Annotated in this window: 51 protein-coding genes, 2 tRNA genes and 1 riboswitch (1 of these 54 cut by a window edge); of the genes, 20 read left to right on the top strand and 33 right to left on the bottom strand. The window is 71.3% G+C overall.

Going from position 1 to position 55,973, the window contains the following annotated elements:
- Window positions 1-1,493, bottom strand: the 5' portion of a protein-coding gene (locus ACZ6JE_RS01640; RefSeq protein ID WP_464318023.1) for an acyltransferase family protein. The gene continues 322 nt to the left of window position 1, outside the view; the window shows 1,493 of its 1,815 coding nt (coding positions 1-1,493); its start codon is at window positions 1,491-1,493; its stop codon lies off the left edge, out of view.
- Window positions 1,494-1,605: 112 nt separating this feature from the next.
- Between ACZ6JE_RS01640 and ACZ6JE_RS01635 the strand changes: the two genes are divergently transcribed.
- A complete protein-coding gene (locus tag ACZ6JE_RS01635; protein ID WP_464318022.1) occupies window positions 1,606-2,337 on the top strand; it encodes an SGNH/GDSL hydrolase family protein in 732 nt (243 codons plus the stop codon).
- Here the strand turns inward: ACZ6JE_RS01635 and ACZ6JE_RS01630 are convergent.
- The 3 genes from ACZ6JE_RS01630 to ACZ6JE_RS01620 form a co-directional block, all read right to left on the bottom strand.
- Window positions 2,311-3,636, bottom strand: a complete 1,326-nt coding sequence (locus ACZ6JE_RS01630) for an acyltransferase family protein (protein ID WP_320476940.1) — start codon at window positions 3,634-3,636, stop codon at window positions 2,311-2,313. The two genes, ACZ6JE_RS01635 and ACZ6JE_RS01630, sit on opposite strands and share 27 nt — an antisense overlap.
- 110 nt (window positions 3,637-3,746) lie before the next feature.
- On the bottom strand, window positions 3,747-4,412 hold the full coding sequence (locus ACZ6JE_RS01625; RefSeq protein WP_192059954.1) for a response regulator transcription factor: 666 nt from the start codon (window positions 4,410-4,412) through the stop codon (window positions 3,747-3,749).
- 4 nt (window positions 4,413-4,416) lie between these two features.
- Entirely contained in the window at window positions 4,417-5,835 is a 1,419-nt protein-coding gene (locus ACZ6JE_RS01620; RefSeq protein WP_464318021.1) for a sensor histidine kinase, read from the bottom strand.
- A 189-nt stretch (window positions 5,836-6,024) separates the two neighbouring features.
- On the opposite strand from ACZ6JE_RS01620, the gene ACZ6JE_RS01615 reads away from it, so the two are divergent.
- Window positions 6,025-6,513: a Dps family protein gene (locus ACZ6JE_RS01615; RefSeq protein ID WP_055794695.1), complete on the top strand. Its 489-nt coding sequence runs from the start codon at window positions 6,025-6,027 to the stop codon at window positions 6,511-6,513.
- A 94-nt stretch (window positions 6,514-6,607) separates the two neighbouring features.
- Here ACZ6JE_RS01615 and ACZ6JE_RS01610 read toward each other — a convergent pair whose 3' ends face one another.
- The 5 genes from ACZ6JE_RS01610 to ACZ6JE_RS01590 all read right to left on the bottom strand — a co-directional run bounded on the left by ACZ6JE_RS01610 (window position 6,608) and on the right by ACZ6JE_RS01590 (window position 11,030).
- Window positions 6,608-8,128: an amidohydrolase gene (locus ACZ6JE_RS01610; RefSeq protein ID WP_464318020.1), complete on the bottom strand. Its 1,521-nt coding sequence runs from the start codon at window positions 8,126-8,128 to the stop codon at window positions 6,608-6,610.
- Complete coding sequence (locus tag ACZ6JE_RS01605; RefSeq protein WP_192059948.1) at window positions 8,125-8,751, bottom strand: FMN-binding negative transcriptional regulator; 627 nt, start codon at window positions 8,749-8,751, stop codon at window positions 8,125-8,127. Before ACZ6JE_RS01605 ends, ACZ6JE_RS01610 begins: the two co-directional genes overlap by 4 nt.
- 4 nt (window positions 8,752-8,755) lie before the next feature.
- Window positions 8,756-9,730: an Fpg/Nei family DNA glycosylase gene (locus tag ACZ6JE_RS01600; RefSeq protein ID WP_464318019.1), complete on the bottom strand. Its 975-nt coding sequence runs from the start codon at window positions 9,728-9,730 to the stop codon at window positions 8,756-8,758.
- A 99-nt stretch (window positions 9,731-9,829) separates the two neighbouring features.
- Complete coding sequence (locus tag ACZ6JE_RS01595) at window positions 9,830-10,315, bottom strand: ribose-5-phosphate isomerase (RefSeq protein ID WP_464318018.1); 486 nt, start codon at window positions 10,313-10,315, stop codon at window positions 9,830-9,832.
- Window positions 10,316-10,403: 88 nt separating this feature from the next.
- Complete coding sequence (locus tag ACZ6JE_RS01590; protein WP_464318017.1) at window positions 10,404-11,030, bottom strand: mycothiol-dependent nitroreductase Rv2466c family protein; 627 nt, start codon at window positions 11,028-11,030, stop codon at window positions 10,404-10,406.
- A gap of 89 nt (window positions 11,031-11,119) precedes the next feature.
- Here ACZ6JE_RS01590 and pepN point away from each other — a divergent pair, with 89 nt between their 5' ends.
- From pepN to ACZ6JE_RS01575, 3 genes are all read left to right on the top strand, one after another.
- Window positions 11,120-13,660 (top strand): aminopeptidase N, encoded by a 2,541-nt coding sequence (gene pepN, locus ACZ6JE_RS01585; RefSeq protein ID WP_464318016.1) that lies wholly within the window; start codon window positions 11,120-11,122, stop codon window positions 13,658-13,660.
- Window positions 13,661-13,793: 133 nt separating this feature from the next.
- Window positions 13,794-14,798: a mechanosensitive ion channel family protein gene (locus tag ACZ6JE_RS01580; RefSeq protein ID WP_464318015.1), complete on the top strand. Its 1,005-nt coding sequence runs from the start codon at window positions 13,794-13,796 to the stop codon at window positions 14,796-14,798.
- A gap of 149 nt (window positions 14,799-14,947) precedes the next feature.
- Window positions 14,948-15,304, top strand: a complete 357-nt coding sequence (locus ACZ6JE_RS01575; protein ID WP_243214216.1) for a globin — start codon at window positions 14,948-14,950, stop codon at window positions 15,302-15,304.
- Window positions 15,305-15,414: 110 nt separating this feature from the next.
- Here the strand turns inward: ACZ6JE_RS01575 and ACZ6JE_RS01570 are convergent, their stop codons facing one another.
- Entirely contained in the window at window positions 15,415-16,092 is a 678-nt protein-coding gene (locus ACZ6JE_RS01570; RefSeq protein ID WP_243214200.1) for a hypothetical protein, read from the bottom strand.
- Between the two features lie 21 nt (window positions 16,093-16,113).
- Between ACZ6JE_RS01570 and ACZ6JE_RS01565 the strand changes: the two genes are divergently transcribed.
- Window positions 16,114-16,983, top strand: a complete 870-nt coding sequence (locus ACZ6JE_RS01565) for an acyl-CoA thioesterase (protein ID WP_192059936.1) — start codon at window positions 16,114-16,116, stop codon at window positions 16,981-16,983.
- A gap of 78 nt (window positions 16,984-17,061) precedes the next feature.
- On the opposite strand, the gene ACZ6JE_RS01560 is transcribed toward ACZ6JE_RS01565, so the two are convergent.
- The 5 genes from ACZ6JE_RS01560 to ACZ6JE_RS01540 form a co-directional block, all read right to left on the bottom strand.
- Window positions 17,062-17,535 carry an acyl-CoA thioesterase gene (locus ACZ6JE_RS01560; protein WP_192059935.1) on the bottom strand — a complete coding sequence of 158 codons (474 nt, stop codon included), beginning with the start codon at window positions 17,533-17,535 and terminating at the stop codon, window positions 17,062-17,064.
- Window position 17,536: 1 nt separating this feature from the next.
- Complete coding sequence (ettA, locus tag ACZ6JE_RS01555) at window positions 17,537-19,222, bottom strand: energy-dependent translational throttle protein EttA (RefSeq protein WP_192059933.1); 1,686 nt, start codon at window positions 19,220-19,222, stop codon at window positions 17,537-17,539.
- 75 nt (window positions 19,223-19,297) lie between these two features.
- Entirely contained in the window at window positions 19,298-19,756 is a 459-nt protein-coding gene (locus ACZ6JE_RS01550; protein ID WP_464318014.1) for a DUF6993 domain-containing protein, read from the bottom strand.
- A 67-nt stretch (window positions 19,757-19,823) separates the two neighbouring features.
- On the bottom strand, window positions 19,824-20,411 hold the full coding sequence (gene ssb / locus ACZ6JE_RS01545) for a single-stranded DNA-binding protein (RefSeq protein ID WP_464318013.1): 588 nt from the start codon (window positions 20,409-20,411) through the stop codon (window positions 19,824-19,826).
- Between the two features lie 133 nt (window positions 20,412-20,544).
- Window positions 20,545-20,760 (bottom strand): methyltransferase, encoded by a 216-nt coding sequence (locus ACZ6JE_RS01540; protein WP_192059926.1) that lies wholly within the window; start codon window positions 20,758-20,760, stop codon window positions 20,545-20,547.
- A gap of 163 nt (window positions 20,761-20,923) precedes the next feature.
- On the opposite strand from ACZ6JE_RS01540, the gene ACZ6JE_RS01535 reads away from it, so the two are divergent.
- Together ACZ6JE_RS01535 and ACZ6JE_RS01530 are read left to right on the top strand one after the other, a co-directional pair.
- Entirely contained in the window at window positions 20,924-21,943 is a 1,020-nt protein-coding gene (locus ACZ6JE_RS01535; RefSeq protein WP_464318012.1) for an aldo/keto reductase, read from the top strand.
- Between the two features lie 175 nt (window positions 21,944-22,118).
- Window positions 22,119-22,421 carry a hypothetical protein gene (locus ACZ6JE_RS01530; protein ID WP_243214205.1) on the top strand — a complete coding sequence of 101 codons (303 nt, stop codon included), beginning with the start codon at window positions 22,119-22,121 and terminating at the stop codon, window positions 22,419-22,421.
- Window positions 22,422-22,514: 93 nt separating this feature from the next.
- Here ACZ6JE_RS01530 and ACZ6JE_RS01525 read toward each other — a convergent pair.
- The 5 genes from ACZ6JE_RS01525 to ACZ6JE_RS01505 all read right to left on the bottom strand — a co-directional run bounded on the left by ACZ6JE_RS01525 (window position 22,515) and on the right by ACZ6JE_RS01505 (window position 26,912).
- Window positions 22,515-22,590 (bottom strand) — tRNA-Arg (locus ACZ6JE_RS01525).
- A 118-nt stretch (window positions 22,591-22,708) separates the two neighbouring features.
- Window positions 22,709-24,841 carry an ArnT family glycosyltransferase gene (locus ACZ6JE_RS01520; protein ID WP_464318173.1) on the bottom strand — a complete coding sequence of 711 codons (2,133 nt, stop codon included), beginning with the start codon at window positions 24,839-24,841 and terminating at the stop codon, window positions 22,709-22,711.
- 17 nt (window positions 24,842-24,858) lie between these two features.
- Window positions 24,859-26,193 (bottom strand): bifunctional glycosyltransferase family 2/GtrA family protein, encoded by a 1,335-nt coding sequence (locus tag ACZ6JE_RS01515; RefSeq protein WP_192059920.1) that lies wholly within the window; start codon window positions 26,191-26,193, stop codon window positions 24,859-24,861.
- 92 nt (window positions 26,194-26,285) lie between these two features.
- Window positions 26,286-26,546 (bottom strand): thioredoxin domain-containing protein, encoded by a 261-nt coding sequence (locus tag ACZ6JE_RS01510; RefSeq protein WP_192059919.1) that lies wholly within the window; start codon window positions 26,544-26,546, stop codon window positions 26,286-26,288.
- Window positions 26,547-26,627: 81 nt separating this feature from the next.
- Window positions 26,628-26,912 carry an oligoribonuclease gene (locus ACZ6JE_RS01505; RefSeq protein ID WP_243214208.1) on the bottom strand — a complete coding sequence of 95 codons (285 nt, stop codon included), beginning with the start codon at window positions 26,910-26,912 and terminating at the stop codon, window positions 26,628-26,630.
- A gap of 108 nt (window positions 26,913-27,020) precedes the next feature.
- Here ACZ6JE_RS01505 and ACZ6JE_RS01500 point away from each other — a divergent pair, with 108 nt between their 5' ends.
- From ACZ6JE_RS01500 to ACZ6JE_RS01485, 4 genes are all read left to right on the top strand, one after another.
- Window positions 27,021-27,458: a MarR family winged helix-turn-helix transcriptional regulator gene (locus tag ACZ6JE_RS01500; RefSeq protein WP_192059916.1), complete on the top strand. Its 438-nt coding sequence runs from the start codon at window positions 27,021-27,023 to the stop codon at window positions 27,456-27,458.
- The gene (locus tag ACZ6JE_RS01495; RefSeq protein WP_320476955.1) at window positions 27,455-28,720 is read left to right on the top strand and encodes an MFS transporter; all 1,266 of its coding nucleotides are present in this window, start codon (window positions 27,455-27,457) and stop codon (window positions 28,718-28,720) included. The genes ACZ6JE_RS01500 and ACZ6JE_RS01495 overlap by 4 nt, the downstream gene beginning before the upstream one ends.
- Before the next feature lie 145 nt (window positions 28,721-28,865).
- The gene (gene orn, locus ACZ6JE_RS01490; RefSeq protein WP_192059912.1) at window positions 28,866-29,486 is read left to right on the top strand and encodes an oligoribonuclease; all 621 of its coding nucleotides are present in this window, start codon (window positions 28,866-28,868) and stop codon (window positions 29,484-29,486) included.
- A 40-nt stretch (window positions 29,487-29,526) separates the two neighbouring features.
- Window positions 29,527-29,599: transfer RNA gene (locus ACZ6JE_RS01485), tRNA-His, on the top strand.
- 97 nt (window positions 29,600-29,696) lie between these two features.
- Here the strand turns inward: ACZ6JE_RS01485 and ACZ6JE_RS01480 are convergent.
- Window positions 29,697-30,056, bottom strand: coding sequence for a hypothetical protein (locus ACZ6JE_RS01480; protein WP_464318011.1), 360 nt, complete (start codon window positions 30,054-30,056; stop codon window positions 29,697-29,699).
- Window positions 30,057-30,307: 251 nt separating this feature from the next.
- Here ACZ6JE_RS01480 and ACZ6JE_RS01475 point away from each other — a divergent pair, with 251 nt between their 5' ends.
- Window positions 30,308-30,625 carry a metallopeptidase family protein gene (locus ACZ6JE_RS01475; protein WP_320477098.1) on the top strand — a complete coding sequence of 106 codons (318 nt, stop codon included), beginning with the start codon at window positions 30,308-30,310 and terminating at the stop codon, window positions 30,623-30,625.
- A gap of 179 nt (window positions 30,626-30,804) precedes the next feature.
- Entirely contained in the window at window positions 30,805-31,659 is an 855-nt protein-coding gene (locus ACZ6JE_RS01470) for a hypothetical protein (protein ID WP_464318010.1), read from the top strand.
- Window positions 31,660-31,769: 110 nt separating this feature from the next.
- Here ACZ6JE_RS01470 and ACZ6JE_RS01465 read toward each other — a convergent pair whose 3' ends face one another.
- The 5 genes from ACZ6JE_RS01465 to ACZ6JE_RS01445 form a co-directional block, all read right to left on the bottom strand.
- A complete protein-coding gene (locus ACZ6JE_RS01465; protein WP_464318009.1) occupies window positions 31,770-33,353 on the bottom strand; it encodes a glycosyl hydrolase family 28-related protein in 1,584 nt (527 codons plus the stop codon).
- A 122-nt stretch (window positions 33,354-33,475) separates the two neighbouring features.
- Entirely contained in the window at window positions 33,476-34,027 is a 552-nt protein-coding gene (locus tag ACZ6JE_RS01460; RefSeq protein WP_464318008.1) for a nucleoside/nucleotide kinase family protein, read from the bottom strand.
- Window positions 34,020-34,814, bottom strand: a complete 795-nt coding sequence (locus ACZ6JE_RS01455) for an energy-coupling factor transporter transmembrane component T family protein (protein WP_371740691.1) — start codon at window positions 34,812-34,814, stop codon at window positions 34,020-34,022. The genes ACZ6JE_RS01460 and ACZ6JE_RS01455 overlap by 8 nt, the downstream gene beginning before the upstream one ends.
- Window positions 34,811-36,295, bottom strand: a complete 1,485-nt coding sequence (locus ACZ6JE_RS01450) for an ABC transporter ATP-binding protein (protein ID WP_464318007.1) — start codon at window positions 36,293-36,295, stop codon at window positions 34,811-34,813. Before ACZ6JE_RS01450 ends, ACZ6JE_RS01455 begins: the two co-directional genes overlap by 4 nt.
- 12 nt (window positions 36,296-36,307) lie before the next feature.
- Complete coding sequence (locus tag ACZ6JE_RS01445) at window positions 36,308-36,946, bottom strand: ECF transporter S component (protein ID WP_464318006.1); 639 nt, start codon at window positions 36,944-36,946, stop codon at window positions 36,308-36,310.
- Window positions 36,938-37,048, bottom strand: a riboswitch (TPP riboswitch). Its footprint overlaps the gene before it by 9 nt.
- A 171-nt stretch (window positions 37,049-37,219) precedes the next feature.
- Here ACZ6JE_RS01445 and ACZ6JE_RS01440 point away from each other — a divergent pair.
- Window positions 37,220-38,770: a S8 family serine peptidase gene (locus ACZ6JE_RS01440; RefSeq protein WP_192059904.1), complete on the top strand. Its 1,551-nt coding sequence runs from the start codon at window positions 37,220-37,222 to the stop codon at window positions 38,768-38,770.
- A 52-nt stretch (window positions 38,771-38,822) separates the two neighbouring features.
- Here ACZ6JE_RS01440 and ACZ6JE_RS01435 read toward each other — a convergent pair whose 3' ends face one another.
- Window positions 38,823-39,782 carry an NAD-dependent epimerase/dehydratase family protein gene (locus ACZ6JE_RS01435; RefSeq protein ID WP_320478695.1) on the bottom strand — a complete coding sequence of 320 codons (960 nt, stop codon included), beginning with the start codon at window positions 39,780-39,782 and terminating at the stop codon, window positions 38,823-38,825.
- Between the two features lie 152 nt (window positions 39,783-39,934).
- On the opposite strand from ACZ6JE_RS01435, the gene glgX reads away from it, so the two are divergent.
- The 3 genes from glgX (at window position 39,935) to treZ (ending at window position 46,436) form a co-directional block, all read left to right on the top strand.
- Complete coding sequence (glgX, locus tag ACZ6JE_RS01430) at window positions 39,935-42,133, top strand: glycogen debranching protein GlgX (protein ID WP_192059899.1); 2,199 nt, start codon at window positions 39,935-39,937, stop codon at window positions 42,131-42,133.
- Entirely contained in the window at window positions 42,130-44,526 is a 2,397-nt protein-coding gene (gene treY, locus ACZ6JE_RS01425; RefSeq protein ID WP_464318005.1) for a malto-oligosyltrehalose synthase, read from the top strand. Before glgX ends, treY begins: the two co-directional genes overlap by 4 nt.
- A 152-nt stretch (window positions 44,527-44,678) precedes the next feature.
- Window positions 44,679-46,436 carry a malto-oligosyltrehalose trehalohydrolase gene (gene treZ, locus ACZ6JE_RS01420; protein ID WP_464318004.1) on the top strand — a complete coding sequence of 586 codons (1,758 nt, stop codon included), beginning with the start codon at window positions 44,679-44,681 and terminating at the stop codon, window positions 46,434-46,436.
- Between the two features lie 72 nt (window positions 46,437-46,508).
- On the opposite strand, the gene ACZ6JE_RS01415 is transcribed toward treZ, so the two are convergent.
- The 6 genes from ACZ6JE_RS01415 to ACZ6JE_RS01390 form a co-directional block, all read right to left on the bottom strand.
- Window positions 46,509-47,315 carry a polyprenol monophosphomannose synthase gene (locus ACZ6JE_RS01415; RefSeq protein ID WP_464318003.1) on the bottom strand — a complete coding sequence of 269 codons (807 nt, stop codon included), beginning with the start codon at window positions 47,313-47,315 and terminating at the stop codon, window positions 46,509-46,511.
- A 92-nt stretch (window positions 47,316-47,407) separates the two neighbouring features.
- Entirely contained in the window at window positions 47,408-48,079 is a 672-nt protein-coding gene (locus tag ACZ6JE_RS01410) for a class F sortase (RefSeq protein WP_192059892.1), read from the bottom strand.
- Between the two features lies 1 nt (window position 48,080).
- Window positions 48,081-49,250: a glycosyl hydrolase family 8 gene (locus ACZ6JE_RS01405; RefSeq protein ID WP_464318002.1), complete on the bottom strand. Its 1,170-nt coding sequence runs from the start codon at window positions 49,248-49,250 to the stop codon at window positions 48,081-48,083.
- A gap of 103 nt (window positions 49,251-49,353) precedes the next feature.
- The gene (locus ACZ6JE_RS01400) at window positions 49,354-50,211 is read right to left on the bottom strand and encodes a DUF4397 domain-containing protein (protein WP_464318001.1); all 858 of its coding nucleotides are present in this window, start codon (window positions 50,209-50,211) and stop codon (window positions 49,354-49,356) included.
- 94 nt (window positions 50,212-50,305) lie between these two features.
- Window positions 50,306-52,300: an ArnT family glycosyltransferase gene (locus ACZ6JE_RS01395; protein WP_464318000.1), complete on the bottom strand. Its 1,995-nt coding sequence runs from the start codon at window positions 52,298-52,300 to the stop codon at window positions 50,306-50,308.
- Window positions 52,297-53,811 (bottom strand): glycosyltransferase, encoded by a 1,515-nt coding sequence (locus ACZ6JE_RS01390; protein WP_464317999.1) that lies wholly within the window; start codon window positions 53,809-53,811, stop codon window positions 52,297-52,299. Before ACZ6JE_RS01390 ends, ACZ6JE_RS01395 begins: the two co-directional genes overlap by 4 nt.
- A gap of 285 nt (window positions 53,812-54,096) precedes the next feature.
- Between ACZ6JE_RS01390 and ACZ6JE_RS01385 the strand changes: the two genes are divergently transcribed.
- Window positions 54,097-55,101: an aldo/keto reductase family protein gene (locus ACZ6JE_RS01385; protein WP_464317998.1), complete on the top strand. Its 1,005-nt coding sequence runs from the start codon at window positions 54,097-54,099 to the stop codon at window positions 55,099-55,101.
- Window positions 55,102-55,280: 179 nt separating this feature from the next.
- On the top strand, window positions 55,281-55,832 hold the full coding sequence (locus tag ACZ6JE_RS01380; RefSeq protein ID WP_243215189.1) for a YceI family protein: 552 nt from the start codon (window positions 55,281-55,283) through the stop codon (window positions 55,830-55,832).
- The last annotated feature ends 141 nt before the right edge of the window (window positions 55,833-55,973 follow it).

The following is a 55,973-nucleotide window of genomic DNA, read 5'->3' as shown; positions in this document are numbered from 1 at the left end:
TAGAAGATCTCCTTGCCGTCCGCCACGGCCTGAGCGAGATCGTCTCGCACGCACGTCGGGTACTCCCGATCGGTGGCGTAGAGGATGAGCTCGGCCGCCTCGTAGCGCTCGTCGAAGTGGGCGGGCCTCGGCTGGTCGCGGAGGCATCCGAGCACGCCGGGCTGATGGATGATCTCGAGCCGCGCCTCCGGATAGGTCTCGAGGACGGCGTTGGCCAGGTCGCGCGAGAAGCTGTTGCCGACGACGAAGACGTTGAGCCGGTCGTCGTCGACGAAGCGCTCGGCGTCGTTCTCGATGAGGCGCTGGACGTACGTGACGTCCGTGGCGCCGTCGGCCAGCACCTCCGGCGCGTAGATGCGACCAGGCAGACCGTTGGTCGAATGGAGCACGAGGCCCGCGGCGGCGACGAGCACGACGGTCGACCCGATCGCGGGGGCGAAGACTCGGCGGCGGACCGTGTCGGGCGATCGGAACGGCGTCTCGACGAAGCGCCAGGTGAGCCAGGCGAGCGCGAGGGAGACGACCGAGAGCGCGAGGAAGACCCCGACGGGGGGCTCTTCGGGCGACCAGATGCGGGCGAAGGCGAAGAGGGGCTGGTGCCAGAGGTAGGCGCTGAAGCTGATCAGGCCGACCAGCACCACGGGCGGCCGAGAGAGCACCCGGGCGGCCGGGGTGCCCTCTCGCGCGAAGGCGATGACGAGGGCGGCGCCGACGACCGGGACGACCAGGACGAACGGGGAGACGGCCGAGCCGCCGTCGACGGCCACGACGGTGGCGACGATGGCGAGGAGCCCCGCGGTCGCAGCCGCGGAGGCGGCACGAGGGCCGAGGAGGCGCGGTGCGGCCTCGGCACCGGGCCGCGCGTGCCACAGGGCCAGCCCGGCCCCGACGAGGAGCTCCCACGATCGGGCGGGCAGCAGGTAGAAGGCCGCATCGGGATCGGTGGACGACCACCAGACGGCGACCCCGAAGCTGACGAGCCCGACGACGACGACGACGCCCGATGCCGCCGCCCGACGCCCGAGGGCCAGCAGGGCGAGCAGCAGCAGGGGGAACAGCAGATAGAACTGCTCTTCGACGCCGAGGCTCCAGGTGTGCATGAGCGGCTTGAACTCGGAGGCGGTGTCGAAGTAGCCGCTCGACAGGTACAGCAGGACGTTGTTGCCGGAGAGCAGGGTCGTGACGAGCGACTGGCCGAAGTTCTCGAGTTCGTCCGGCATCATCCAGAGGACCGCGAACGGCGTGCACGCCGCCATGACCACGAGCAGCGCCGGCGCGATGCGCCGGATGCGGCGAGCCCAGAACGACCGGAGGGTGAAGGTGCCCCGTGACCGCTGGCCCACGATGATGCCCGTGATCAGATAGCCGCTGATCACGAAGAACACGTCGACGCCGACGAGACCGCCTGCGAAGCCGGCCACCCCCGCGTGGAACAGGATGACGCTGACGACCGCCACGGCCCGGAGGCCGTCGATCTCGGGTCTGTAGATCACGTGTCGGGACTCCCCTGCTCGATAACCATGAACAGATATCAACTTTAGCATATCAATACCGGATCGCCTCGAGCGATTCGCGCAGCGACCGCGGGTGCCGCAGAATGGCGCCATGACCCCGGGATCGTCGCCCCGCCGCTCCGTCCGCCGACGGGCGCGCCTGCTCGGCACCGCCGCCACCGTCACGGCCGCCGCACTGGCCGTGGCGCTGTCCGCCTGCTCCGCACCGAGCACCACGGCCCCGCGTGCCGAAGGCGGTGTGGCACCGGCGGCGTCCGCCGACGATCTCCGGGTGGCGGTGGTCGGCGACTCGCTGAGCGCAGGCCGCAGCGGGTTCCTCGGCAACGGACTCGACGACGAGTCGTGGATGACCTACGCGCAGGGCGACGGAGTCGTGTTCGCCGGCGGCTGGGCCCGTGCCGGCGCGACCGTCGAGCAGATGGCCGCCGCCGTCTCGCCCGTCGACGCCGACGTCCTGGTGCTGATGGGAGGGACGAACGACGTGCGTCACGGCACGAGCTTCGCCGAGGCCGAGGCGTCGTACGAGTCGATCATCGGCACGGTGGGCGCCGACCGCGTGCTGATCGCGGCGATCCCGCCCTACCAGCCCGCCCCCGAGGAGGCCATGGCCTACGAGGCCGACCTGGCCTCATGGGCCTATGGCGAGGACTATCCGCTCATCGATCCCTGGCTCTTCGCGAGAGGAGCCGACGGACAGTGGGCCCCGGCCACGAGCGCAGACGGCATCCACCCCACGGCAGCCGGCTACGAGAGACTCGGCCGCGAGCTGCACGAGCTCATCCTCGACGAGGCGGCGTCACCCGCCGACTCGACCCGGGGTTGACGACCGCTCGGCACCCGGGCTTGACGACCGCTCGGCCAGCGCGTCGTCTCCCGGTGCCGTCGCGCCGAGGCCCGAGGCGCCGCCGCCGCGGGCGGGCCTGCCCGTCGGCTTGAGGCGCAGCGCCTGCTTCTCGACCGCCCAGTAGGTGATCGTCGCGAGGGTCAGTGTGATCGCGACGGTCACGACGAGATAGAGGACGTACAGCGCGCGTCCGCCCTGACCGGGATCGAGGAGGTCCTGCATGATGCGGATGACCGGCATGTGCCACAGGTAGACGCTGAACGAGATGACCCCGAGGCCACGGACGGGCGCCCAGTCGCAGAACCGGGCGATGAGACCCAGACGGTCGCCGTGGGCCGGCAGCACCATGAGCAGCAGCACGCCCGTGAAGCCGATGGACGCGAAGGTGTCTTGGAACTCGGGGGTCGAGCCGATCCAGGCCACCACGAAGGCGGCCCCGATGATCACGAGCAGCGTGCCGCGGAGAGCGGAGACGGCCACTCGAGGTGCGGCCCCCCGCCGGACGGCGATGTAGAGCAGCGAGGCGGCCATGCCGAAGGCGAAGAGGTCGGCGTGCAGCAGCAGACTGCGGCTCACGACGGAGAACCAGTTGTCGGACCACGCGAGGTCCCCACCGCTCAGGCCCGACGTCTCGCCCACCGTGTGCTGCCAGATCTTGCCGGCGACACCGGCGACGAACATCGCCCCGACCGGCACGAGGGAACCGATCCAGCCGGAGGTACGGAGCGCGACGTGCCGACCGAGCATCGCCAGGAACGGGAGCACGAGGTAGAAGGTCAGCTCGACGGTCAGCGTCCACGAGACCTCGAGACCCGTCCGCAGTGTGCCGGGCAGGTAGGAGTGCAGCAGGGTCAGGTCGACCAGGGTCTTCCACCACGGCAGCCGACCGAACTCGTTCTGCGACAGGAACGACATCTGCAGGACGAAGTTGACGATCAGGAGGACGACGACGTAGGCCGGCCAGATGCGCAGGAACCGGTTCGTGGCGTAGCGCCTCAGCGACGGCAGCTCACGACCCTCGATGATGCGGGTGGCGAACGGCCAGAACAGCAGGAACCCCGAGAGCACGAAGAACAGGCTCAGGCCCTGGTGCATGAAGAAGACGAGCAGGGGCATCGTCTCGTCCTCGACGTCGCGCGTCAGGACGTGCGCCACGTGGTACGAGAGCACGGCCATCGCCGCCAGCCCGCGGAGGCCTTCGAGACCCACGATGCGATCGCCCCAGTACGGCGCCGCCGACGCGCCCGGAGGGGTCGGGGTCGGGGCTGGCGCGGACATCGCCACAGGCTACCCGAGGGTCCTGGCCGGCGCCCCTCCCATGCGTCGCCCCGTGCGAGACGGCCGGCGGGTGGTCAGTGCCGCCCCCGGTGCCGGTGCCGGTGCCGGTGTCAGTGCTGCAGGTAGGCCAGCACCGCGAGCACGCGGCGATGGTCGGTGCCGCTGTCTTCGAGCAGCAGCTTCTGGAAGATCGAGGTGACGTTCTTCTCGACGGCGCCGGTGCCGATCACGAGCGCCGACGCGATCGCGGCGTTCGTCCGCCCCTCGGCCATCAGGGTCAGGACCTCTCGTTCACGCGGCGTCAGCGCCGCGAGGGGGTCGCTGCGCCGACCGAGCAGCTGCGACACGACCTGCGGGTCGAGCACCGTGCCTCCGTTCGCCACCCGCTCGAGGGCGTCGCGGAACTCGTCGAGCGACGCGATGCGGTCTTTCAGGAGGTAGCCGACTCCTCCGGAGCCCGCCTCGAGGAGGTCTCGGGCGTAGGCCACCTCGACGTACTGCGAGAGCAGCAGGATCGACGTGCCGGGTCGGCGCGAGCGGATCTCGATGGCCGCGCGCACCCCCTCATCGGTGTGCGAGGGGGGCATGCGCACGTCGAGGACGGCCACGTCGGGGAGGTCCGCGTCGAGCGCGGCGAGCAGCTCGTCGGCGTCACCGTAGGCCCCGACGACCACGACCCCGATCTCGTCGAGCAGTCGGACGAGTCCTTCGCGCAGCAGCACGGAGTCGTCGGCGACCACCACACGGAGGGCGGGATCGAGGGTGCTGTCGGCCATCCGGTCAGTCTAGGGAGACCACGGTCTCCGTCGGCATCGTCGGCGTCGTCGGGCTCGCGGTCAGCGGGATGCTCACCGTCACGATGGTCGGCCCGCCCGCCGGGCTCGAGATGTCGAGGAACCCGCCGAGTCCCACCAGGCGCTCCTGCACCCCGGCCAGGCCGTGCCCGTCGCGGAGCCCCGCCCCGCCGCGGCCGTCGTCGGTGGCCACGAGCTCGAGGAGCAGCCCCATGCCGTCGGGCGCCTGCCGTGTGCGCACCACGATGTCGGCCGACGACGCCTCGGCGTGCTTGCCGATGTTCGTGACCAGCTCGGAGGCGATGAAGTACGCGTTGCGCTCGATGTCGACCGGGAGGACCACGTGGGCGGGCACCCGGTCGAGCAGCGTGGTCGGGATCGTCGCCCGGTCGACCAGCGACTCGAGGGCGGCGAGCAGACCGCGGTCGAGGAGCAGAGGAGGCGCGAAGCCGCGGGACAGCGCCCGCAGCTCCTCGAGGGCCTCCTGGGACTGCACCCGCGCCTCCTCGATGAGGCTCCGGCTCTTGTCGGGGTCGGTGTCGACGGCGCGGGAGGCGGCGGCGAGATCCATCTGGAGCCGGACGAGTCGCTGCTGCGGGCCGTCGTGGATGTCGCGTTCCAGGCGGCGGAGCGCCGTGCCCTCGGCGGAGAGGGCCGCCGTGCGGGAGATCTCGCGGTCGGCGAGCTCCACCTCGAGCTCGTCGGAGCGGAACCCGCCGAGCATGGCCGCGGCGATCGCCTGGTGCATCACGACGAACCCGTGCAGCACGTACGGCAGCAGCAGGACGACCGCGGCGAGGACGACCACGCCCACGGCGAGGGCCATGAACCCGACGGTCGACCCGCTGAGCGCGTCACCCAGGGAGTAGATGTTCCACGGCACGACGGCGGTGAGGATCAGCACGCCCAGGAGCACGAGCCCCAGCGGGACGGCGAGCGCCGCGAATGTGACGAACGAGGTGAACCCCGCGACCACGGGGAAGACGACGACCGCGTAGAGGAGGTAGAGCCAGTAGTGCGGGTTCGCGACGACGGACACGGCGCGGACGATGCGCTTGTCGGAGCGACCCCACGTCGTGTTCGGCGTCCAGTCGACGGGGCGGATCGGGCGGTCGGAGGCCCACCGCAGCCGCGTCACCTCGAAGGTGCCGAACCAGCGCGCCGCCCAGAGGGAGACGAACACCACGACGGCGAGCGACAGGAGGCTCGCGATGTAGCCGCCGGAGGTCTCCCACCCGCGGAGGGCGATGTTGGCCGCGACGACCACCACCACCACGAGCACCGCCGACAGCGCGATGTAGCCGAGCTCGCGGGGCAGGCCGCGCCAGCGTCGGGCGTAGCCGCCGGCCTGCCGCGGCGGCGAGAGGTAGGGGTTCGGGGTCGTGATGGGGGTCTCCTGGTTCATGCTGTCGAGCCTGGTCGACGGCCGGCGTCCGACCCATGGTGCCAGCGACCGGAACCCGGGTGGGGTTATCCCCCGCCTCCGACGCTCTCGGTGAGGCGAGGCTGGCCTTCGTGAGCCGAGCCTCAGCTTGCTTGCGGAATCTTCTCAGACCTCTAGCGTTGACCCCATCGTCAAGGAAAGGACCACGTCATGACCGACCTCACCCGCACCGTCCCCCAGGGATCCGTCGACCCCGACGTCGCTGCCGGCGTCGCCCAGTTCCTCAGCCAGATCGTCACCGACATGACCGCGCTGTCGGTCAACGGCAAGCAGGCCCACTGGCACGTCCGCGGCATCGCGTTCATCGCCGTCCACGAGCTGATCGACGTGGTCGTCGACCACGCACGTGAGTGGGCCGACCTCGCCGCGGAGCGCGTCGTCGCCCTCGGGCTGCCCGTCGACGGGCGCATCGCCACCGTCGCCGCCAACACGGTCATCCCGCCCACCTCGCCCGGCTTCAACCAGATCGACACCACGATCGCCGAGCTCGTGGCTCAGATCGACGCCTCGCTCGTCGCGGTCCGCACCGCGATCGACGAGCTCGGCGAGCTCGACGCCTCGAGCCAGGACGTCGCCATCGAGATCTCGCGCGGCCTCGAGAAGGACCGCTGGTTCCTCGCCGCGCACGTCGCCGGCTGAGACTCCCGCTCCAGACGATCGGAGGCCGTCGCCCCTCGGGGCGGCGGCCTCCGTCGTGCTCCGCCTGCGCGGAAGCGGACCGCAGACGCCCGAGTCAGCCGAGCGCGACGTGGGTGAAGCGGCCGCCCAGCAGCGTTGCCGCGACGTCGAACGCCCGGAGGTCGGCGTCCGCCGCCGACAGAGGGTCGGACTCCGTCACGACGAGGTCCGCCACCGATCCCGCCTCGACCGAGGATCGCCCGCGAGTCGAGGCCGCGAGCGCGACCGACGAGACCAGACGCTGCTCGGGGTGCCAGGCCTCGCGTCCGTCGCGGGACCGCGACACGGCGGCGGCCATCGATACCCAGGGGTCGAGCGGCGCCACGGGCGCATCGGACCCGAGCCGTAGGGTCACGCCGGCGGCGGCGAGCGACTCGAAGGCGAAGGCGCGATCGGTGCGCCCCGCCCACAGGCGGTCGGCCACGTCGCGGTCGTCCATCGCGTGCTCGGGCTGCACGCTCGCGACGATGCCGAGCCGGGCGAACCGAGCGACGTCGCGGGCGTCGACGAGCTGCGCGTGCTCGATGCTCCCGCCGCAGCCGACCGCCTCGAGGGCGTCCAGGGCGAGGGCGTTCGCGGCGTCGCCGATGGCGTGCACCGCGGGCACCAGTCCGGCCGAGGAGGCGCGGCGCAGCCAGTCGACGAGCTCGTCGGCGTCGTAGGCGGACAGGCCCCGACCCGCGGGGGTGCCCTCGAGACCCGCGTAGGGGTCGTGGCAGAAGGCGGTGCGGGTGTTCAACGACCCGTCGGTGATGATCTTGAACGGGCCCATGGTCACGAGTCCCCCGGTGCCGTCGACGACGTCGCCGGTGCGGAGTCCCCGCTCGATCACCCGGTCGAGGTCGGCGGGGTAGACGCCGGCCGACACCCGGAGGCTGCGGTCGCCGCCGGCGACCCGTCGCGCCCACCGGTCGATCGAGAACGACATCTCGAGGTCGACGATGCCGACGACGCCACGCGCGGCCGCGGCGGCGGACGCGTCCGCCACCCAGCCGTCGAGGAGCTCGTCGGGGACCGCGCTCACCCGCGTGCTGACGTCGAAGGCGTCCTGCTCGCGCAGCAGACCCGTGGGGTGGCCGCCGTAGCCGTATCGTGCCAGGGCCGCGGAGTCGAGCCACGCCGCGTGCAGGTCGTTGCTGACCAGCACGACGGGCACGTCGCCGCTGACGGAGTCGAGCACCCCGCGGGTCGGCTCGTCGGCCCACAGGGCGTCGAAGAAGCCGTAGCCGACGAGCGGCTGCCCGCTCGGCGGCGGGTCGTCGCGCAGCTTCTCGCCGACGAGCGACGCCGCGTGGGCGGCGGAGCGGGCGGTCGAGAGGTCGAGTCGACGCCGGGCGAGCGCCCACTGGTCCATGTGCACGTGCGAGTCCCAGAGACCGGGTGCGAGCCAGCGCCCGCCGAGGTCGACCACGTCGACGCCGGGAGCCGGGGTGATGCCGGGGGCGATCGCCGAGACCTCGCCCGATTCGATCAGCACGTCGGCCGGGGAGCCGTCGCTGCCGACGAGGCGGGCGTCCGTCAGGATCAGGCCCCGCGCCTCCTCGGCTCCTACGGTCGGGGCGTCGACGAGACTCATCGGTCGCGCACCCGTCGCATCTCGGCGGCCAGCGCCGGCTGCGCGTAGTGCCGGCCGTGCTCGAGCTCGTCGACGATGCGGTCGACGACCTCCGGCGGCTTGTTCTGACTGAGCTTGAGGCGGGCGTCGAACCGCGTCACCCGCAGGCGGATGCCGACGGTGCCCTTCGCGACGCGGCGGGAGCCCTCCTCGTCGAGAGCGAGCGACACGGGCTCGGGCATCACGTTCTCGAAGTGGTCGACGAGCTCGCCGAGCACTCGGAAGTTCTCGTCGTCGGACAGGATCTCGGGGACGCCCCAGAGATGCGCGGTGACGTGGTTCCAGGTCGGGACGATCTGCTCGGCGGGGTACCAGCCGGGCGAGATGTAGCCGTGCGGGCCCTGGATGATCACCATGGCCTCGTGCTCGCCGAGCTCGTGCGAGCGCTCGTCGGGGCGGCCGACGTGGCTGACGATGGAGATCGCGTCGGGGTCGGCCGGGTCGGCGGGCTCGAGCACCACGGGGTAGTGCGACGCGACGATGCCCGCGGCCGTGTGCGACACGATGGTCGCCCACGGGTTCTCGCGGATCAGGCGCCTGACCTCGTCGACATCGGTCAGGACGAACGTGGGGGTGTGCCGCATGGGCTCAAGTCTGGTCGGTCGGGCACCAGTAGAGCTTCCGACCCGCGGCCATCTCCATGACGATGTTCGTGCCGCAGACCCGGCAGGGCAGTCCTTCGCGGTGATAAACCCAGTGCCGGTCGGCCCGGCTGCGGAGGGCCTTGGTGTGCTGCGCCTTCGTCAGACCGTCCATGGTCATCATCTGGCCCAGCTCGACGCCGCTCTTCAGGAGCTTCGTCCAGTCCTTGTAGAGGGCGCGCAGCACCTCTTCGGGCACCTGGTTGCCGGGGGTGTGCGGGTCGAGCCGCGCCCGGAAGAGCAGCTCGGCCCGGTAGATGTTGCCGATGCCGCTGACGACGCTCTGGTCCATCAGCAGCAGACCGATCGGGGTGCGCTTCTTGCCCGCGACCGACACGAACCGGTCGGCGCCCTTCTTGGGCGAGTCGACCAGCGGGTCGGGGCCGAGCTTGGCGATCGCCATGTCGACTCCCGCCGCGTCGAGCACCTCGCACTTCGTCGGACCGCGCAGGTCGCCGACCGCCGTGTCGGTGAGCAGCCGCACCCGCACCTGGCCGACCGGCTCGGGCGGGAACGACTCGATGTCGTCTTCGGCCTTCTCCTGCTCGGCCATGCGCACCCGACTCGTGCGCGGCGCTCCGATGCTCGCCATCGAGTGCTCGCCGTCGTCGTCGGGGGCGTTCTCGGCCTTGCGCGTGGCGGCCCGGCGACGCCGCGACTCGGCCATCGAGTGCCCCGTCGCGATCTCGCCCGCGAAGTCCCAGGCCCCGTAGAGCCCCAGGTGCACGTGCAGCCAGAGCCCGTTGTCGAACTCGAGGAACATCTGCTTGCCGACGGCCTTCGCGGCCACCATGGTCGCACCGTCGAGCCTCTCGGCCCCGGCCGCGAAGCGCCCCCGAGGCGAGCTGACCGCGGCTCGGTGCCCGACGAAGCTCTGCTCGAACTGGTTGGCGATGCGGTGGACGGAATGACCCTCGGGCACGGTGCTCCCTCTCTCGGGGTGAGGTCCCGGCGGCGGGGCCGGGACGACGAAGCGGCGGGGACCCCGACCGGGGCGCCCGCCGCACTCGACGTTACGTCGTCAGTCGACCGGGTGCCCGGCGATGGCCCCGGTGGTCTCGTACTCGCCGACCTGCGCGATGCGTCGCGCATGACGCTCGTCGTGGCTGAAGGGCTCGGCGACGAAGGCGTCGATGAAGGCGAGCGCCTCGGACTCGGTGTGCTGACGCGCGCCGATGGCGATCACGTTGGCGTCGTTGTGCTGTCGGGCCAGACGGGCGGTCGAGTCGTTCCAGACCAGTGCGGCTCGCACGCCCGCGACCTTGTTCGCGGCGATCTGCTCGCCGTTGCCCGAACCGCCGAAGACCACGCCGAGCGCGTCGTGGCCCTCGCGCTGATCGCGGACGACCGCCCTCGCCGCCGCGATGCAGAACGACGGGTAGTCGTCGAGGGGCTCGTACGAGGTCGGCCCGTGGTCGGTCACGTCGTGGCCCGCGTCGGAGAGGTGCTGGATGACCGTCTGGCTGAACTCGAGGCCGGCGTGATCGGTCGCCACGTGGATGCGCATGGTGATCATCATAGAACCGGGCCGGCGGACGGATCGCGACCTGCGCATCCTCGGCGGCGGGGCCCTCGAGCCGAGGAGGCGCGGGTCGTCAGTCGAAGATCGGCCCGACCGTGCGGGTGCGCTTGATCTCGAAGAACCCCGGGTACGAGGCGACGGCCACGACGCCGTCCCAGAGGCGCGCGGCCTCGTCGCCCTTCGGCGCGGGCGAGATGACCGGCCCGAAGAAGGCGGTGCCGTTCACGGCGATCACCGGCGTGCCGACGTCCTGTCCGACGCGCTCGATGCCGTCGAAGTGGCTGGCGCGCATCTGCGCGTCGTACTCGTCGGTGTCGGCGTACCGCGCGAGGTCGGCGGGCAGGCCGACCTCGGCGAGCGCCGCGGGGATGACCACGTCGGCGTCGGTCTCGCCGCCGGGGTGGATGCGCGTGCCGAGGGCGTCGTAGAGGGGCTTGACGGCGGACCGCCCGTGCAGCTCGCCGACGGCCGTGACGAGACGCGTGTAGCGGAGCATGCGGGCGAAGTTCGCCTTGTACTCGTCGCTGACGTCGTTGTCCTCGTTGAGCACGGCGAGGCTCATGATGTGGAAGGTCACGTCGAGATCGCGGTGCACGGCGACCTCGTCGATCCAGCGGCTGGTCATCCAGGCCCAGGGGCACGAGGGGTCGAACCAGAAGTCGACGGCGGTTCGGGGAGCGGGGGCGACGGTGTCGGTCATCGCCCCAGTCAACACCCCGCGTCACGACGGCCGGTCTAGGCTTTCAGCGGACCACGAGTCCCCTCACTACCTATACGGATGGAGCCACCGTGCCCGGAGAGAACCTCACCCGCGTCGAAGCGCAGGAGCGCAAGAGCATCGTCGACGTGCAGTCGTACGAGATCGACCTCGACCTGACCCGCGGCGACGAGGTGTTCGGCAGCACGACCACCGTGCGCTTCACCGCGACCCCGGGCGCCTCGACCTTCATCGACGCCCTCACCCGCACCGTGCACTCCGTGGTGCTGAACGGCACGGCGCTCGACGCCGCGGCCGTCTCGGACGGCGTGCGCATCCAGCTCGACGGTCTCGCGGCCGAGAACGTGCTCGAGGTCGTCGCCGACGCCGAGTACACCAACACCGGCGAGGGTCTGCACCGCTTCGTCGACCCCGTCGACGGCGAGGTCTACCTCTACTCGCAGTTCGAGGTGCCCGACAGCCGCCGGGTCTTCGCCGTGTTCGAGCAGCCCGACCTCAAGGCGACGTTCCAGTTCACCGTCACGGCGCCCGCCCGCTGGCAGGTCGTCAGCAACCAGACGACCCCCGAGCCCGTCGTCGACGGCGAGACCGGCACCTGGACCTTCGCGCCCACGCCCGTGCTCTCGAGCTACATCACCGCGATCATCGCGGGCCCCTACGACGTCGTCCGCAGCGACCTCACGAGCGCCGACGGCCGCACCATCCCCCTCGGCATCTTCACGCGTCGCTCGCTCACCGAGTACCTCGACGCCGACTACATCTTCGAGAAGACCCGCCAGGGCTTCGGGTACTACGAGGAGAAGTTCCAGTACGCGTACCCGTTCGAGAAGTACGACCAGCTCTTCGTGCCCGAGTTCAACGCCGGCGCGATGGAGAACGCGGGCGCCGTGACCTTCGTCGAGACGTACGTGTTCCGCAGCAAGGTGACCGACGCCATCAAGGAGCGCCGCGTCGTCACGATCCTGCACGAGCTCGCCCACATGTGGTTCGGCGACCTCGTCACCATGAAGTGGTGGAACGACCTCTGGCTGAACGAGTCGTTCGCCGAATGGGCGTCGACCATCTCGACGGCCGAGGCCACCGAGTGGACCGAGGCCTGGACGACGTTCCAGGCGATGGAGAAGAGCTGGGCCTACCGCCAGGATCAGCTTCCCTCGACCCACCCCGTCGTCGCCACGATCAACGACCTCGAGGACGTCCAGGTCAACTTCGACGGCATCACGTACGCCAAGGGCGGATCGGTGCTGAAGCAGCTGGTCGCCTGGGTCGGCATCGACGCGTTCTACGCCGGCGTCGCCGCGTACTTCCAGAAGCACCACCACTCGAACACCGAGCTCAGCGACCTCCTCGTCGAGCTCGAGGCCACCTCGGGTCGCGAGCTGACCAGCTGGTCGAAGCTGTGGCTCGAGACGGCTGGTGTCAACACCCTCCGCCCCGAGCTCGAGGTCGACGCCGACGGCGTCATCACCTCGTTCGCGGTGCTGCAGGAGGCGGCGGCCGACTACCCGACGATCCGCCCGCACCGTCTCGCCATCGGCCTCTACGCTCTGCAGGGCGGCTCGCTGGTCCGCACCGACCGTGTCGAGATCGACGTGGACGGCACCCGCACCGAGGTGCCCGAGCTCGTCGGCCTGACGCGCGGCGACCTCGTGCTCATCAACGACGACGACCTCGCCTACGCGAAGATCCGTCTCGACGAGACCTCGCTCGAGACGGCGCTGGAGCACCTCTCGGAGATCGCCGACCCGCTGGCGCGCGCCCTCGTCTGGGGCTCCGTCTGGGACGCCACCCGCGACGCCGAGACCTCGCCGTCCGACTACGTCCGCCTCGTGCTCGACAACATCGCGACCGAGACCGAGTCGACGACCATCCGCACGACGCTCTCGCAGCTGCTGCAGACAGCCCGCAGCTACGTCGCCCCCGCGCGCCGCGCCTCCACGGTCACCGAGGTCGGCGACGGCCTCTGGGCCCTGGCGCAGGCCGCCGAGGCCGGGTCGGACGCCCAGTTCCAGTTCGTCACGTTCTTCGCGGCGATCGCGTCGACCGAGGCCCACAAGGAGGCGCTGGCCGGTCTGATCGACGGATCGGTCGCCCTCGAGGGCCTCACCGTCGACACCGACCTCCGCTGGCAGCTGCTCGAGGGCCTCGTGCTCGTCGGCGGCGCCGGCGAGGCCGAGATCGACGAGGCCCTGGCCGCCGACAACACGGCCAACGGGGCGCAGGCCGCCGCCCGCGCGCGAGCGACCCTCCCGACGACCGCGGGCAAGGAGGCCGCCTTCGCCTCGATCGTCGACAGCGCCGACCAGCCCAACGCCATCGTGCGGGCCACGACGCTCGGGTTCCAGCACGCGAACGACCCGGCGATCCTGCAGCCGCTCGTCGACCGGTACTTCTCGTCGCTGACAGGCATCTGGGAGTCGCGCAGCTACCACATCGCCGACACGCTCGTCTCGGGGCTGTACCCGGCCGGCCTCGCCGACCAGGCCCTCGTCGACGCGTCGTACGCGTGGCTCGAGGCCAACCCCGACGTGCCGGCCCTCCGCCGCATCGTCAGCGAGAGCGTCTCGGGCGTCGAGCGCGCCCTGCGCGCCCAGGCGGCGGACGAGCGCTAGTCGGCCCGCCGGCCGGCCGACCGGCCGGCACCGCCCCGCACCCGAAGCGGCAGACCTTCTCAGAGGGTCTGCCGCTTCGGCGTTCAGCGGCCTCACCGCAGAGACCTGACGACCCGTGCTTCACTTGTCGACGATGACTCTCCTCCTCCTCGCCGCCGGCACCGACCCCGCCGCCCCTGTCTCCTTCGACTGGGACGCCTTCTGGAAGATGTGGGGCATCCCCATCCGCATCGCGGGCATCATCATCGTCGCGGTGCTCCTCCGGGTGGCGCTGCACTTCACCATCCGTCGGATCGTCGACCAGGTCGTCAACGGCATCAAGCGCAAGCAGAACGTCGACGACACGCAGGCGCTGATGGCCTCGCCGCTTCAGGCCGTCCGCGTCGTGCAGCGCACGCGCACCCTCGGCAGCGTGCTGAACAACGTCGTCACCGTGCTGATCGCCGGCATAGCGCTCGTGCTCGTGCTCGGCGAGCTCAACTTCGACATCGTCGCCATCGTCGGGGCGGCCAGCGTCGTCGGCGCCGGTCTCGCCTTCGGCGCCCAGAACATCGTCAAAGACCTGCTGAACGGCGTCTTCATGGTCGCCGAAGACCAGCTCGGGGTCGGCGACGTGGTCGACGTCGGGCCGGCCGCCGGGGTCGTCGAGGCCGTCGGCATCCGCGTGACGCAGATCCGAGACGTCAACGGCGTCCTCTGGTTCGTCCGCAACGGCGAGATCCTCCGGGTCGGCAACATGTCGCAGGGCTGGACCCGCGTCGTCATCGACCTCGCCGTGCCCTACTCGGCCGACGTCGACCAGGTGCAGGACGCCATGCTCGAGACCGCGATCGAGCTCGCCGCCGTCCCCCGCTGGAAGCGCGCGATCCTCGAGACGCCCGAGGTCTGGGGCATCCAGTCGATCGCCGAAGAGCACGTCGTGATCCGCATCGTCGTGAAGACGAGGTCGTCCGATCGCGACACCGTCGACCGCGAGCTGCGCGCCCGGCTGAAGAAGACCACCGATGCACTCGACATCGTGCTGCCGTCGCTGACCAGCGTCGTCCTCACGGGCTTCGACAGCGCCTCCTCCGTCCAGGGCGCACGTCCGCCCCGCACCTCGCCGACGCCGCACATCCCGAAGGGCAAGCGCAAGTGACCGATCTGCCCCCGACTCCCCCGTCGTCCGGTCTCGGCGGCGGCCCCGGCCTGCCCGTCGGCCCCCCGAGCGCAGGAGGCGCGGCTCAGCCCGTCACCCTCCGCGCCGGTCTCGGACAGGACGCCGCCCAGGGCAACTTCTGGCAGCAGATCGGCGGTCGGCCGACCTTCGAGCGACTCGTGCGGCGCTTCTACGAAGGGGTCCGGCACGACGACGTGCTCTGGCCGATGTATCCCGAAGCCGACCTCGAGGGGGCGATCCAGCGACTGACGGGGTTCCTCGAGCAGTACTGGGGCGGACCGACGACCTACAGCCAGGAGCGCGGGCACCCTCGCCTGCGCATGCGCCACGCGCCCTTCACCGTGACACCCGAGGCGCGCGACCGCTGGCTGCTGCACATGCGCACGGCCGTCGACGAGCTGTCGCTGTCGCCGCTCGACGACGCCACCCTCTGGGCCTACCTCGAACGCGCCGCCCACGCGATGGTGAACGCGCCGTCCGCCTGACCGACGGGCGCCCACCCGGGCGACCCGCGCCTCCTCGGGGTCCGTCCGGATCTCGACCGGGGTGCGGGTCGGCTCGCGTCAGGGTCGACTCGCGTGCGGGTCGGCTGGCGTCAGCCGCCGAGCAGGGAGGCGCGGCGCTTGACGAGCACGTGGCCCCGACTGGTCGTCAGCCGCGTCCACGGGCCGGTCTCGAAGAGCGCGACCTCGTCGCCCTCGACCAGGAACCCGAGGCTCAGACCGGCGAAGGCGGCCCCGGCGGGCACATGCTCGAGACCCGGGACGGAGCGCGACCAGACCTCGGAGCGCACGCGGTGCACGATCTGCTCGCCGGCGTTCTCGGGCAGTGCCGCCGCGATCTCGTCGATGCCCGAGGTCGCCGTCGCCCGCAGGACGCCCTCGTCGGCGCCCGGCAGCGGCGACCAGCCGCCGCGCGGCGGCGAGATCGCGGCCCAGGTGACCGTGTTGACCTCGACCGGGAGCGACACCGTGACGGGCGCCGTGGGATCGACGACGTCGTTCTGCAGCCTGACCAGCCGCTCCTTCATCGACCGGACGGGCACCACGGCGTCGAAGACGGGCGAGTCGTCGAGCTGGTAGGTGCGGAGGCCGAGCACCGTGGGGCTCTCGTCGAGCAGCCCGAGGGGGTAGAAGACGGCCGTGTAGACCGCGAGCACTCCGGAGCCGGCGATGAGACGCACGGAGCCGTCTTCGACCCGGCCCGCCCGCCCCAGATAGGTCGCGAGGTCGCTGAGGGAAAGGGAGTCGGGGAGGGTGAATGTCGTGCTCATCGGCCCCCTAAACTACATCGGATGACCGACGATCCGCTGCAGAGCCTGCTCGCCACCCTCGACCTGGCCCCCGCGGGCAACGTCGGCGGCCAAGACGTCTTCACCGGCACCTCGCAGTGGGAGCCCCTCGGGCGCGTCTTCGGTGGTCAGGTGATGGCCCAGTCGCTGGTCGCCGCTCAGCGGACGATCGGCGGCGAACGGGCGGTGCACTCGCTGCACGCGTACTTCCTCCGCCCCGGCGATCTCAGCATCCCCATCACGTTCACGGTCGACCGGATCCACGACGGGCGGTCGTTCGCCACCCGACGGACTCAGGCGTCGCAGGACGGCGTGCCCATCCTGTCGATGATCGCCTCGTTCCAGACCCTCGACGACGGCCTCGACCACCAGGTCGAGATGCCGACGGACCTCCCGGGGCCCGACGACGTGCCGAGCGACTCCGAGCTGCTGTCGGCCGTCGACCACCCCGTGGCCCGTGCCTGGGCCGCCCGCCCGTTCGACATGAGGCACGTGCCGTCGCCCGTCTACTTCACGATCGACGGCGCCCGGGTGGCGCACCAGGCCGTGTGGATGAAGGCGACGTCGCCGTTGCCCGACGACCTCGATCTGCACCGCGCCGCCCTGCTCTACGCCAGCGACTACACGCTGCTCGAGACGATCTACCGTCGGCACGGCGTGCCGATGATCACCCCCGGGCTGAAGGCCGCCAGCCTCGACCACGCGATGTGGTGGCACCGCCCGGGCCGCGCCGACGAGTGGATGCTCTACGTCCAGGAGAGCCCGAACGCCACCGGTGGGCGCGGACTCGCGCTCGGTCGCATCTACGACGGGTCGGGTCGACTGCTCGCCAGCGTCGCGCAGGAGGGCATGATCCGCGTCCCCCGGGCCTGACGGCCGTGCGGCGCCGGGCGGTGCGGGGCTTCTCGAGGCCGCTCGTGGTGCTCGAGCGCGGGTTCGGCGAGGTGCGACTCAGCGACGACGGAAGGTCAGCGGCGGCTCGACGAAGGGCTCCCATGCGGCGCGTTCGCGGGCCGAGATCCGTCGCGGCGTGTTCGTCGGCGTGTCGACGAGCACGATGGTCGTCGCCGCCTTGGTGAAGAGCTGCCGCGGTTCGACGCCGAGTGGTGACCACACCTCGTAGCAGACCTCGAGGCTGGCGCCGCCGAGCCGACCGACCCAGACTTGGATGTCGAGCGGCGCCCTGAGGTACGGGATGGGCAGCAGGTACTCGAGCTCCTGACGAGCGATGAGGGTCATCGTGTCGGCACCGGGGCTGCCGTCGAGCACCGCCGCGCCCGACGTCTGGTCGACCTCGCCGTCGACCGACCAGAACGCGTCGATGCGCGCCTCTTCGAGGAGGCGCAGCATCGACGCGTTGTTCACGTGCCGGTACCCGTCGAGGTCGCTCCAGCGGACCCGGGTCGGAACGTGCAGGCGGGTCATCTCAGTCGCGGGTCAGCTTGCGGTACGTCGCCGAGCTGGGCTTGGCGGCGTCGGCACCGAGACGTTCGATCTTGTTCTCTTCGTAGGCCTCGAAGTTGCCCTCGAACCAGTACCACTTCGGTGTGCCGTCGTCGTTCAGCCCCTCCCACGAGAGGATGTGCGTCGCGATGCGGTCGAGGAACCACCGGTCGTGGGTGATGACCACGGCGCAGCCGGGGAACTCGAGCAGAGCGTTCTCGAGGCTGCCGAGGGTCTCGACGTCCAGGTCGTTCGTGGGCTCGTCGAGCAGCAGGAGGTTGCCGCCCTGCTTGAGGGTGAGCGCCAGGTTGAGGCGGTTGCGCTCACCACCGGAGAGCACACCGGCCTTCTTCTGCTGATCGGGGCCCTTGAATCCGAACTGCGAGACGTAGGCACGCGACGGGATCTCGGTCTTGCCGACCTGGATGTAGTCGTGCCCCTCGGAGACGACCTCCCACAGGTTCTTGTTCGGGTCGATGCCGCCGCGGCTCTGGTCGACGTACGAGATGTCGACCGTCTCGCCGACCTTGAGCTCGCCGCCGTCGAGCGGCTCGAGACCGACGACCGTCTTGAACAGGGTCGTCTTGCCGACGCCGTTCGGGCCGATGACGCCGACGATGCCGTTGCGGGGCAGCGTGAACGAGAGATCGTCGATCAGGACGCGGTCGCCGAAGGACTTGTGCAGCTTGTGCGCGTCGATGACCTGCGAGCCGAGTCGCGGCCCGACGGGGATCACTATCTCCTCGAAGTCGAGGGTGCGTGTGCGCTCGGCCTCGTTCGCCATCTCTTCGTAGCGGGCCAGACGCGCCTTGGACTTCGCCTGGCGGCCCTTGGCGTTGCTGCGGACCCACTCGAGCTCGGAGGCGAGGCGCTTCGCCAGCTTGGCGTCTTTCTTGCCCTGCACCTGCAGGCGCTCGCCCTTCTTCTCGAGGTAGGTCGAGTAGTTGCCCTCGTAGGGGTAGAGACGACCGCGGTCGACCTCGGCGATCCATTCGGCGACGTGGTCGAGGAAGTACCGGTCGTGCGTCACGGCGAGCACGGCGCCGGGGTACTTGCTGAGGTGCTGCTCGAGCCAGAGCACGCTCTCGGCGTCGAGGTGGTTGGTGGGCTCGTCGAGCAGGAGGAGGTCGGGCTTCTGCAGCAGCAGCTTGCACAGCGCGACGCGACGCTTCTCACCACCCGAGAGGTTCGCGACCTCGGCGTCGCCCGGGGGCGTGCGGAGGGCGGACATCGCCTGCTCGAGCTGCGAGTCGAGATCCCACGCGTCGGCGGCGTCGATGTCCTCTTGGAGGGTGCCCATCTCGGCGAGCAGCGCATCGAAGTCGGCGTCGGGCTCGGCCATGGCGGCCGACACCTCGTTGAAGCGGTCGAGCTTCTGCTTGATCGGACCGACGCCCTCCTGGACGTTCTCGAGCACGGTCTTGGTCTCGTCGAGCTCGGGCTCTTGCATCAGGATGCCGACGGTGTAGCCGGGGCTGAGCTTCGCCTCGCCGTTGCTGGGGGTGTCGAGCCCCGCCATGATCTTCAGGATCGTCGACTTGCCGGCGCCGTTGGGCCCCACGACGCCGATCTTGGCGCCGGGGATGAACGACATCGTGACGTCGTCGAGGATCAGCTTGTCGCCGACCGCCTTGCGGGCGCGCACCATCGAGTAAATGTATTCGGCCATGGGGTCCAGTCTATCGGGCAGGGCGATGCGCCCCGGTGGGTGAGAACGAAGAGGAGGGCGCCGATGGCGCCCGGGTCACCAGTCGATGGTCCGCGTCGTGCCGATCAGGCAGTCGCCCGTGCCGAGCACCGGGGCGACCTGGCTGGAGTAGCCGGTCGACCCCGCCTGACCGACGAGGCATTCTTCGCCGCGCAGCACGGAGAACTGGATCGAGTCGGCCTCTCGACCGATCGACGTCGTGTCGCTCGTGACCTGCATGTCGGCCTTGTCGAACCCGGCCGCGACGAGGTTGTCGACGAGCGACCGACCGTCGGTCGCTCCCCCGCCGTCGAGGTACGAGCTGTTGACCCGGTCGAAGAAGGCGCGGGCCTCGTCGATCGGGGCGTCCGCCGCGAGGGAGGTGGCCGCCGCCGCCGCGGATGCGCTCGGCACGGGGTCGGTCGCGACCGGGTCGGGGCTCGAGGTGCAGCCCGCCGCCCCGAAGGCCAGGGCCAGCAGCACCACGGCGGACGGCGCGAGACGCGAGCGGGGCACGGCGGGCCTTCCTCTTCGCGGACGATCATGCGGCCCGGGCGGAGCCGCTGCCGATTCTACGGGTCGATCAGAAGGGCGTGTCGATGCTCTCGAGGTCGCGCACGCCCGGCCCGTCGGCACCGGGCGACGAGGCACCCGACTCGTCGGCGCCGAGGGGCGCGACCGACCATCCGTCGGCGGGAGGCATCGTCGGAGACTGGCGCCGCGCCTCCTCGGCTCCCTGGCCGTCCGTGTCGTCCGCCTGCTCGGGCTGCTCGACCGGCTCGGGCTCGTCGGTCGACGACGGCGCGACGACGGCGGCCGACGACCGGGTGAAGGTCGATCGACCCCACCGGAGGTCGTGCCCCATCGCGTCGGCGTCGATCTCGACGGTGGTGCCCGATCGGTCGCCGTTCTGCCAGGGGCGCACTCGCAGGCGGCCCGTGACGAGCACGCGGTCGCCCTTCTTGACGCTGGCCGCGACGTTGCCGGCGATGGCCCTGAAGGCGGTGACGGTGTACCAGTTCGTCTCGCCGTCGGACCAGGTGTCGGTCGAGCGGTCGTAGCGACGGATGGTGCTCGCCAGACGGAAGCTGGCGATGTCGAGGCCGGCCTCGGTCGTGACGGTGCGCGGATCGGTGGCGATGGTCCCTGTGAGGGTGATGATGTCGGTCATGGGGCGAGTCTCGCGACCGCGGGGCCGCCGACCGACCCGCGCCGCGCCTCCCTGTGGACGGCGACGGCGACGGGCCGACCGGGGAGGGATCATGACCGCGCCCGGTGTCGGTGGCCGATATCGGCGGCCGGTGTCAGTGCTCGTGGAACTCCGGGTAGTCCGCGCCGGGTCCGAGCGCCGCGAACAGCGCGCTCTTCGCCACGGCCAGGGTCGGGAACACCGCGCTCTCGTCGGAGTCGCGCGAAGGCATGCGGACCGCGAAGCCCTCGTGCGTCCGGTGGATGGAGCCCACCGTCCCGGAGGGGCCGACGGCCACCCAGGTCTGTCTCGTCGTCGTCTGGTCGCTCATCGTCGAGCACCTCTCTGTAGGTCGTCGCCCGCGGCAGCGAGGCGACGGAGAACGGTGACGACACGCGGTCCGCTGACCGACGGGTCGCCCTCGCCCCGGAATGTACTCCCCCGCCCACCGAGAGGACCGGGGCGCCCGCACCGCCGCACCCTAGGGTGTTGCCATGAGATCACCCTTCACCCCCTACGTCGCCGACGACGCACGGTACTCGAAGCTCGACTACGTACGCACCGGCCGGAGCGGCCTCCGACTGCCGCGCATCTCGCTCGGTCTCTGGAACAACTTCGGCACCGATCGCGCGCTCGAGACCCAGCGCGACATCGTCCTCCGCGCGTTCGACCGCGGCGTCACCCATTTCGACCTCGCGAACAACTACGGGCCCCCCTACGGCTCGGCCGAAGAGCAGTTCGGTCGCATCGTCGCCGCGAACCTGCGCCCGTACCGCGACGAGCTCGTCGTCTCGTCGAAGGCCGGCTACGACATGTGGCCGGGTCCGTACGGCGACGGCGGATCGCGCAAGTACCTGCTGTCGTCGCTCGACGCGAGCCTCGGTCGCCTGGGTCTCGACTACGTCGACGTCTTCTACTCGCACCGGCCCGATCCCGAGACCCCGGTCGAGGAGACGATGGGCGCCCTCGCCACGGCCGTCCGCCAGGGCAAGGCCCTCTACGCCGGCATCTCGAACTACTCGCCCGAGCAGACGGTCGCCGCGGCGGACGCGCTCGCCGCCGAGGGGGTGCCGCTGCTCATCCACCAGCCGCGCTACAACATGTTCGACCGCAAGCCCGAGAACGGCCTCTTCGACACCCTTCTCGAGCGCGGGGTCGGATCGATCGTCTTCTCGCCCCTCGCCGGCGGGCTGCTCACCGGGCGCTACCTCTCGGGCGAGGCGCCCGCGGGCTCCCGCATGGCCGAGGGCCGCTGGTTCACCGAAGAGGCCCTCAGCGAGACCTACCTCGAGCGGGTCAGGGGCCTGAACGGCATCGCGGAGGCGCGGGGCCAGTCGCTCGCGCAGCTCGCCCTGACCTGGGTGCTGCGGCAGCCCGCGGTCACGAGCGCGCTCATCGGCGCGTCGTCCGTCGCGCAGCTCGACGACAGCCTCGACGCCCTGCACGGCGCGGCGCTCACGGACGACGAGCTGGCGGCGATCGAGCCGCTCGCGGTCGACGGCACGGGGCGCTGACCGGGCGGGGCGGGGCTGCGGCGGGCTGAGGGGTGGGGGCCGGGGCGTCCGTCGCCGTGGAGGCCGCGGTCCTGGTCGCGCCATCGGGGGCGGTCGGCTGCGGGAATGTCAGTGGTCGACCGTAGCGTCGGAGGTGTTCTCGACAGCATCGGCCGGATGACCTGAGGAGCACCTCATGACCACCACCGCCTTCCCCGCCCCGCACACCCCGCTCGCCTCGGCGAGCACGCACACGCACGACGAACCCCGACTCCAGCTGGACGAGACCCGAGGGGGTCTGCGACTCGTGCAGGTCCGTGACGATCTCGCACGGGTCACCCGCCCGGGCGGGGAGGTGCTCGGGTACGTCGAGCGGTTCGCCGACCCGCAGGGCGAGAAGTACCGGGCCAAGCGGTTCATCGCCCGTCAGCGACGGTTCGTCGAGATCGGCGAGTTCTGGAGTCGCGCCGACGCCACCGACTGCTTCCGCTTCGCCTGAGGCGTCTGGCAGGGGTCATCGCCGCGTGGTGGTGCCCCCGGCAGGAATCGAACCTGCGACCAAGAGATGAGAAGCACCGCGAGATCTGCGTCGTGGTGCCCCCGGCAGGAATCGAACCTGCGACCAAGAGATTAGAAGGCTCCTGCTCTATCCGCTGAGCTACGGGGGCGGACGATCAACGATACCGCGCCTCCTCGTCCGTCCCGGCTCCGCCGGTCACCGCGTGGTGAACCGGACACCGCGCCAGCGCGCGGTGTCCGGTTCGTGTCGTGCGGTGTGACGGCGGGTCAGCCGACGGGGTCGGTCAGGTCGTACAGCGTGACCCCGTCGACCTCGGTGGGTGTGAAGTTCGCCTCGACCCAGGCCGCGATGTCGCTCGACTCCGAGCTGCCGCCGTTCGACGCGCCGATCGACCCTCCGACGAAGTAATGGATCTCTCCGTCGGCGACGTACTGCTCGAACTCCTCGAGCGTCGGCGACGGGTCGCTGCCGTTGAACCCGCCGATCGCCATGACGGGATCACCGGTCGCCAACTGATACCCCGCGGCGCCGTTGGAGCCGACGGCAGCCGCCACCCAGGTGTAGTCGTCGGCGTCCGCCCCGACGACGGCGGCCAGTTCGTCGCTGACGGTGTCGGCGCCGAGCAGGGACCCCGCACCGCCGCCGCCCGCACCACCGCCTGCGGGTGACGTCCCGGTGCCGGTGCCCGCGCCTCCTGCCGTCCCCGGCGAGGTCGCGCCGAAACCGCCCGTGGGCGTCTGCGGGGGCGTGCCACCGGCAGCGCCACCCGGCCCGCCGGCACCACCACCGGTGCCACCTCTGCCGACACCACCCGCGCCACCGCCACCGCCACCGGTGCCGCCGCCGAATCCCCCCATGCCGCCCGACACCGACGGCCCGGCCGTCACGATCGACCCCGTGTGCGCGGTCGCCACGGTCTCGACCGAGTAGGCGGCCGGGGCGAGGAGCGAGCCGGTGAGCAGCACCGCGAGGGTGGCCACCGTGAGCGCGCGCCCCCGGCGGGGCAGCAGGACGAGCACGGCTCCGATGAGGGCGAGGCCCACGACGACGAACCTGATCCAGGGCTGCCACGACTCGGATCTCGACAGCAGCACCCATGCCCAGGCCCCGGTCAGCAGGGCCGTCACGGCGAGGACGATCCGGACGACGAGGCGGTGTCGACGACGCCACAGCACGTCGGCCCCGGCTCCGAGGGTCACAGCGATCGCCGGCGCCAGGGCGACGGTGTAGTACGCGTGGAAGATGCCCGACATGAAGCTGAAGACGAGCGCGGTCAGCACCATCCAGCCGCCGAAGAGCAGCAGGGTCGCCCGCCGTGCGGACGTCCGGTGCCGGAAGCCGAGCAGCACCAGCGCGACGAGTCCGACGATCAGCGCGGCGGGCAGCAGCCAGGTGATCTGACCGCCGAACTCGCCGGTGAAGAGTCTCGTGATGCCGGTCTCCCCCCACATGCCGGTCGCCCCGGTTGCCGCACCACCGCCTCCTCCCGTCACGCTGCCGGTCTCGTCACCGGTCAGCCGTCCGAGGCCGTTGTAGCCGAAGGTGAGCTCCAGGAAGGAGTCGTTCTGCGAACCGCCGACGTAGGGCCGCATGCTCTCGGGCACCAGCTCGACGACGGCGACCCACCATCCGGCCGACACGACCACCGCGGCGAGCGCCGCCAGCAGATGCAGCACCCGCTTGCGCAGGATGACGGGCGCCGCGATCAGATAGACGCCGGCCAGCACGGGGAGGATGACGAACGCCTGCAGCTGCTTCGTCAGGAACCCGAAGCCGATGGCGACGCCGGCCCACACCACCCAGCGGATGCGCCCCGACTCGACACCGCGGAGCGTCAGGTACGTCGCGAGGGTCAGCAGCAGCACGAGCAGCGCGTCGGGGTTGTTGAAGCGGAACATCAGCACGGCCACCGGCGTGAGCGCGAGCACACCGCCCGCCACGAAGGCGGCCGTCGCGGAGGAGTGCCTACGCACCGTGGCCCAGACGAGGCCGACGGTCGCCACACCCATCAGCACCTCGGGCAGCAGGATGCTGAACGACGACAACCCGAACAGGCGGACGGACAGCGCCATGAACCACAGGCTGGCCGGCGGCTTGTCGACGGTGATCGAGTTCGCCGCGTCGGACGATCCGTAGAAGAACGCCTCCCAGCTCTGCGAACCCGCCTGCACGGCGGCCGAGTAGAACGAGTTCGCCCACCCGTTCGCCGACAGGTTGATCAGATAGAACCCAGCGGTCGCGACGAGCAGGGCGATGAAGGCGGGGCGCTCCCACGCCGCCGCGCCCTCCCGGCCGCGGACGAAGCGTCGACCGAGAGAACGGAGGCGCGGGCCGGCAGCACGCGCAGCCTCCGGACGGTCGGCGAGAGGACGGTCGGCGAGAGGACGCTCGACCGGCATCGAGGTCGTGCCGGCGCTCATCGGCCGACCGCCGTGACGTCGTCGTCGCCCGTGACCGTGCCGGACAGCGCGGTCGGGTCGGGCGCCGTGCCCGGTGACTCTCGGGGCATCCGGTCGTCGGCCGGGCCCGGGGTGACGTGCGTCGCCTCCGACCGGAACACCCAGACCCGCAGCAGCACGAACCGCAGCACGGTCGCGACGAGGTTCGCCGCGGTCAGGACGACGAGCTCGGCGTGCGCGTCGGCCGACGGCGCCGCCGCATGCAGCACCACGAGCGACCCCGAGGTGAGCAGCCACGCGAGCATGAAGACGCCGAGCCCCTGCAGCTGATGGCGGGCGACGCCCCGCGCGCCTCGGACCCCGAACGTGAACCGCCGGTTGGCCGCCGTGTTCAGCACGGCTGTGACGAGAAGCGAGAGGAAGTTCGCCGACTGGGCGGGCATCACCTGCTGCGCCACGAGGTACAGCAGCGCGTAGGCCGCCGTCGAGGCCACGCCCACGGCGCCGAACCTCACCACCTGCGAGAAGAAGGCAGGAGGCGCGGAGGACTCGAACGGGCGCCTCCCGATCGCCTCGTACACGGCCTGGACGGGGATCGTGCCCCGCGCGATGCCCGCACCGACGCGCACCATGCCCTTGAGGTCGGCCGTCGCCGTCGCCACGATGTCGACCGAGCTGTCGGGATCGTCGACCCAGTCGACCGGCACCTCGTGGATCCGCAGGCCCGACCGCTCGGCCAGGATCAGCAGCTCCGTGTCGAAGAACCACCCGGTGTCCTCGACGAGCGGCAGCAGCTGCGCGGCGGCATCGCGCCGGATCGCCTTGAACCCGCACTGCGCGTCGCTGAAGCCGACCCCCATCGTGCGTCGCAGCAGGAAGTTGTAGCTGCGCGAGATGAACTCGCGCCTGCCGCCTCGCACGACGCGAGACGAGCGGCTGAGCCGGGTGCCGATGGCGAGGTCGGAGTGCCCCGACAGCAGCGGCGCCACGAGGGGGCCGAGGGCCGAGAGGTCGGTGGAGAGGTCCTCGTCGAGGTAGACGAGCACCTCGGCCGGCGACTCCGACCAGACCTGCTTGAGGGCCCGGCCCCGTCCCTTCTCGGCGAGATGGACGGCGGTGACGCCGGGCAGCCGGGCCACGAGCAGGTCGGCGAGCTCGGCCGTGCCGTCGGTGCTGGCGTTGTCGGCGATGGTCACTCGCCAGCGTTCGGCGACGTGTCGCGTCAGGTGGGCGTGCAGGTCGCCGATGCTGGTCTCGAGCGTGTCGGCCTCGTCGTGGACGGGCACGACGATGTCGAGCCGCAACGGACCGGCGGGGGCGGGCAGGGGTCTGAGGATGTCGTCGTCTGGCATGCGACCACGGTCGGCGACCCGGCTATCGGACCCCTTGCACGAGCCGATGGCTGCGCCGCGCGATCCCTATGAACCGCCTATGCCCGGGGCTCTCAGAGGGCCAGCGCGAGCGCCCCGAGCAGCTTGTCGAGCGTCGGCGCGCCCTCGGCCCGGAACACGACCTCGCCGTCGTCGCGGGTGACGACGATCGTCGGGGTGCTGCGCACGTCGCGCGCCTCGGCGTCGCCCGGTCGGTGGGCCACATCGGCCTCGTCGACCGAGAGCCCCGGCACCAGGGCGCGGGCCTCGGCGACGACGGCGCGAGCCGCGTGGCAGGGACCGCAGAAGGCGGACGTGTACAGCTCGAGCATCATGCCGGGCACAACGAGGAGGCGCGGGGGAATGTTCCCCCGCGCCTCCTGCGGTCCTGCTGTCGGTGGCCGGAGCCCCCGCTGTCAGTTGTCGCGGTCGTCGTTCCGGTCTTCGGGGTCGACCACCGGGTCGCTGTCCTTCACGTCGAGCGAGTAGTGCACCTGCAGCTGCTCGCCGACCATCTTCGCCTCGGTGGCGGTGTAGACGATGCCGGTCTCCATGCCGTCGACCAGCACGAAGTCGGTGATCTCGTCGTCGTAGCCGCCGTCGGTGCTGATGCGCGTGTCGGTGGCGCCGTCACTGGGGCCGCCCTCGAAGAAGACGACGTACTCGGATCCCTCGGCCACGGTGGGCTTGCTGTCTGTCATGCCACAGGTCTACCAGGAGGCGCGGAGTCGGTGCCCAGGTTGCCGCCGTCCGTCAGTCGCCCCTGTTTGATTAGCCAAGCTATATAGCTTGGCTATAGACTGCTCGGCATGACTTCACAGCCGACCGACATCCTGGAATCCCTCCTGACGTCGACCCATCGCCTGACGCGCATCGCCGCGCAGGAGACCGGCCGCACCACCTCCCCCGCCGTCTGGCGCACGCTGTCGATCCTCACGACCGACGGCAGCCTGCGGGTGGGCGACCTCGCCAAGGCGAGCCGCGTCAGCCAGCCCACCATGACGAAGCTCCTCCGCGGGCTCGTCGACGACGAGCTCGTCTACCGCATCGCCGACGTCGACGACTCGCGCGCCTGGCTGATCGCGATCAGCGACAAGGGCACCCGCGCCCTCGTCGACTGGCGGGCCCAGCTGGCCGACGCCCTCGGGGCGCTGTTCGCCGACCTCGACGAGGCCGAATGGGGCGTGCTCGACCACGCCGCGCAGCTGCTCGCCACCCGCGTGAGCACCGAGGCGGTGCCCGCATGAGCCGCGCCTCCTCGTCCGCCGTCACCGCGCCTCCGGCAGCGCCCTCGAAACCCAGCATCCTGCACCAGCCGACGGCGGTCTGGGCCATCGCGTTCGCCTGCGTCGTCGCGTTCATGGGCATCGGCCTCGTCGACCCGATCCTGCCCGCGATCGCCGAGTCGCTGCGCGCGACGCCGACTCAGACCGAGCTGCTCTTCACCAGCTACCTCGCGGTCACCGGGGTCGCGATGTTCTTCACCAGCTTCGTCTCGAGCCGACTCGGCGCGAAGAGGACCCTGCTGATCGGGCTGGCGCTGATCGTCGTGTTCGCCCTGCTCGCAGCCACGAGCGGCGACGTCGGGTCGATCATCGGGTTCCGTGCCGGCTGGGGGCTCGGCAACGCGCTCTTCATCTCGACGGCCCTCGCCACGATCGTGGGCGCCGCGAGCGGCGGCACGGCCTCGGCGATCATCCTGTACGAGGCGGCGCTCGGGCTCGGCATCGCGATCGGACCGCTGATCGGCGGCCTGCTGGGCTCGGTGAGCTGGCGCGGCCCGTTCTTCGGCGTGACGACCCTGATGGCCGTGGCGTTCATCGCGATCGTGCTGTTCCTGAAATCCGGCTCGATGGAGAAGCCGACGCCGACCCGGCTCTCGGCGCCCTTCCGCGCCCTGGCCCGTCCGGCGCTCGGCGCCCTCGCCGCGACCGCGCTGTTCTACAACATCGGCTTCTTCGTGCTGCTCGCCTACACGCCCTATCCGCTCGGCTTCGGGGCGCTCGGCATCGGCTTCACGTTCTTCGGCTGGGGCGTCGGGCTGGCCGTCACCTCGGTCTGGGTCGCGCCGATGCTCACGGCCCGGATGAAGCGCACCACCGTGCTGAAGATCGCCCTCCCCCTGCTGGCGCTCGACCTCGTCGCCGCGGCGATCGTCGTCGGCACCCCTGCGGCCCTGGTCGTCTGCGTCGTCGTCGGCGGGCTCGTGCTCGGCGTGCTCAACACGGTTCTGACCGAGTCGGTGATGGAGGCCACCGACCTGCCCCGCTCGGTCGCCTCGAGCGCCTACTCGGGCGTGAGGTTCCTCGGCGGAGCGGTGGCGCCTCCGGTCGCGACCCTCCTGGCCGACACGATCGCGCCGAGCGCGGCGTACGTGTTCGCCGCGGCGAGCGTCGCCGTCGCCCTCGTGGTGGTGGTCGCGGCCCGCAAGGCGCTCCGTCGCGTCGACGACGGGCCCGAGCCGGCCGCCGTCGAGGCCGAGGCCATCGGGGCGGGCGACCTGACCTGAGGTGCCGACCCGCGCCTCCTCGGCTCCCCCGCCGTCGAGGAGTCGCGACACGCCGCTCGCTCTTCGAGGCGGGCGGCGTGTCGCGACTCGTGGACCGGCCCCGAGGAGGCGCGGTGCCCGACGGCCACGCGGCTAGACTCCCCCCATGGCTTCAGCGAACGACCGTCTGGTCTGGATCGACTGCGAGATGACCGGTCTCGACCTCAGCGTCGACGAACTGGTCGAGGTCGCCGTCGTGATCACCGACTTCGACCTCACCCCCGTCCACCCCGGCTTCACGATCGTTATCAAACCCGATCAGTCGGCTCTCGACAACATGGGCGACTTCGTCACCGAGATGCACACGTCGTCGGGTCTGATCGACGAGATCCCGAACGGCGTCAGCCTGGCCGAGGCCGAGTTCGAGGTGCTCGAGTACATCCTCAAGCACGTGCCCACCAAGCAGCAGGCGCCGCTCGCCGGCAACACCATCGGCACCGACCGGGCGTTCCTCGCGAAGTACATGCCTCGCGTCGACGGTCACCTGCACTACCGGAGCATCGACGTGTCGTCGATCAAGGAGCTCGCCCGGCGCTGGTTCCCCCGCGTGTACTTCAACGCCCCGCAGAAGAACGGCGGCCACCGGGCCCTCGCCGACATCCTCGAGTCGATCCGCGAGCTCGAGTACTACCGCCGTGCCGGCTTCGTCTCGGAGCCCGGCCCCACCACCGAAGAGGTGCAGGCGATCTCGAAGACCGTCGTGGACGAATGGGCCTCCAGGCTGTAGTAGAGTCTTCTCGTTGCAACCGCTTCGGCGAGTGCACATGGTGGGTATAGCTCAGCTGGTAGAGCGCCTGGTTGTGGTCTAGGAGGCCGCGGGTTCAAGCCCCGTTACTCACCCCGAACAAGCAAGCGGATGCAAGCCGACAAGGCCTGCATCCGCTTGTTTCGTCTCCGGCCTTCGCCTGCCTGCCTGCCTGCCTGCCTTCCCGAGTCGTCAGCGGGCGAGTTCCAGGGCGAGGGCCCAGCCGCCGATCTGCACCGCGGCCATCAGGGCGCCGGCCCAGAGAGCCGGCACCCAGGGGCGGCGCCTCCGGCGTTGTCGACGGACCACGAGGACGATCGCGCCGACCCACAGGGCCAGCGTGACGAACCAGCCCGCGCCCACGGCCACCCGCGAACCGCTGAGCCCCGGGTCGGAGCTGCCGACCAGCAGGAGGTCCAGTGCCGAGGCGCAGAGGAAGCCGATACCCGAGAGCACCAGCAGGCTCACGGCCACGCCGAGGGGCCATCCGCCGCGGCTGCTTCGGACGACTTCATCCGCGGGGCCGAGAGCGGGTGCGGTCGGCAGGGTCATGGGCGTCCTCGATGCTCGTGTCGTCGCGGGGGGACGATGCGGGGCGGGCAAGGTCAGTCTCGCACCCTCCGCCCACCGCCACCAGGCTGTCGCCCGATGGCTCGCGGCAGGTCGCAGGGGCTCGCCCGCAGGCGACGCATGCGAGAGTGGGAGCCGTGGACGATTCGCAGCAGCCGCACGATACCGACGGGCACGACGACGGGCCGTCGGGGATCGACCCGGCCGCGATCAGCGCCGAGCGCTTCGACGAGATGGTCGTCGATCAACTCGATCTGCTGCCCGACGACATGGTCGACGGGCTCGACAACATCGTCTTCGTCACCGAAAACCGCCCCGAAGACGGCTCACTCGACCTGCTCGGCCTGTACGACGGCGTCGCTCTGACCGAACGGGGCCAGTACGGCTTCGGCGAGCTGCCCGACCGCATCATCCTCTACCGCGAACCGCACCTGGCCGCCGTGGACGACGAGGAGGCGCTGGCCGACGAGATCCACGTCACCCTCGTCCACGAGATCGCCCACTTCTACGGCATCGACGACGAGCAGCTGCACGAGCTCGGCTGGGCCTGACCGCGCGAGGGGGCCGACTGCGCCGGCAGCACGACCGCCGGCATGGGTCATCCGCTGCTCTTCGTCGTCGATCCGTTACCGAACGGTCGCTTTGCAGAGGCGGCCGCGCCATAGAGTCGAGGTGCGCTCGACATGGCCCCTGGTGGCCGTGCGACACACCGACCACCAGAGGGGGAACCATGAAGTCCAGCACCACCGTCCGCACCATCGCCGCCTTCGCCGTCGCGGTCGGACTCACCGCGACCATCGCCGTCCCGGCTCAGGCCAAGGGCGGGGCCACCGGGGGGTACGAGACCATCGTCGGCTTCAGCAACCTCCCTTCAGGCACGGGCACCTTCGGATCGGTCACATTCGGGCGGACGGGTGACTCGATGTACATCGGAGACTGGGATGGTGACGGCGCAGACAGCCTCGCCGCGCGTCGAGGCAACACCTACTACCTGCAGCCCCAAGCCGAAGCCGCCTACACGGACCGAGCCGTCTCCTACGGCAAGACGACCGACGAGACCTACGTCGGGGACTGGGACGGCGACGGCGTCGCGACGCTGGCCGTGCGGCGTGGCAACACGTTCCATTTCACGGACCGCTGGGAGGGCGGCGCGGCCGACCGTTCCAGCTCGTACGGACGCGTCGGCGACCGGATCTACGTCGGCGACTGGGACGGCGACGGGAAGGACACGCTGGCGATCTCGCGCTACAGCGTGTTCCACATCACGAACGATCTGTCGACTGGTCGCACATCGCAGCTCGTCCTCCTCGGCGACCGCTTCACCACCCCCCTGGTCGCCGTCGGCGACTGGGACGGCGACGGCAGCGACACCCTGGGCTTCCGGTACGTCACGATTCCTCCTCGGGGCTACTCGTTCTCCGAGTGGGCGCTGTTCGACGACTTCGCATTCCGGAAGCCGGCAGGCGGTTCCGACCAGTACGGCCTGCAGTTCCGTTACGGTCCCGGCAGGGGTGCCGCCTTCGCCGGCGACTGGGACGGCGACGGCAAGGACACCCTCGGCGGTCGCGGAGGCGGTTCGTTCTGATCCGATCGCTCGCACCGGCTCGGCTGGGCCTGACCGCCCGAGGCGGGGCCTGACCGCCCGAGGCGGGGCCTGACCGCCCGAGGCGGGGCCGGGCCGGTGGACGGCCGCCGTCAGCCCACCACCTGATACCCGAACGCGACCTCTCCGCGCTGAGCAGCCGGCAGCGGCTCGACGACGCAGATCTCGACGTGGTCCTTCGTGACCGAGACGTAGGGTCGGCTCGCTGCGGCGGCGGCCGACTGCGCCGTCAGCACGACCGTCGGCGGGGTGGCGAACGGTGCGGCGAACCTCAGTCGCACCTGGGGCCCAGCCTTCGCGGCCGCCCCGGGCGTGTAGCGCACGGAACCCGCCGAATCGCCGCCCGCCGCGACGATCGGCGCCGCACCGAGCGCGGCCGCCGGCAGCGGCTGAGCCGTCGGCGCGGTCGCGCGCCCCGCGAGCAGATGGCGGCCGACCTCGACGTCCGCCGCCGCCGTGACGCCGCCGGGCCAACCCCAGACGGGCAGCGCCCGAGCGGGTCGCTCGTCACGCACCGGCGACGCCCCCTTCGACAGCTGGATGCGCGTGGTCGGATCGATCATCACGTTCGCGCCGTAATCGGCCCCGACGGCGACGGCCGCCCCGGTGAAGCGTCCGAGCCGCGTGCCGATCAGGGCGAAGTCGTCGCCGTCCGTCAGGCGAACGAGGTGGTCGTTCGCCGTCGCCTTCGCCGGGTCGACGCCGAGCAGCGCCCCGCCCATCACGCGGATCCCCCCTTCGAGCACGACACCGCGCGGACGCTGCCGCCGATGCTCGATCAGGGGCCCGCCGCCGCCGTAGAGGAACGGGCTGACGAGCTCGACGTGACGGACGTTCCCCACCCGGATCACCGCCTCCGGCGCGGATCCGGTCTGCAGCGCCTCGATGTGCGGGGCGACCAGTCGCACGAACTCGACGAAGTGCTCGCCCGACCCGCCCCAGCCGAGGTCGAGCGCGGGCCCCGGACTGCCTTCGATGGTCAGGTCGACGCAGGTGAGCGTGTTCGAGTTCGTCAGGCTCATCTCGGCCGGCGGCGACCTGACCACCATCGCGGCATTGGTCTCGGTGCCGCAGTTGTTGAGGAAGACGTCCGACCAGAACGCGTTGTTGACCCGCTGGGCGAGCAGAGCCGTGCCCGCCACGTTGGCGAGGTGCACCCGGTCGAAGCGCGACTCGAACCCGTTGTCGACCCGAAGCAGCGGCGCGTCCGATCCGTTGCCCTGCAGGGTCAGCCCCTCGAGGGTCGTACCCGGGCCCGTCACCACGACCATCGGCGCGGTCGACGTGGGCAGATGGCGCAGGTTCACGCCACCGCTCGTCCCCGACCCGTACCGGCTGATGTCGGCGCCCAGCCCCTGGATCTTGACGAGCATCGGCACCGAGACGGAGTCGATCAGATACGCGCCGGCCGGCACCACGACGCGACCGCGCACCTTGGCGGCGAGATCGAGGGCCTGCTGGAACGCCACGGTGTCGTTCGTCCGCCCGTCGCCGCGCGCCCCGATCCGCTTCACGTCGACCGCGACATGCGGGTCGTCGACGTCGGTCGGGCCGGCTGCGACGGCGGGTGCCGCTCCCCCGCCGTCGAGGACGAGCGCCGCCGCCGCGGCGGTCGCGCCCGCGGCGAGGAACAGTCGTCGACTGCCGTATCGTCCACCGGAATCCGAAGTACTCACATGTCACCCACTCTCATGAGACCAGGGCATTCATGCACTGGCCTCCGAAAGGCTAACGCGTGTGAGCGGATCGCGCCAGGTCGACCGCTCCGGGCCGACCGCGCCCGCGCCTTCGCGTGCGCCTACGCGTCGACGACGATGTCGGCGAGCGTCCGAGGCGCATGCCGGGCCAGATGCCGCTCCTCCTGCTCGGCCCAGACGTCCCACCACGGCTCGTAGGCGGCTCCGTCGCGTGCGAGCGCCCGGCGTCGTCGCTCGTCGCGATCGAGCTCGAGCCAGACCCGCGTCGTCGCCAGAGCCGAGGAGGCGCGGGTCACCGACCCCGCACCCTCCACGATCACCGAGACGGCCGGGTCCAGGGCCGCCCACTCCCCCGGTCGGTCCAGCTGCCAGTCCCATCGCCGCCAGCCGCGGGGCGTCCCCCGCAGGATCGTCGTCGGCACGGCCTCCGACGCCGCCTCGAGTCCGTGCCAGCCCGGGTAGACGTCGTCGAGATGGACGAGGCGGACGGGACGGCGGTGTGCGGGCCAGGCAGCGCACAGGCGGCGTGACAGGGTCGTCTTGCCCGAACCGGAGCGGCCGTCGATCAGGACGACGGCGGGCTGGTCGGCGACCCGCGCCTCCTCGGTGTGCTGCAGGATGCGCTCCATCACGGCGTCGACGCGGTCAGGCAAGGACGAACGACCAGGTCGAGGCGGCGACGGCGGCCGTCACGGCGATCGCGGCCACGGCGACGCCGAGACCGACGAGCACGACGTCGCGCCCGGCGAACACCGACGGGCGGGCCCAGGTGCGGGGCTCGTCCGAGCCGAAGCCCTTGGCCTCCATCGCGGTCGCGAGCTTGCTGCCGCGGCGGACCGACAGCACGAGCAGGGCGAAGGCCTGCTGACCGAACCGCCGGAGGGCCCCGATCGGACCGCCCGAGTCGGCGACGCCGCGCGCGCGGCGGGCCAGAGCCAGCTGACGCCAGTCGTCCATGAACAGCCCCACGAGACGGAGACCGGCGAGCGCGCCCAGCACGAACCGGGCCGGGAGGCGGAGCACCTGGCCGAGACCGTCGGCCAGGTCGGTGGGGTCGGTGGTCGCGAGGAGGACGATGCCCGGGATGCCGACGGCGAGGATGCGGAGGCCGATCGCGGCCGCCAGGGAGAGCGACCCCTCGGTGACCGACACCACCCACCAGTCGATCAGGACGGCGCCTCCGTCACGACCGTAGACCGCGGTCACCAGCACCGAGGAGGGGGCGGCGATCCAGAGCGGGAAGGTGCGGACGGCGAGCTGCCGGGCCGTCAGCCCCGCCCAGGGCAGGAGCATCAGCTCGAGGGCGAGCGCCGTCCCCGCCGAGACCCAGTCGATCGAGAGCAGCAGCACGACCGCGATGACGAGGGCGGCCAGCAGCTTCGCGACCGGGTTGACGCGGCCCACGACGCCGGTGGTCTCGATGGTGGTCAGGATGCTCACGACGCCCCTCCGGTCGCCGAGCCGGCCGGCAGGTCGAGGACGTCGTCGGCCAGGGCCGCCACGAGATCGGCGTCATGCGTCACCGTCACGACCGCCCGGCCGTCGTCGAGGAGCTCGGCGAGGAACGCCACGAGCTCGCGCCAGGTGCGGGCGTCCTGACCGAAGGTGGGCTCGTCGAGCACGAGCACCGACGGCCGCGAGGCCAGGATCGTCGCGACGGACAGTCGGCGCTTCTCCCCGCCGGAGAGCGTGAACGGGTTCGCGGCGGCGAGGTGGTCGAGGCGCAGACGCTCGAGCAGCGCGTCGACCCGGCGGTCGATCTCGGCGGCGGGGACGCCCAGCGCCCGCGGCCCCACGGCCAGTTCGCGGCGCAGCGTCGTCGAGAGGAACTGGTGCTCGGGGTCCTGGAAGACCGTGCCGATGCGGGTCAGCAGCTGGCGCGGTCGCCATCGCACGGGCGACGGCCCGGCGTCGCCCGCCAGGGCCGACGACGCGACGAGCCGACCGGCCACCGGCGGCAGGAGACCCGCCACGGTGAGGGCGAACGTCGACTTGCCGGCGCCGTTCGGCCCCGTCACGGCCAGCGCTCGGCCGGAGACGACCGACAGACCGATGTCGGAGGACACCGCCGCACCGCGCGGGCCGCGCCGACCGACGGCGAGTCCGTGCGCCTCGAGCAGCATGTCACCGGTCGCCCGTCTCCGCGGGGGCGTCGGGACGTCGACCCCGGGCACCCAGACGCCCGCGGCGGTCAGCGTGTCGCGCTGCGCCCGGAGGACCTCGTCGGGTCGGCCGTCGGCGAGCACTCCCCCGTCGGCGGCGAGCACGACGACGCGATCGACGACGGGCAGCCACACCGAGACGCGGTGCTCGACCACGACCAGCGTGGCCTCGGTCGCCTCGGCGACCCGGGCCACGGCGTCGCGCACCTCGACGACGCCGACCGGGTCGAGGTTCGCGGTGGGCTCGTCGAGGAGGAGCAGCCCGGGTCGCATCGCCAACGCGCCGGCGAGCGCCAGACGCTGCTTCTGACCGCCGCTGAGCTCGGAGGTCGAGGCGGCGAGCGGCAGGTCGAGCCCGACGGCGTCGAGCGACTCGTGCACCCGGCGCCAGATCTCGTCGCGCGGCACGGCGAGGTTCTCGCAGCCGAAGGCCACGTCGTCGCCCACGCGGGCGAGCACCACCTGCGAGTCCGGGTCCTGCAGCACGAGTCCGACGCGCCCGCGCTGCGAGGCGGGCGGCCGCCCGTCGACGAGCAGCTCGCCCTCGGCGTCGCCGTCCTCGTCGCCGCCCAGCACGCCGGCCAGACCGGCGAGCAGCGTCGACTTGCCGGCACCCGAGGCTCCGAGCAGCAGCACCTTCTCACCGGGCTCGATGTCGAGGTCGAGGCCCGAGACCGCGCGGGCGCGCCGTCCCGCGTGCCGCCAGCCCCACCCGCGGGCCGTCACGCGGGCCCCGCCCGGTGCGGGCACCGACGCCACGCCCGCGCCCCGCTAGACCAGGGTCTCGGTCGTCCGACCGGAGGCGAAGCGGTTCAGGGCGCCGCTGCGGGCGAGCCCTCGAGCGGCGAGCCACGAGAGGAACCCGGCGATGACGAGACCCGACACGATCGACGAGGCGACGTAGACGAACTGCCGCTCGGGTGCGAGCGCCGCGGCGGTCGACGAGAACGTGATGTCCATCAGGCCGACGGCGAGACCGGCGACCGTGCCGGCGAGCAGCACCACCCCGAGGCGCCACGACTTGTAGAGGAACAGCGCGAGCACGATCTCGGCGGCGAGCCCCTGGACGATGCCCCAGATCAGCACCGAGAACCCCCACTGCGTGCCGATCAGCATCGACACGACCGCGGCGACCACCTCGGTGTAGACGGCGGCGCCGGGCTTGCGGATGATGATGCCGCCGAGCACCCCGGCGAACAGCCACATCCCGTTGAAGATGCCCTGGAACCCGCCCGAGAAGGTCAGCAGCACGTCGGTGCCGTAGTAGGCGACGCCCCAGGCCCAGAAGACGACTCCCGAGGCGACGCCGATGACGCTGGCGACGACGATGTCGACGACGCGCCAGCGCCTCGCCGGGGCCTTCGTCGCGGTGGCGGCCTCGCGACCGGTGGTGGACGTGCGGACAGACATGTGATCTCCTCCCTGCGCCGGCATGATCCGGATCAGGTTCGACGGTCGAAGCGTGGTTCGCTTCCTCTCAGCCCGGCTCACCGGACTCCCGTGTGTTGTGCGATGAGCATAGCGCGGGCGGGCGCACCCGGGTGCGCCGCACCTCCTCGGCCTCCGTGCCCCGGATGGGGGACAACGCCGGTCCCGCGAAGTGCCCGCTGCGCGACGCCGCCGGGAACCTTAGATTTCCCTATCAAAGGTGCGCCGACCCGCCGGCGCCCGACGAGGAGTCCGATGTCCTTCCCGAAGAACCCCCGCAGCGCACGCCGTCGCGTGCTCGCCACCTGTCTCACCGCCTCGCTCGCCCTCGGTCTCACCGCCGTCGGCTCCGGGGTCGCGTTCGCCGCGCCTCCTGCGTCCGCGCCGGTCGGCAAGCCGGTCACGCCGACGCTCCCGGTCGTCGCCGGGCCGCTGATGAACTACACCGTCAACGTCGAGAAGGCGAACCGCGGTCAGGTCGACAAGATCGAGAGGGCCGTCGGAACGGCCGGAGGCGCGGTGATCGCCGCGTACGACGAGATCGGCGTGATCGTGGCGCAGTCCGACAACACGAACTTCGCCGCGTCCCTGCGGGCCACGCGCGGCGTCGACTCGGTCGGGGCGACCCGCACGGCACCCGTCACGGCCACCGACCCGACCTTCGGGGTGGGCGTCACGCCCCCCGGCACCGGCCACGGACCGGGGCACGGCAAGCCGGGCAAGCCCGGGAAGCCCGGTCGCGCCGACGCCGCCTCGCCCGAGCGGCGACTCGAAGCGCAGACCACCGTCGTCGCCGACCCGCTCGAGGCCCAGCAGTGGGACAACAAGGCGATCAAGGCAGACCAGGCGCACCAGATCACCGACGGCAGCCGGAAGGTGCTCGTCGCCGTGCTCGACTCGGGCATCGAGGGAGACCACCCCGACCTGCAGCCGAACATCGACACCCGCGCCTCGGCCGGCTGCCTCGCCGGCACGCCCGACCGGTCGTACGACGCCTGGCAGCCCACGACGAGCGATCACGGCACGCACGTGGCCGGCACGATCGCCGCCGCCCGCAACGGCGTCGGCATCGTCGGCGTCGCCCCCGGTGTGCGCATCTCGGCCGTCAAGGTCGTCAGCGACGACGGGTTCATCTACCCCGAGGCGGCGATCTGCGGCTTCATGTACGCCGCCTCGACCGGCGCGTCCATCACCAACAACAGCTACTACGTCGACCCGTGGCAGTTCTGGTGCGACTCCGACGTCGACCAGCTCGCCGTCAAGACGAGCGTCGACCGGGCCGTGCAGTACACGCAGGACAAGAAGGGCGTCGTGAACGTCGCCGCCGCCGGCAACTCGTCGATCGACCTCGCGAACAAGACCGTCGACGACGCCAGCCCGAACGACACGACCCCCGTCGTGCGGCAGATCGACGCCGGCTGCGAAGACATCCCGACCGAGCTCGACGGCGTCGTGACCGTGTCGTCGACCACCTCGGCGGGCGCGAAGTCGAGCTTCTCGAACTACGGCGAGGGCGTCATCGACGTCGCCGCCCCGGGTTCGGCGATCCTCTCGACCGTGCTCGACGGCGGCTACGGCACGAAGTCCGGCACCTCGATGGCCTCGCCGCACGTCGCCGGCGTGCTCGCCCTGCTGAAGTCCACGCACCCGAAGGCCCAAGGCGCCGAGCTGACGCGCCTGCTCGAGAAGCAGGCCACCGACACGGCCTGCCCCGCCGGCGTCGCAGCCTGCACCGGCACGGTCGCCGACAACGGCTACTTCGGCGAGGGCGTCGTCGACGCTCTCGCGGCGGTGACCAGGCGCTGACACCCCGCCCGTTCGCGCCCGCACCTCGACAGGGGTGCGGGCGCGACCGCGTTCAGCGCAGCGTGAGCCGCCCGTCGGCCGCCAGCCACTCGAGCCCCTCGACCACGGCCTCGACGGTCGTGTACCGCGGCGCGTAGCCGAGCAGCCGACGCGCCTTCTCGATGCTCATCGAGTGGCTGCGCCACGCGTGCTGCCACGAGGCATCGCCCGCCTCGTCCGAGACCAGCGTGCGGAACTCGTCGAACGGGACGAACCGGAGCCGCGCCTCCTGCCCGTACTCGCGCGCGACGGCCTCGGCGAGGCCGCGGAGCGAGACGGCGCGCTCCGACACGACGTGGAACGCCTCGCCGGCCGCCTGGCCGAACCGGTCGACCGCGAGCTGGAAGGCCTGTGCGACGTCGTCGGCGTGCACGTGGTGCACGGTCGCGGACCCCTGGTCGGGCAGCACGACCTCGCGGCCCGCGGCGAGCGCCTCCCACACGCCGAGGTCGAGGTTGCCCTGCGGGTTGATCATGGGCCAGCCCGGTCCGGTGATGTGGCCCGGGTGCAGCACCGTCGACTGCACGCCGCCGGGTCGCCGCGACTCGCGCAGCAGCAGCTCCTCGATGGCGGCCTTCTGCGTGCCGTACTCGCCGGACGGCGTCCGACGCGCCTCCTCGGTGATGGGCACCTCGACCGCCGGGCCGTGCACCCAGATCGTTCCGCAGCTGACCAGTGCGGTGCCCGTCCCGCGCAGCGCGTCGAGCAGATGCGTGGCGCTGTCGACGGTGAAGCAGATCATGTCGACGACGACGTCGGCCTCGAGCGCAGCCACCTGCGCACCGAACGTGCCGTCGGCCTCGGCGGCGTCGCGGTCGAGCGCGACCCGTTCGACGGAGGCCCAGGCGGCGTGCGCGCGGTACGGCTCGGACGTGCCACGACTGACCGCGACCACCTCGTGACCGGTCGCCACCAGCCGGGGGACGAGGTAGCCGCCGACGTGGCCGGTGGCGCCGAGCACGACGATCTTCACGAGCGCCCTCCCGTCGGGGCGATGGCCGAGGAGGCGCGGGTCGGGCGGGTGGGAACGACGATGTTCGACATGGTCGCCACCGTACGCGTCGCACGGCGCCGGACGCCCTCCCCGTTCGCCCGTAGGCTGAGCGAGTCCCAATCGGAGGTTCGATGCATACCTGGCCCGGCAATCCCTACCCACTCGGCGCGACCTACGACGGCAGCGGAACGAATTTCGCGATCTTCAGCGAGGCCGCCACGCGTGTGGTCCTCTGCCTGTTCGACGACGCCGGGGTCGAGACGCAGGTCGATCTGCGAGAGGTCGACGCGTACGTCTGGCACGGTTATCTGCCCACGGTGCAGCCCGGCCAGCGCTACGGCTACCGCGTGCACGGCGAGTACGACCCCGCCTCGGGCTCTCGCGCGAACCCGAACAAGCTGCTGCTCGACCCGTACGCCAAGGCGACCTGCGGCGAGATCGACTGGGACGAAGCGCTCTTCGCGTACGACTTCGGCGACCCCGACTCGCGCAACGACAAGGACTCGGGCCCGCACATGATGCTCGGCGTCGTGATCAACCCGTTCTTCGACTGGCAGGGCGACCGCGCCCCGCGGTACAGCTACGACGAGACGGTGATCTACGAGGCTCACGTCAAGGGGCTCACCCAGACCCACCCCGACATCCCGGAGGACGAGCGGGGCACCTACGCCGGCGTCGCGCACCCGGCGATCATCGACCACCTCAAGAAGCTCGGCATCACGACGCTCGAGCTGATGCCCGTGCACCAGTTCGTGCAAGACAACACGCTGCTCGAGAAGGGCCTCAGCAACTACTGGGGCTACAACACCATCGGCTTCTTCGCCCCGCACGCCGCGTACTCGGCCACGGGCGACATCGGTCAGCAGGTGCAGGAGTTCAAGACCATGGTGCGGGTGCTGCACCAGGCCGGCATCGAGGTCATCATCGACGTCGTGTACAACCACACGGCCGAGGGCAACCACCTCGGGCCGACCCTGTCGTTCAAGGGCATCGACAACGCCGCGTACTACCGGCTGATGGACGACGACAAGACCTACTACATGGACTACACGGGCACCGGCAACAGCCTGAACGTCCGTCACCCGCACTCGCTGCAGCTGATCATGGACAGCCTGCGGTACTGGGTCACCGAGATGCACGTCGACGGCTTCCGCTTCGACCTCGCCGCGTCGCTGGCCCGCGAGTTCTACGAGGTCGACCGGCTGTCGACCTTCTTCGAGCTCGTGCAGCAGGATCCGATCGTGTCGCAGGTGAAGCTGATTGCCGAGCCGTGGGACGTCGGCCCCGGCGGGTACCAGGTGGGCAACTTCCCGCCCCAGTGGACGGAGTGGAACGGCAAGTACCGCGACACCGTCCGCGACTTCTGGCGAGGCGAGCCCTCGACCCTCGGCGAGTTCGCCAGCCGGATCACCGGCTCGGCCGACCTGTACGAGCGCGACGGCCGCCGCCCGGTGGCGAGCATCAACTTCGTCACCGCCCACGACGGCTTCACGATGCGCGACCTGGTCAGCTACAACGACAAGCAGAACGACGCCAACGGCGAAGACGGCAACGACGGCGAGAGCCACAACCGCTCCTGGAACTCGGGCGTCGAGGGCGAGACGGACGACGGTGCCGTCCGCGCGCTCCGCGAGCAGCGCCAGCGCAGCTTCCTGGCCACCCTGCTGCTCAGCCAGGGCGTCCCGATGCTGCTGCACGGCGACGAGCTCGGTCGCACGCAGAAGGGCAACAACAACACCTACGCGCAGGACAACGAGCTCAGCTGGATCGACTGGGACAGCGCCGACCGCGATCTGATCGAGTTCGTCGCCGAGGTCATCAAGCTGCGGCACGACCACCCGACGTTCCGTCGCCAGCGCTACTTCAACGGCCGACCGGTCACCCGCGGCGAGGGCGAGCCCCTGCCCGACATCGTCTGGCTGACCACCGAGGGCGACGCCATGCAGGAGGGCGAGTGGAACGAGTCGTACGCCAAGGCGATCGGCATGTTCCTGAACGGCGACGGCATCCGCGGGCGTGACGCCCGCGGCGGTCGCATCACCGACGTCAACTTCGTCCTCTACTTCAACGCCAGCGCCGACACGGTCACCTTCGTGCTGCCGCCCGACGAGTACGCCGAGGGCTGGGAGGTCGTCGTCGACAGCACCGTCGACGTGCCGCCGCCGCCGGCGAACGCCGCACCCCGCACGCCGACGGCCACCCGCGCCGCCACCACCGTCCAGCCCCCCTCGACACCGCAGACGCCCACCGCTCTGCGAGCCGGCGACCGACTCCCCGTGGTGGGTCGCTCGCTCGTCGTCCTCCGAGCCACGGCCGAGGAAGACCAGTGACCCGAAACGACTCGACCCGACACCCGCGTTCGACGTACCGCCTGCAGATCCGCGCCTCCTTCGATCTGTTCGCCGCGGCCGACGTCGTCCCCTACCTCCGCGACCTCGGGGCCGACTGGGTCTACCTGTCGCCCGTGCTCGAGGCCGAGCCGGGCAGCGACCACGGCTACGACGTCGTCGACCACAGCCGGGTCGACCCCGCGCGAGGCGGCGAGGTGGGTCTGCACACGCTCTCCGACCGTGCGCACGTGCACGGCCTCGGCGTGCTCGTCGACATCGTCCCGAACCACGTCGGCGTCGCGACGCCGAAGTCCAGCGTCTGGTGGTGGGACCTCCTCACCCACGGCCGCGAGTCCCGCTACGCCGACGCGTTCGACGTCGACTGGGCGGCCGGTGGCGACAAGGTGCTGCTGCCGGTGCTCGGCGAGCCCGCGGCGGCCGACGGGTCGATCGAGGGCCTCGCCGTCGAGGGCGACGAGCTGCACTACTACGACAACGTGTACCCGATCGCCCCGGGCACGCGAGGCGACGGCGACGACGCTGCGGCCATCCACGCGCGGCAGAACTACGAGCTCGTGCACTGGAAGCGCGCCGACTCCGACCTCAACTACCGGCGCTTCTTCGCGGTGAACACGCTCGCCGGCATCCGGGTCGAAGAGGGGCGCGTCTTCGACGAGTCGCACGTCGAGATCGGGCGGTGGTTCCGTGACGGGCTCGTCGACGGCCTCCGGGTCGACCACCCCGACGGCCTGGCCGACCCCAAGGGCTACCTCGACCGCCTGGCCGCCCTCACGGGTCGTGCCCACGTGCTCGTCGAGAAGATCCTCGAAGGCGACGAGCGCCTCCCCGAAGACTGGGCCACCGCGGGCACCACCGGGTACGACACCCTCGCCGACCTCGACCGGCTGTTCGTCGACCCGAGCGGCGCCGCGGCGCTCGACGGGCTCGACTCGCGCCTCCGCCGTGCGACCGGCGTCGACGCCGACGAGCGCGCGGCCGGTGCCGACGAGTCGACCGGCGACGAGGCGGTCGACTGGCACGAGATGATCCTCGGCACCAAGCGCGGCATCGCCGACGGCATCCTCGGCAGCGAGATCAACCGCCTCGCGCGACTGATCGCGGGCGGCGGCGCCGTCGACCCCGAGGTCGTCGACGCCCTGGCCGAGCTGGCCGCGGCGTTCCCCGTCTACCGCAGCTACCTCCCGCAGGGCTCCGAGCAGCTGACCGAGGCCGCGTCCGTCGCGACGCGTCACCGCCCCGAGCTCGCCGATGCCGTCGAGCGGGTCGTCGCCGTGCTGCGCGACGAGACGAGCCCCGCGTCGGTGCGGTTCCAGCAGACCAGCGGCATGGTGATGGCGAAGGGCGTCGAAGACACCGCGTTCTACCGCTACAGCCGCCTGGCGACGCTGACCGAGGTGGGCGCCGACCCCAGCGAGTTCTCGGTGACTCCGGCGCAGTTCCACGCCCGCCAGCAGGGCCGCCTCGCCGAGCGCCCCTTCGGCATGACGACCCTGTCGACGCACGACACGAAGCGGAGCGCGGACGTGCGGGCGCGCATCTCGGTGCTCTCCGAGGTCGCGCACGAGTGGGCCGCCACCCTCCAGCGCCTCCGCGACCTCGCGCCGATGGGCGACGGGCCGTTCGAGAACATCCTCTGGCAGACGGTCGTCGGTTCGTGGCCCGCGTCGCGCGAGCGCCTGCACGCCTACGCCGAGAAGGCCTCCCGCGAGGCCGGTTCGTCGACCACCTGGACCGACCGCACCGGTGAGGCCGAGGCCTTCGAAGAGCGCATGCATTCGGCCGTCGACGCCGTCTTCGACGACGAGGAGGTGCGGCACGAGGTCGAGCGCATCGTCGACGTCCTCCGCGGCCCCGGGTACAGCAACTCGCTCGGCGTCACGCTGATGCAGCTGATCGGTCCGGGCAGCCCCGACGTCTATCAGGGCGGCGAGCTGTGGGACTTCTCGCTCGTCGACCCCGACAACCGTCGCCCGGTCGACTTCGATCTGCGTCGTCTCTACCTCGAGGCGATCCGCTCGGGCGCGACTCCCCCGGTCGACGACACGGGCGCGGCGAAGCTGCTCGTCACGCATCGCGCCCTGACGCTGCGTCGCGACCGCCCCGACCTGTTCACCCGCTACGCCGCGCTGCCGGTGTTCGGCGAGCAGGCCGTCTCGGCCGTCGCCGTCGATCGCGGGGGCGCGATCGCGATCGCCACGCGCCTCCCCGTCTCCCTCGAGCAGGCCGGCGGCTGGGACGACACCGAGGTCCTGACCGCAGGAGGCGCGTATCGCGACGTCCTCACGGGTCGCCGTCACGAGGGCGGTCGCCTGCGACTGGCCGAGGTGCTCGACATGTACCCCGTCGCCCTGCTGATCCCCGCAGAGGACTGACCCGCCCGTCCGCGCCGCTCCGCGTCCGACTACCGTCTCCCCTGGTCGAGGAGTCACGACATGCCGCTCACCTCCCGAGGTGGGCGGCATGTCGCGACTCACCGACCGCAGCCGAACACCGACCCGACACCGACACCGACCCGAGGAGACCGATGAGCGTCTACGACGTCTGGGCCCCGAAAGCGACCACCGTGCAGCTGCACCTCGACGGGGAGCTGCTGCCGCTGACGCACGAGCCCGAGACCGGCTGGTGGCGCGCCTCCCCCGATCTCGACCGCGCGCCCGGTCACCGCTACGGGTTCGTGCTCGACGGGGGCGACACCCCCCTGCCCGACCCCCGCTCGCGCCGTCAGCCCGACGGCGTGCACGGTCTCAGCGAGACCTACGACCCCGGCGCCTTCGCCTGGACCGACGCCGCGTGGACCGGCCGTCAGCTGGCCGGATCCGTAATCTACGAGCTGCACATCGGCACCTTCACCCCCGAGGGCACCCTCGATTCGGCCATCGGAAAGCTGCCGTACCTCGTCGACCTCGGCGTCGACCTCGTCGAGCTGCTGCCGGTCAACGGGGTCAACGGCCGCTGGAACTGGGGCTACGACGGCGTCGACTGGTTCACGGTCACCGACAACTACGGCGGGCCCGAGGCGTACCAGCGCTTCGTCGACGCCGCGCACGCCGCCGGCCTCGGCGTCATCCAGGACGTCGTGTACAACCACCTCGGCCCCTCGGGCAACTACCTGCCGCTCTTCGGCCCGTACCTGTCGAGCAAGCACGCCAACACCTGGGGCGACAACGTCAACCTCGACGACGACGGTGCGCACGAGGTGCGCGAGTTCATCCTCGACAACACGGCGATGTGGCTGAGCGACTACCACGTCGACGGTCTGCGGCTCGACGCCGTGCACGCCCTGAAGGACGACAGCGAGCTGCACCTGCTGCAAGAGCTGGCCGAGCGGACGGCCGCCCTCAGCGCGCACCTGCGTCGCCCGCTGTCGCTGATCGCCGAGAGCGACCTCAACGACCCGACCCTCATCACCCCCCGCGACGGCGGCGGCTTCGGCCCCGAGCACCGTCAGGGCTACGGCCTCGACGCGCAGTGGAGCGACGACTTCCACCACGCCGTCCACGTCGCACTGACCGGCGAGACCACCGGCTACTACGCCGACTTCGAGCCGCTCGGCGCGCTCGCGAAGGTGCTGACGAAGGGGTTCTTCCACGACGGCACCTGGTCGTCGTTCCGCGAGGCGACGCACGGACAGCCGGTCGACACCGACCACATGCCGACCTGGCGCCTCGTCGTCGCGAACCAGAACCACGACCAGATCGGTAACCGGGCGATCGGCGACCGTCTCGCCGCCACCCTCGACGACGGTCAGCTCGTCATCGCGGCGGCCCTGACCCTCGCGGGCCCGTACACGCCGATGCTCTTCATGGGCGAGGAATGGGCGGCGTCCACCCCGTGGCAGTTCTTCACCTCGCACCCCGAGCACGATCTCGGCGAGGCGACGGCGAAGGGCCGCATCGCCGAGTTCGCGAAGATGGGCTGGGACGAATCGTCCGTGCCCGATCCGCAGGAGCCGTCGACGTTCGAGAACAGCAAGCTCGACTGGTCCGAGCTCGAGTCGGGTCGCCACGCCGTGCTGCTCGACGCCTACCGTCGTCTCGGCGCCCTGCGGCGCAGCGAGCCCGACCTGACCGACCCCCGCTTCGACTCCGTCTCGGTCGACTACGACGCCGACGCCCGCTGGCTCGTGCTCACGCGCGGCGAGCTCCGCATCGCGATCAACTTCGCCGCCGAGGAGGCGCGGGTCGCCGTGCCGAGCAGCACCGTCCTCTTCGCCAGCGACGCGTCGATCGAGCCCGGGTCCAGTCTGCTGCTGCCGGCGCACTCGGTGGCGATCGTCCGCTGACGCCGGAGCCCTCGATGACGCGCGCCCGGGCCCGACCGGCCCGGGCGCGCGTGCGCCGTCCGCCGTCGGTCGCTAGCGCGTCGACACGCCGCCGCTCGAGGGTCCGACGCGGTGCGACGTCGCACGGACGCTCGGCAGGCGGCGGTGCCGCACGATCAGCTCGACGAGCGCGAGCGACCGGCGACGGAGGCCCCACAGGGTCACCTTGGTCAGGGACTCCCTGACGATCGAGCCGCTCATCTTCGAGGCGCCGTGGACGCGTTCGGTGAACGTGATCGGCGTCTCGACGACCCGGAGACCAGCCTGCAGGGCACGCCAGAGCAGGTCGACCTGGAAGCAGTAGCCGCGTGACTCCACCTCGTCGAGGTCGATGCGGCGCAGAGCCGACGAGCGGAACACCCGGAACCCTCCGGTCGTGTCGGCGACGCGGATGCCGAGGGCGCCCCGGGTGTACCAGCTGCCGCCGCGGCTGAGCAGCTCGCGGCGCATCGGCCAGTTCTCGACGCGGCCGCCGGGCACCCAGCGTGAGCCGAGCACGAGGTCGTTGTCGCGCAGCAGCTCGAGCATGCCGGGGAGGTGCTCGGGGTGATGCGAGCCGTCGGCGTCCATCTCGACGAGCGCGTCGTAGCCGCGTTCGAGACCCCAGGCGAAGCCGGCGAGGTAGGCGGCGCCGAGGCCGGCCTTCTCGGTGCGGTTCAGCACATGCACACGGGAGTCGCGGGCGGCGTAGGCGTCGGCCAGCTCGCCGGTGCCGTCGGGCGAGCCGTCGTCGACGACCAGGACGTCCACCGCGGCACCGGAGTCGAGCGTGCGGCCGACGATCCAGTCGAGGTTGTCCTTCTCGTCGTAGGTGGGGATGATCACGAGCGCGTCGTTCATGGTGGGTCTACTCCCGTTCGGGTCGGGTCGGGTCGGGTCGGGTCGGGTCAGGTCGGGTCGGGTCGGGTCGGGTTCGGATGGGTTCGAGCCGGTCACGAGACCAGGTCGGCGAAGACGATCAGGTTGTCCTCGTAGTGCCCGGTCGACGAGTCGAATCGTCCGTCGCAGGTGATGAGCCGCAGTGTCGGGGTGGGCGTGCTCCCGTAGACGTCCGAGGTCGGGAAGTTCGCCTTCGGGGCCGTCTCGCTGCCGGTCACCGAGAAGGTGTGGACCTCGCCGGTCGACAGGGTCACGAGCACCTCGTCGCCGGGCTCGAGCTCGGGCAGATCGACGAACACCGCGGGCCCGGTCGACGAGTCGACGTGACCGGCGATGATCGCGGGGCCTACTCCCCCGGGCACGACGCCGTCCTCGTACCAGCCGGCCGACATCCACGCCTCGGGAGCGTCCAGTTCGCCGGCGGCCCCGAGACCGAGATCCTCGAGCCCCGAGTCCACGCCGATCGACGGGATCCGCACCCGAACGGGCTCGGCGCCCGCAGGAGGCGCGGTGTACGTCTGGGCCGCCGGGTCCTGGAACCCCTCGGTCGAGACGGACGGGGTCGAGCCGCCCCGCGCCTCCTCGGTGCCGGTCGATGTCGACGATGCGCCGTCTGGCTGCGCCGCGACGGCCGCGACGGTCACGCCCCCGACGGCCAGCGCGACGGCGACGCCGATCGCGACGGCGGCCTTCGTGTGCTCGCGGAGCCAGGTGGTGGGGTTCATGTCAGTCCTCCTCCAGAGGCGAGCACTCACCGATCGACGTGCCGTCGAGCTGCAGGGCTGCGAGCGCCGACCAGGCCGTGCCGTAGTAGGTGGGGGTCGAGGTGGCGACCTCGTCGGCGCGACGCAGGTCGTCGGCCGCCGTCTGCCGGTCGCCGGCTGCGGCCTCGGCGGCTGCCCGGGCCGCGTAGGCCAACGGGCTCTTGTCGGCTCCGGTCGACTGGCCCCCCAGGTCGAGCTGCATGGGCAGCTCGTCGTAGCGCTGGAGCACCGGCGCCAGACGCGCGGCGAGGGCCACATCGGCCGGGTCGCACGACTCGGCGTACCGCAGGGGCAGGCGGGCGGCGTCGTAGCCGTACTCGACGGTGCCGCTCGATCCGTCGGCGCTCGGCAGGGGCACGACCGTGCCGTCCTGTGCGACCTGCGCCCAGTTGCTGGGCAGCGCGGTCGAGTCGAGGATCTCCGTCGTCACGGCGCGCGAGCCGGCCGCGAGCTCGTCCCAGCGCGGGTCGCCGCTGGCGGCGCCGAGCTCCTGGAAGGTCGCGGGCGAGGCGTACGAGGGGTTGTACGACCACGGCGCATCGCCCTGAGCCCACAACCCGGGGAGGAGGATCCGCCCGACGTCGGTCGACGCGGTCATCGTGTCGAGCACGACGCCGCCGAGCTCGACGCCCGCCGCGGTCAGATCGGGGCGGTCGAAGGCGTCGCCGGCGAGCACGAGCGCCCGAGCGGCGTCCACGTCGGCGTCGCTCGCCGGGCCGTCGTCGACCACGGCGCCGTCCGCCCACTGCCAGGCGAGCAGACCGTCGTCGCGCACGAGGTTGTCGGTGGTCCACTCCCAGATGGTGTCGAAGGCCTTCTCGTCGTCGACGCCGACCGCCACGAGGAGACCGTACGCCTGGCCTTCGCTGACGGTGTCGTCGCCCTGGTCGCGGCGGACGACGCGCCCGTCGGAGTCGACCCAGTCGTCGAGGAACGCCTCGCCGATCTGGTCGGGCGTCCGCTCGGGTGCCGAGGTGGGGGTGATGCCGGGGTCGCTGGTCGCGCCCGTCCGTCCGCCCGCCTCGTCCGGCGAACCGCCGAACGGGCCGACGACGAATGAGGCGATCCCGGCCGTGACGGTCACTGCCACCACGACCGCCGCTGCGAGCAGCAGTCTCGTCTTCTTCGTCATGTCGTTCCTCACTGAGCTGTCATCGTCGTGCCGGTCGAGGAGGCGCGGTGCCCGGCGGCGCCGAGCCGCGCCTCCTCGTCCGTCCATTCGCTCCGCCGCGGCGTCAGCCGATGCGGAGGAAGCCGAGCACGGACGCCCAGAAGCCCCGCGTCTCGATGGAGGCCTCGTCGGCGGGGTGCTCGGCGAGGTAGCCGCCTCCGGTCTGCACGCCCCCTTGCGGGGTCTCGGCGGTCGACGCGCTGTCGACGACGGGTACGACGGTCAGTCCACCCGTCGAGTTGTCCAGCACGAACAGCGTGTTGACGCTGCCTGCGGCGAGGTCGACGTCGGCCGAACCCTCGACGTCGTCGCCCGTCAGGTCGAGCGTCCACGGGCCGGCGTCGACGCTGGCGTACCCGCTGGCGCTGCCGAAGGGGGCGTCGCTGGCGATCGTGGTGCCGGTGCTGGTCGCCACGTCGACGGTGTCGGTGACGTTCGCCGCCTGCACGAGGCGGAGCTTCGCCTCGCCGGGCGCGGGGGCGGTGAGGTCGTCCGTGAAGACCTCGGTCCGGAGGTCGTCGTTCTCGCCGTACGCCAGCGCGGTGATCGGCTGCCCGCTCTCGACGGTGACGTTGGTGCTGATCACCGGTTCGGCGCCCGGTGCGTCGGCGGCGGTCATCGAGACGACGTACGTGCCCGCGGGCAGCGCCTCGTAGGGGCTGACCTGACCGTAGGTGACGTCGTCGAGGTCCATGACGACCTGACCGCCCTTGATCGAGGTGAGGGTGACGTCGACCGACTTGGTGTCGGGCGACAGGTGGCCGACACGGACCCAGCCGTCGCCCTCGGCGGCCTGGGCGGGCGAGACGCCCACCACCGAGGCGGCCACGGCGGCGGTTGCGGCGACGCCCAGGGCGAGAGCGGCGGTGAGTCGGCGGCGGGAGGAGGCGGGGGTTCGGATGGTGCTGATGGCGGGTGCCATGAGGTGGTTCCTTTCCGGTCGGGATCCGGCTCGAGGAGGAGCCGGCGGGAGGAGGGGCGGTGCGCGTCCGATCGACCACGCACCGCCGTGCGGATCAGCCGAGCAGGCCGCTCGGCGGGAGGGCGGACCAGGTGGCGAGCAGGCCGTCGTCGGTCGGGACGGCGCCGACGGGCGCGTAGGTCGATCCGAGTCCGTCGACCACTGCGGCCAGATCGTCGACCGACCGACCGTCGGCGGGGATGATCTCCAGCTGTCGGAAGAGCCCCTCCGACTCGCCCGGCAGCGAGGCGGGGTCGGCGACGCTGATCGGGTCGGCCGCGGCGAGCTGACCCAGGACGATCATCGCCCTCGGGTCGACGCGGCCGTCGGAGAGCGCCTGGCGGAACACGTCGGACACCTGCAGCGACGGGTTCTGGGCGAGTTCGCGACCGACCTGCGATCGGGCCGCCGCGTCGGCGTCGGCGTCGGTCGCGGCCTGGGCGGCGCCGTCGGTGTCGATGCGACGCACGTCGACCTCCTGGTCGCCGCTGCCGAACGACGCGACAACGGTCGAGTTGTCGAGGGCCTGACGGATGCCCTCCGAGGAGCCGCCCGAGGTGCGGACGGACTCGGTCGTGACGATGAAGTCGCTGTCGCGCCAGCCGTTCGGCGACTGCGCCCGGACGGCGCCGTCGGTGTCCAGCTTGTAGAACCAGATGACGTTGTCCCGAGCGAATCCGTCGTCGACGAGATCGACCCACATCGCGTCGTCCACGAGCAGTCGGCTGTCCTTCGGCACGTTGTCCGAGATCCATCCCTGCGCGTCGCGCATCGGGGCGTCGAGGTCGGCGAGGAAGAACCCACGGAGCTGCGTCGTCCAGAGCGGAACGATGGCGACGGCGGCCACCGCGGTCACGGCGACCCAGACGACGGCGCCGGAGCGGCCGGCCGCCGAGCCGAGCCGGCTCTCGCGTCGGGCGCGGAGCGAGCGCACGGCCGAGTCAGAGACCGCCGCGATCAGCAGCGCCGCGAACGGCAGCATCATGATCACGTAGGGGACGGGCAGATAGCCGCCCGGGCGGAACATGAACGCGATGAGGAAGACCATCATCACGGCGATCGGCCGGACCCTCGTCAGGAAGACGCCGACGACCGAGGCCGCCGCGCCCAGCACGATCACGACCATGTCGAGCTGCCACCACTGCGACACGGTGGCGAAGAAGAGGCTGCCCGTGTCGAGGATCGAGCCGCTCGACTCGCGGGTGCCGAGCTGGAACGTGATCCCCTCGAGCAGACTGACGCGCCCGGCGCCCGGCAGCAGCTCGCCCTTGACCCCGGCGAGCGCGATGTACGAGAGGCCGATCAGCACGAGCAGCGCCGAGGCGATGGACAGTGTGTACCGACGCGTCGAGCGGTCGGCTCCCCGGATCATGACCCAGGCCAGGAACGGCAGGGCCAGCAGGTACGTCTCCTTCGACAGGACGGCGATGCCGAACGACGCGGAGGCCGCCGCGTAGCCGGCCAGCTGGTGCCGCCTGCTCAGGGCGAACAGGAAGGCGGCGAGGAGCCACGGGGTCGCGACGTTGTCGAGGTACACGGTGCGGTGGAACTGCACGGCGAGGGGGGAGACGGCGAACACGAGGGCGGCGACCGAGGCGGCCACGCGGCTCAGCCCGATCCTGCGGGCCAGCACCCAGAGCAGGGCGACCGCGACGACGGTGAAGAACACCATGGCCTCGCGGCCCGCCAGGACGGCGATGCTGTAGCGCGAGAACGCGCCGGTCAGGGCCGTGTACGCCGAGATCTGCAGCCAGCCCACGGGCGGGTGGTCGTACCAGTAGGTGTAATGGGCGAGTTCGCCGAGGTTCTGCACGGCCCAGGCCTGGGCGACGTAGGTGCCCTCGTCGTCGATCCGCTGCGGCGAGCCGGCCATGTTGAGGCTCTGCACGACGGCGGCGACGGCGAGGACGGGCAGGAGCCAGAGCAGGGAGGCGCCGTGACGTCGGAGCCACGACACCCGGGGGGCGCGATCCGCTTCGGCCGGACGCGGCCGGATCGGTGCGTCCGGTGCGACGGTCGTGTCGGCTGGTCGGTCGAGGATGCTGGTCATCGGTCACCACCTCCGGTCAGGGCGAGGTCGTCGGTCGAACGGCCCGCCGCGTCGGTCGTCGGGGTCGGGGCGGCGTGCCCGAGCGGGGCGGGCACGGCGGCAGGTCGGTGGGCGCCCGTGTGCTCCGTCTTCTCCCAGGCGTTCAGCTTTCGGACCTGTCGCCAGACGGACCGGACGGCGGCCAGGGCCAGGAAGATCTGGTAAGGCAGCAGACCCCAGACGAGTCGGAAGTAGTCGCGCGCCCGGACCTTCTGCCCGTAGGTGCGACCGAATTCGCGGAGACCCGTGAACTCGACGGCCAGCAGCACGAGTGTCGGCGCCAGGGGGATGAACGAGACCAGCGCGATCGCCGTCGGGACCTTGACCGTGAGGATCAGCGCGACCGAGATCGGGATCATCAGCCCGGTGGCCGCCTGGATGAAGGGCATGGTGAGCAGGTAGCGGGCCATCAGACGCTGACGGAGTCGGGGGAGCTTCTTCCATTCGCCCTTGCCGTAGACCTGCATGAAGCCCTGGTTCCAGCGGGTGCGCTGCTTGAGCAGAGACACGAAGGTGCCGGGGGTCTCCTCGCGGGTGACGACCTCGGGGCTGTAGGCCACGACGACCTTCGCACCGGCGCTCGAGAGTCGGACCCCGAGCTCGCAGTCCTCGGCGAGGCACTCGGCGTCCCAGCCCTCCGACCAGTCGAGCCACTCCTTGCGCACGAAGACCGTGTTGCCGCCGAGGGGGATGAACTTCTCCTTGGCGTGGAAGTGCAGACGCGACCGGAACCAGAAGTAGTACTCGAGCACGTTGCGGAGACTCCACCAGCTGCTCTGGAAGTTCATCAGCTGCACGCCGCCCTGCACCACATCGGCGTCGGTCTCGGTGAAACGCGAGTCGACGAGCGTCAGGAGGCGCGGGTGGACCTCGTCCTCGGCGTCGAACACTCCGACGATCTCGCCCCGCGACGACTGCAGCGCGAGGTTGAGGGCCTTCGGCTTGTTCTTCGGCACGCTCGAGTCGACGATCACGCGGATCAGCTCGGGGTGGCGCGCGGCGGCCTCGCGGGCGACGCGCTCGGTGCCGGGATCGTCGTGACCGACGATCGCGATGATCTCGAAGTCCGGGTGGTCCTGCAGGGCGAGTCGGTCGAGGGTCTGGCCCATGACCTCCTCCTCGTGCCGACCCGGCACCAGCAAGGTGAAGGAGTGAGCGGCGTCGAGAGGGTCCTCGCTGAACTGGCTGCCCTCGAGGTTGTCCTTCGAGCGCCACGCGTGCAGCATCCACCAGAGCGTCGAGACGGCCACCGCGGTGAGCAGCAGCGAGATGACGACGAGCGACGAGTAGCCGATCCACTCGAGGGCGGACCAGTCGGGGAGCTGGAAGCCGGCGAGTCCTTCGCCGGCCGTCGCCGCGCCTCCTCGGTTGGGGACGAACGTCTCGGGCGAGGCCGGCGCCTGCGGGGTCAGCAGCGGGGCGGGCTCACCGGCTGCCAGCAGGTCGGGATTGTGCGTCGGGTCAGTCGACACGGGTCACTCTCCTGTCAAAAGAGGTCGGGTTGGTCGTGGGTGTCGTCGAGCAGCGTGATGCTCAGCAGGTCGCGCGATTCGGGGTCGGCGCCGGGGCGGCAGTCGGCGGCGCCCCTCGTCCGAGGGTTCTCACCTCGGGTATGGCACCGGTTCGGGGGGTGCTCGAAAATCGGTTTGGTCGGATCCCCCGGCTGCCGGGGAATTGCCAGCTTCCCGTCATCTCCCGTTAACGTCCCCCGGTCGGGGGGCAGCCCGTCGGCCACCCGAGGCGCGTAGTTTGACGACATGGACTTCAGATACCTAGGAAACAGCGGCCTCAAGATCTCCGAGATCACGTACGGCAACTGGCTGACCCACGCCTCGCAGGTCGAGAACGACGTCGCCGCGCAGTGCGTCCGTGCCGCGCTCGACGCCGGCATCTCGACCTTCGACACCGCCGACGCGTACGCGAACACGGCGGCGGAGCAGGTTCTCGGCGACGCGCTCAAGGGCGAGCGTCGCGAGTCGCTCGAGATGTTCACGAAGGTGTACTGGCCGACCGGGCCCCGCGGTCACAACGACGTCGGACTCAGCCGCAAGCACATCCTCGAGTCGATCGACGGGTCGCTCCGTCGTCTCGGCACCGACTACGTCGACCTCTACCAGGCGCACCGCTACGACGCCGACACCCCGCTCGAAGAGACCATGCAGGCGTTCGCCGACGTCGTCCGCCAGGGCAAGGCGCTCTACATCGGGGTCAGCGAGTGGAACGCGGACCAGATCCGTGCCGGGCACGAGCTGGCCGTCAAGTACGGCGTGCAGCTCATCTCGAACCAGCCGCAGTACTCGATGCTCTGGCGCGTCATCGAGCAGGAGGTCGTGCCCACCAGCAAGCAGCACGGTCTCGGCCAGATCGTCTGGTCGCCGGTCGCGCAGGGCGTGCTCACCGGCAAGTACAAGCCGGGCGCCGAGCTGCCCGCCGGCAGCCGCGCCACGGACGACAAGGGAGGCGCGAGCTCGATCAAGAGGTTCCTCACCGACGAGGTGCTCACCGGTGTCGCGAAGCTCGAGCCGATCGCCGCCGATCTGGGCCTCACGATGGCCCAGCTCGCCATCGCCTGGGTGCTGCAGAACGACAACGTGGCGTCGGCCATCATCGGCGCCTCGCGACCCGAGCAGGTCGGCGACAACGTCAAGGCCGCGGGCGTGAAGCTGCCCGCCGAGGTCATGACCGCGATCGACGCGGCGCTCGGCGACCTCGCCGAGACAGACCCGTCGAAGACGGTCTCGCCCGACGAGCGACCCGCCTGAGCGACCCTGCGCGGAGAAACCCGACGTCACGGGAATTCGTCAGGGGTGGATGCACTTGCATATACTCGTACCGACCTTCGGTGACACGTCACCGAAACCCCAGACGTCATCGCACCACCGGACATCGTCACATCACCGGACACCGTCACATCAGTCACCCAGACCAACAGGAGAACACCATGGCAATCACCACCGAGACCATCCCCGCCGGCACCTGGAACCTCGACCCCACGCACAGCGAGGTCTCATTCAGCGTCCGTCACCTCGCCATCAGCAAGGTCAAGGGCAGCTTCGAGTCGTTCGACGCGACCCTCGTCACCGCCGAGGACCACACCGCGAGCAAGGTCACGGCCTCGATCGACGTCGCGTCGGTCAACACGAACCAGAAGGACCGCGACGGTCACCTGCAGACCGGCGACTTCTTCCTGGCCGAGGAGCACCCCAAGATGACCTTCGTCTCGACCAGCATCGAGGAGAAGAGCGGCGACGAGTTCCTCGTGCACGGCGACCTGACCCTCCGTGGCGTCACCAAGCCCGTCACCCTGAAGAGCGAGTTCGGCGGCCTCGTCGTCGACGGCTACGGCCAGACCAAGCTCGGCTTCTCGGCGACCACCAAGATCGACCGCACCGCCTTCGGCGTCACCTGGAACGCGGCCCTCGAGGCCGGCGGCTTCACGCTCGGCAACGACGTGACCGTCACGCTCGAGATCCAGTTCGTGCTCCCCGCGTAAGCAGCAGCACCTCTCGAGGGCCCGCATCCGCCTGTCGGATGCGGGCCCTTCGTGCGCGACCCGCGCCTCCTCGGCTCCGGCGGGCCCGCGACCCGCGCCTCCGGGGCTTCGGCGGGTTCCCGGCCTCCGCGGCGGGGGCAC

The organism is Frigoribacterium sp. AC759 (genome assembly GCF_979256015.1).
Note: the sequence above shows the minus strand (reverse complement) of the source record. Positions and strands in the feature narration are given on the sequence as shown.

Excerpts from the sequence above, each read along its gene's own strand:
- ACZ6JE_RS01635 (WP_464318022.1), top strand. The coding sequence starts at position 1,606 with ATGACCCCGGGATCGTCGCCCCGCCGCTCCGTCCGCCGACGGGCGCGC.
- ACZ6JE_RS01630 (WP_320476940.1), bottom strand. The coding sequence starts at position 3,636 with ATGTCCGCGCCAGCCCCGACCCCGACCCCTCCGGGCGCGTCGGCGGCG.
- ACZ6JE_RS01625 (WP_192059954.1), bottom strand. The coding sequence starts at position 4,412 with ATGGCCGACAGCACCCTCGATCCCGCCCTCCGTGTGGTGGTCGCCGAC.
- ACZ6JE_RS01620 (WP_464318021.1), bottom strand. The coding sequence starts at position 5,835 with ATGAACCAGGAGACCCCCATCACGACCCCGAACCCCTACCTCTCGCCG.
- ACZ6JE_RS01615 (WP_055794695.1), top strand. The coding sequence starts at position 6,025 with ATGACCGACCTCACCCGCACCGTCCCCCAGGGATCCGTCGACCCCGAC.
- ACZ6JE_RS01610 (WP_464318020.1), bottom strand. The coding sequence starts at position 8,128 with ATGAGTCTCGTCGACGCCCCGACCGTAGGAGCCGAGGAGGCGCGGGGC.
- ACZ6JE_RS01605 (WP_192059948.1), bottom strand. The coding sequence starts at position 8,751 with ATGCGGCACACCCCCACGTTCGTCCTGACCGATGTCGACGAGGTCAGG.
- ACZ6JE_RS01595 (WP_464318018.1), bottom strand. The coding sequence starts at position 10,315 with ATGCGCATCCACGTGGCGACCGATCACGCCGGCCTCGAGTTCAGCCAG.
- ACZ6JE_RS01590 (WP_464318017.1), bottom strand. The coding sequence starts at position 11,030 with ATGACCGACACCGTCGCCCCCGCTCCCCGAACCGCCGTCGACTTCTGG.
- ACZ6JE_RS01580 (WP_464318015.1), top strand. The coding sequence starts at position 13,794 with ATGACTCTCCTCCTCCTCGCCGCCGGCACCGACCCCGCCGCCCCTGTC.
- ACZ6JE_RS01570 (WP_243214200.1), bottom strand. The coding sequence starts at position 16,092 with ATGAGCACGACATTCACCCTCCCCGACTCCCTTTCCCTCAGCGACCTC.
- ACZ6JE_RS01565 (WP_192059936.1), top strand. The coding sequence starts at position 16,114 with ATGACCGACGATCCGCTGCAGAGCCTGCTCGCCACCCTCGACCTGGCC.
- ACZ6JE_RS01560 (WP_192059935.1), bottom strand. The coding sequence starts at position 17,535 with ATGACCCGCCTGCACGTTCCGACCCGGGTCCGCTGGAGCGACCTCGAC.
- ettA (WP_192059933.1), bottom strand. The coding sequence starts at position 19,222 with ATGGCCGAATACATTTACTCGATGGTGCGCGCCCGCAAGGCGGTCGGC.
- ssb (WP_464318013.1), bottom strand. The coding sequence starts at position 20,411 with ATGACCGACATCATCACCCTCACAGGGACCATCGCCACCGATCCGCGC.
- ACZ6JE_RS01540 (WP_192059926.1), bottom strand. The coding sequence starts at position 20,760 with ATGAGCGACCAGACGACGACGAGACAGACCTGGGTGGCCGTCGGCCCC.
- ACZ6JE_RS01535 (WP_464318012.1), top strand. The coding sequence starts at position 20,924 with ATGAGATCACCCTTCACCCCCTACGTCGCCGACGACGCACGGTACTCG.
- ACZ6JE_RS01530 (WP_243214205.1), top strand. The coding sequence starts at position 22,119 with ATGACCACCACCGCCTTCCCCGCCCCGCACACCCCGCTCGCCTCGGCG.
- ACZ6JE_RS01520 (WP_464318173.1), bottom strand. The coding sequence starts at position 24,841 with ATGCCGGTCGAGCGTCCTCTCGCCGACCGTCCTCTCGCCGACCGTCCG.
- ACZ6JE_RS01515 (WP_192059920.1), bottom strand. The coding sequence starts at position 26,193 with ATGCCAGACGACGACATCCTCAGACCCCTGCCCGCCCCCGCCGGTCCG.
- ACZ6JE_RS01510 (WP_192059919.1), bottom strand. The coding sequence starts at position 26,546 with ATGATGCTCGAGCTGTACACGTCCGCCTTCTGCGGTCCCTGCCACGCG.
- ACZ6JE_RS01505 (WP_243214208.1), bottom strand. The coding sequence starts at position 26,912 with ATGACAGACAGCAAGCCCACCGTGGCCGAGGGATCCGAGTACGTCGTC.
- ACZ6JE_RS01500 (WP_192059916.1), top strand. The coding sequence starts at position 27,021 with ATGACTTCACAGCCGACCGACATCCTGGAATCCCTCCTGACGTCGACC.
- ACZ6JE_RS01495 (WP_320476955.1), top strand. The coding sequence starts at position 27,455 with ATGAGCCGCGCCTCCTCGTCCGCCGTCACCGCGCCTCCGGCAGCGCCC.
- orn (WP_192059912.1), top strand. The coding sequence starts at position 28,866 with ATGGCTTCAGCGAACGACCGTCTGGTCTGGATCGACTGCGAGATGACC.
- ACZ6JE_RS01480 (WP_464318011.1), bottom strand. The coding sequence starts at position 30,056 with ATGACCCTGCCGACCGCACCCGCTCTCGGCCCCGCGGATGAAGTCGTC.
- ACZ6JE_RS01475 (WP_320477098.1), top strand. The coding sequence starts at position 30,308 with ATGGTCGTCGATCAACTCGATCTGCTGCCCGACGACATGGTCGACGGG.
- ACZ6JE_RS01470 (WP_464318010.1), top strand. The coding sequence starts at position 30,805 with ATGAAGTCCAGCACCACCGTCCGCACCATCGCCGCCTTCGCCGTCGCG.
- ACZ6JE_RS01445 (WP_464318006.1), bottom strand. The coding sequence starts at position 36,946 with ATGTCTGTCCGCACGTCCACCACCGGTCGCGAGGCCGCCACCGCGACG.
- ACZ6JE_RS01440 (WP_192059904.1), top strand. The coding sequence starts at position 37,220 with ATGTCCTTCCCGAAGAACCCCCGCAGCGCACGCCGTCGCGTGCTCGCC.
- glgX (WP_192059899.1), top strand. The coding sequence starts at position 39,935 with ATGCATACCTGGCCCGGCAATCCCTACCCACTCGGCGCGACCTACGAC.
- treZ (WP_464318004.1), top strand. The coding sequence starts at position 44,679 with ATGAGCGTCTACGACGTCTGGGCCCCGAAAGCGACCACCGTGCAGCTG.
- ACZ6JE_RS01415 (WP_464318003.1), bottom strand. The coding sequence starts at position 47,315 with ATGAACGACGCGCTCGTGATCATCCCCACCTACGACGAGAAGGACAAC.
- ACZ6JE_RS01410 (WP_192059892.1), bottom strand. The coding sequence starts at position 48,079 with ATGAACCCCACCACCTGGCTCCGCGAGCACACGAAGGCCGCCGTCGCG.
- ACZ6JE_RS01405 (WP_464318002.1), bottom strand. The coding sequence starts at position 49,250 with ATGACGAAGAAGACGAGACTGCTGCTCGCAGCGGCGGTCGTGGTGGCA.
- ACZ6JE_RS01400 (WP_464318001.1), bottom strand. The coding sequence starts at position 50,211 with ATGGCACCCGCCATCAGCACCATCCGAACCCCCGCCTCCTCCCGCCGC.
- ACZ6JE_RS01395 (WP_464318000.1), bottom strand. The coding sequence starts at position 52,300 with ATGACCAGCATCCTCGACCGACCAGCCGACACGACCGTCGCACCGGAC.
- ACZ6JE_RS01385 (WP_464317998.1), top strand. The coding sequence starts at position 54,097 with ATGGACTTCAGATACCTAGGAAACAGCGGCCTCAAGATCTCCGAGATC.
- ACZ6JE_RS01380 (WP_243215189.1), top strand. The coding sequence starts at position 55,281 with ATGGCAATCACCACCGAGACCATCCCCGCCGGCACCTGGAACCTCGAC.